We start from the raw sequence: 54,986 nt of genomic DNA, 5'->3' as shown, positions 1-54,986 counted from the left end.
ACGTGCCGGTGGTAAGCACAACGACTTGGAAAACGTAGGCTATACCGCACGTCACCACACCTTTTTTGAGATGCTGGGTAACTTCAGCTTCGGTGACTATTTCAAGCATGATGCTATCAGCTATGCTTGGGAACTGTTGACCGGTGAAAACTGGTTCAATCTGCCAAAAGAGAAGCTGTGGGTTACCGTATACGAGACTGATGACGAAGCTTTTGACATCTGGCAAAAGCAGATCGGTGTTCCGGCTGAGCGCATTATCCGTATCGGTGACAACAAAGGCGCGGCCTTTGCTTCTGATAACTTCTGGCAGATGGGGGATACCGGTCCTTGTGGTCCATGCACCGAGATTTTCTACGATCATGGCGATCATATCTGGGGGGGCCCGCCAGGCAGCCCAGAAGAAGATGGTGACCGCTATATCGAGATCTGGAACATCGTGTTCATGCAGTTCAACCGCCAGTCCGACGGCACTATGCAGCCATTGCCGAAACCTTCGGTGGATACCGGCATGGGCCTCGAGCGTATTGCCGCAGTCCTGCAGCATGTGAACTCCAACTATGATATCGATCTGTTCTGCACTCTGATTGCCGCTGTTGCTGAGGTGACCGGCGCCACCGATCTGAATAACAAATCGCTGCGCGTTATCGCCGATCATATTCGTTCGTGCGCATTCCTGATCTCTGATGGTGTCATCCCTTCGAATGAAAACCGGGGTTACGTTCTGCGCCGTATCATTCGCCGCGCGATCCGCCATGGCAATATGCTGGGTGCGAAAGATACTTTCTTCTACAAGCTGGTTGCGCCATTGATTGAAGTGATGGGCTCGGCAGCCGATGAGCTGAAGCGCCAGCAAGCGTTGGTCGAGCAGGTGCTGAAAACCGAAGAGGAGCAGTTTGCTCGCACGCTGGAGCGTGGTTTGGCCCTGCTGGACGATGAGTTAGCTCAGTTACAGGGCGATACCTTGGATGGTGAAACGGCATTCCGCTTGTACGACACCTACGGGTTCCCGGTTGACCTTACGGCTGATGTTTGTCGTGAACGTGGCTTGAAGGTTGATGAGGCTGGCTTTGAACAGGCGATGGAAGCGCAACGTCGCCGTGCGCGTGAGTCCAGCGGTTTTGGCGCTGACTACAACAGCATGATCCGCGTTGAAGGTGCCAGCCAGTTCAATGGTTACGATCGCGACGAGCAACAGGCGAAGGTGGTGGCCTTGTTCCGCGACGGCCAGCCAGTGGAGGCTATCCAGGCGGGTGAAGAGGCCGTTGTGGTCTTGGATGAAACGCCATTCTATGCTGAATCGGGCGGCCAGGTTGGTGATAAAGGTATATTGAAAACTGCCGATATTGAGTTTGTGGTCAGTGATACCCAGAAGTATGGTCAGGCGATCGGTCATCAGGGCAAACTGGCAACCGGCACGCTGAAGCTGAACGATCGCGTTGATGCGATGATTGATAGGGCCCGCCGCGATCGAATTCGCTTGAACCACTCGGCAACCCACCTGCTGCATGCGGCGCTGCGTCAGACGTTGGGCGATCATGTCGCACAGAAAGGTTCGTTGGTGAATGACAAGTATCTGCGTTTCGATTTCTCGCATTTTGAAGCGATGAAACCTGAGCAGATCCGTGCCGTTGAGGACTTGGTCAATCAGCAAGTTCGACGTAATCTGGCGGTGCAGACTGACGTTATGGCGCTCGACGATGCCAAAGAAAAGGGTGCGATGGCACTGTTTGGCGAAAAGTATGATGACAATGTGCGTGTGTTGAGCATGGGAGATTTTTCTACCGAACTGTGTGGTGGGACGCATGCCAGCCGTACCGGGGATATTGGTCTGTTCCGCATTCAGAGTGAGTCGGGTACGGCTGCCGGTATTCGCCGTATTGAGGCTGTGACCGGTGAAGGGGCGATTGCGACCCTGCATCAGCAAAATGACCTGTTGCAGGAGGTTGCGCACCTGGTGAAAGGTGATAGCAATAACCTGACCGATAAAGTCCGGGCGGTGCTCGATCGTACCCGCGCACTGGAAAAAGAGTTACAACAGTTGAAGGATCAGCAGGCTGCGCTGGAAAGTGCTTCTCTGTCGAGCAAAGCAAAACGGGTCAACGGCGTTAAACTGCTGGTCAGCCAGTTGGATAACGTGGAGCCGAAAATGTTGCGTACCATGGTTGATGATCTTAAAAATCAACTGGGTTCTGCAGTGATTGTTCTGGCCACGGCAGAAGAAGGAAAAGTCAGCCTGATTGTTGGCGTTACCAAAGATCTCACCGACAGGGTGAAGGCCGGGGAGTTGATTGGTAACATCGCGCAGCAGGTTGGCGGCAAGGGCGGTGGCCGCCCTGATATGGCGCAGGCTGGAGGGAGTGACGTCAGTGCTCTGCCAGCGGCGTTAGAGAGTGTCGAAGCCTGGGTGGCCTCGAGGCTGTAAATATAAATATATAGGCACGTGATAACGCCATAATATGCTGTAAATTATGGCGTTATTATTCGATGCCAACACAATGTAGTGATAATTACGGGAACAAAGTTTCTCAGGTCGGCTAAACTTATTCATAATCTGGAGTGACACTAAGTCTACTTACATTTATTGTGGGTTCTATGGCTTACGTTTTCACTGCATATGATGGATAATGTCGGGGAAACTGAGAAACCCGACTCTTTTAATCTTTCAAGGAGCAAAGAATGTTAATTCTGACTCGTCGAGTTGGTGAGACCCTCATGATTGGCGATGAGGTCACGGTCACAGTGCTGGGGGTTAAAGGCAACCAAGTTCGTATTGGTGTGAATGCTCCCAAAGAGGTGTCTGTACACCGCGAAGAAATCTATCAGCGCATCCAGGCCGAGAAGTCTCAGCAGACGACTTACTGATTTCTGAGTAGCGTCTCGTCTTATTGCGAGACGCTCTTACCACGCCCGTTATTTTCTCCCCCGAACCTCCCTGCGTTTCTGACAATGTTTTTTTCCTTGCACGCAGATTTCAGCGGTATCTATCGTTGCGTTTGCCTGTTGATAAAACACTCTTTTTGTCGTGAAATCACGCATGTTGCCTGTGATTTGTGCAAACGCGCATGAGTTGGGAAAAATTGTTTGACTTATAAGTCGGGGAAAGTAATATGTGCGCCACGCAGTGCCGATGAGCTTCTCTAAAGCAAGTTAGGCACAATTCGCAAGAAGCGTATGGTGAGGTGGCCGAGAGGCTGAAGGCGCTCCCCTGCTAAGGGAGTATGCGGTCAAAAGCTGCATCCGGGGTTCGAATCCCCGCCTCACCGCCATTTGCATCCATAGCTCAGCTGGATAGAGTACTCGGCTACGAACCGAGCGGTCGGAGGTTCGAATCCTCCTGGATGCACCATATTTAGCCATATGGTAAAGCGATTGAAGTTATACCATAAGGTATCAGAAAGAATTCCCGTGCATCCATAGCTCAGCTGGATAGAGTACTCGGCTACGAACCGAGCGGTCGGAGGTTCGAATCCTCCTGGATGCACCATTCTTAAGCGTACTTACCGCAAAGTATTCGCTTTCAAGTAAGTGCGAGCTAGAAGGTAATCCGAAGGAGGATAACGTTGCTTTAGCAACGGCCCGCAGGGCGAAGCGTTTACGCTGAGTCATCCTCCTGGATGCACCATTCTTCAAGTGAAGTTTCACGGAACGAAACAAATTCGCAGTAAAAAGTCAGATTGCATCCATAGCTCAGCTGGATAGAGTACTCGGCTACGAACCGAGCGGTCGGAGGTTCGAATCCTCCTGGATGCACCATCTAAGAAAAACCCGCTTTGGCGGGTTTTTCGCTTTCTGCTCCTCATCGTTTCCGTTCCGCACTTTCCGTCATGTTCAAGCAGCGACAACCATTCAGCTTTACGCTAAAGTGGTTTTCTTTCTTCAACGAGCATGGAGTCATGATGTACGATCGCTACCAGGGTCTGATCTTCGACATGGATGGCACGATTCTGGATACCGAATCGACGCATCGCAAGGCGTGGCATGCAGTGTTGGCGCGCTATGGCATGACGTTTGATGAGGCTGCGATGGTGGCATTGAATGGTTCACCTACTTGGCATATTGCCCAGGCGATCATTGTGGCGCATCAGGCCGATCTCGATCCCCATCACCTTGCAGCAGAGAAAACCCGAGCGGTAGAAGCCATGCTGCTGGAAAGCGTGCGGCCGTTGCCGTTGATCGAGGTAGTGAAATCCTATCATGGCCGCCGTCCGATGGCGGTGGGTACCGGCAGCGAACACCGTATGGCGGAGATGCTGTTGCGTCATTTAGGGCTGTTTAACTGTTTTGATGCCATTGTCGGTGCTGACGATGTGCAGCGTCACAAGCCGGAGCCAGATACGTTTCTGCGTTGCGCTGAGTTGATTGGCGTGCCGCCAGAGCAGTGTGTGGTGTTTGAAGATGCCGATTTTGGTATTCAGGCAGCAAAGCGTGCCAATATGGCCGTGGTAGACGTCCGTACATTGTGAGTAGTACGCTGGCTATCATGTCATTGTTTGGCAGCAGCTTTCTCAGTGCGACGCTGTTGCCTGGCAATTCGGAGATCCTGTTGGTGGCTTTGCTGACCAACAGCAGTGTTTCACCAAGTCTATTGGTGCTGGTGGCCACCTTGGGTAATACACTGGGTGGATTGACCAACGTTATTATTGGGCGCCTATTACCGGCGTTGAAATCGCAGCGGGGGTTGGAAACGGCGCTCGGTTGGTTAAAACGCTTTGGTCCGGCTGCGCTGTTGCTCAGTTGGATGCCGGTAGTGGGCGATTTGTTGTGCGTGTTGGCAGGCTGGCTGCGCATGCCATGGGGCTCTGTCACGCTATTTCTGTGTGTTGGAAAAGCGTTGCGTTACATCATATTAACTATGATCACGCTGCAGGGAATCGCCTGGTGGCATTAACCAAATGAATATAAATCAATATTCACTTGGTAGCGGATTCAGTAAGCTGACAAGTTATCGTTTTTAGCAGCGGGAGGTCAATTTGATCCCGGACGTATCACAGGCGCTTTCCTGGTTGGAAGCCCACCCTCATGCATTAAAAGGGATCCGGCGTGGTATCGAGCGTGAAACACTGCGGGTTACCGCTGATGGCACGCTCGCGACGACCGGTCATCCAGAACAACTGGGGGCGGCATTAACGCACCAATGGATTACCACAGACTTTGCCGAGGCGTTGTTAGAGTTTATTACGCCGGTAGATGACGATATCGATCACCTGCTGGCGTTCTTGCGTGACATCCACCGTCATGTGGCACGGAGCCTGGGCGATGAGCGCATGTGGCCACTGAGCATGCCGTGTTTCATCGAGGCTGAGCAGGATATCGAACTGGCGCAGTTTGGTTCGTCAAATATCGGGCGCATGAAAACGCTGTACCGTGAAGGCCTGAAGAACCGCTATGGTGCATTGATGCAGACGATTTCTGGCGTGCACTATAATTTCTCCTTGCCGTTAGAATTCTGGCAGGCATGGGCAGGCGTTGAGGACGCCGAAAGTGGTAAAGAGCAGATTTCGGCAGGATATTTCCGGCTGATCCGCAATTATTACCGTTTTGGCTGGGTGATCCCTTACCTGTTTGGTGCTTCGCCGGCAATTTGTTCCTCGTTCCTGAAAGGGCGAGAAACGGCGCTGCCGTTTGAGCGAAATGCACAGGGCATGTGCTATTTGCCGTACGCCACTTCGTTGCGTTTGAGCGATCTCGGCTACACTAACAAATCGCAGAGTAATCTGGGGATTACCTTTAACGATTTGCAAAGTTACGTGAAAGGGCTGAAGCGAGCGATCGCTACACCGTCTGAAGAATATGCCAAGCTGGGAGTGAAAGAGGGCGATCGCTATCTGCAGCTTAACAGCAACGTCTTGCAGATAGAGAACGAGCTTTACGCCCCGATTCGGCCCAAGCGCGTTACCAACAGTGGTGAAACGCCGTCAGATGCGCTGCTACGCGGTGGAATCGAATATATTGAAGTGCGTTCGCTGGACATTAACCCGTTCTCGCCGATTGGTGTCGATGCCGTACAGGCCCGTTTCCTGGATCTGTTCCTGGTGTGGTGCGTATTGGCCGATGCGCCGGAGATGAGCAGCGACGAACTGCTGTGTACGCGTAAAAACTGGAATCGCGTGATTCTGGAAGGGCGTAAACCGGAGCAGACTATTGGTATTGGTTGTGATGATACCCGTGAACCGCTGACGACGGTGGGTAAGGCGTTGTTTGACGATCTTAGACGTGTCGCTGAAGTGCTCGATAGCGAAGCGGGTAATCATCAGTATCAACAGGTTTGTGATCAACTGGTCGCCGCGTTCGACGATCCTGAACTGACATTCTCTGCCCGTATCCTGAAGGCGATGAAAGCCGAAGGCATCGGCCGTGTTGGTCTGGGGCTAGCGGAGCAATACCGTAACATGCTGATGAAAGAACCGCTGGAGCTGTTGACTGAAGAGCAGTTGGCTCAGGAACAAAAAGCATCGTGGCAGCGCCAGCATGAGCTGGAAGCTGGTGATACATTAAGCTTTGACGAGTTCCTGAAGGCAAACGGCGGGGGCTAAAAAAGAAATGGCCACATCAATGTGGCCAAATATGCATCTCTGATAACAGGGATGACGATGATAACAAATGCGCGTCTTTCATATACTCAGACTCGCTGAGTTAGAAAAGGTTTCCTCTAGTGGGAAAAAAGTTTCGAAATACATGCTATTTATGAGGAGGTGACGATATGCCACTGTTGGATAGTTTTACCGTAGACCATACTCGCATGGCAGCTCCGGCTGTCCGCGTAGCTAAAACCATGCAAACTCCTCACGGCGATACGATCACCGTATTCGATCTGCGCTTTTGTCGCCCAAATCTGGAAGTGATGCCGGAGCGCGGGATTCATACGCTGGAGCATCTGTTTGCCGGTTTTATGCGTGACCACCTGAATGGTAATGGCGTTGAGATTATTGATATCTCCCCAATGGGCTGCCGTACCGGTTTCTACATGAGCCTGATTGGCATGCCTGAAGAACAGCGCGTTGCCAATGCGTGGCAAGCAGCGATGGCTGATGTGCTGAAGGTTACCGATCAGCGTAAAATCCCTGAGCTGAACGAATTCCAATGTGGCACCTACCACATGCATTCACTAGAAGAAGCGCAGGAGATTGCTAAGCATATCCTCGATCACGGCGTGGTGGTGAACCACAACGACGAATTGGCGTTACCGAAAGAGAAGCTGCAGGAATTGCATATTTAGTTCCGCCAATATTCAGAGATTAAAAAAGACGCGATTCCGCGTCTTTTTCTTTTTATATCAATGGGTAATTAATGATTCTGCACGCTGGCCTGCAGTGATTTTATCGGTGTGACGCGCACCTGCTTAATCATATTTTCTTGCACGTCGAGGATATCAATATCGTAGTTGCCGATGCGCACACGTTTACCAATCTCGGGGATCTCTTCTAACTCTTCCAGCAGCATGCCATTGATGGTGCGGGCTTCCGTAGCGGGTAAGCTCCAGTTGAAGGCTTTATTCAGCTCACGCACGTTCGCCGTGCCATCAATCAGCACTGAACCATCGCTTTGCGGATTCACTTCCTCTGCCAGCGTCGGAGACATTGAGGTGGTGAAATCTCCGACGATCTCCTCAAGAATATCCTCTACCGTGACGAGGCCCTGAATGTCGCCATATTCATCGACCACAATGCCGACTTTCTCTTTGTTACGCTGGAACTTCACCAGTTGCACATTGAGCGGTGTGCCTTCTGGCACGTAGTAGATCTCGTCGGCGGCGCGCAGCAGGTTCTCTTTATTGAACTCTTTTTTCTCGGTCATCAAGCGATAGGCCTCACGTACTCGCAGCATACCGATGGAGTCGTCCAGCGAACTGCGGTATAGCACGATGCGGCCATGTGGGGAGTGGGTCAGTTGGCGCATGATCGACTTCCAATCATCATTAACATCAATGCCGACGATCTCGTTGCGTGGCACCATGATGTCGTCCACCGTCACTTTTTCCAAATCAAGTACGGAAATCAGCATGTCTTGATTGCGACGTGAAATCTGAGACTGGGATTCATTCACAATGGTTCTTAGTTCGTCTTGGCTTAAGGCACCGCTGATACGTACGTTGGTGCGAATGCCGAAAATACGCAATATCAGTGTGGTGATGCCATTCAGCAGCCATACCAGCGGAAACATGACTTTCTGCAACGGTGCCAGTATGAAGCTGCTGGGGAACGCGATACGTTCCGGGTAAAGCGCTGCGAAGGTTTTAGGCAGCACCTCTGCAAATAGCAGCACTAGAAGGGTCAGAACCCCGGTGGCAATGGCTACCCCGAGATCGCCATACAGACGCATACCGACGATAGTTGCTAAGGCTGAGGCCAGAATGTTGACCAGGTTATTGCCGATTAACACCAGGCCAATCAGACGATCGGGCTTTTGCAGCAGTTTCTCTACCCGGCGCGCAGCACGGTTGCCCTGTTTGGACAGATGACGCAGACGATAGCGATTGAGCGTCATCATGCCGGTTTCTGATGCTGAAAAATAAGCGGAGACCACAATCATAATCACCAGAATGATGATGAGGGTCCCTGTCGAAACATGCTCCAACGCGATATTCCTTATGCACAGAGAAATAAAGCCTCACCGGAATGAGGGGGCCTAGAGGATATTCTAGCGCACCATCACTTCCTGGATCAGGCGGCTGCCGAAGTAGGCCAGCGTGAGAAGAAAGGCACCGGCGAAGCTGAACCAGACCACGCGGCGGCCGCGCCAGCCTTCGTGATAGTGGCCCCACAACAGAACGATGTAAACAAACCAGGCCATGATGGACAGGACGGCCTTGTGCACGTTCTCTTTACTGAACAGGTTATCCATGTAAAGCAGGCCGGTGCACAGCGTCAGGGTCAGCAGCACCACACCGATCTGGGTGATGTGGAACATCTTGCGTTCAATGCTCATCAGCGGCGGCATATCGGCGCTGAAACTGAGTTTTTTGTTCTTCAACAGGTAATCTAACCAGGCCAGTTGCAAAGCATAAAGTGCCGCAATCATCAGCGTAGCGTAAGAGAACAGTGCCAGGCCAATATGCACCATCAGTTCTGGGCTGGATTCCAGGTGAGTAATAAATTCACCGGGCACAAAGCTGGCCAAGGCTAGATTGATGATCGCAAAGCTGTAGACAATCGGCAGCAGGAACCAACCGCGATCGCGCGAGGCAACAAAGGTCATTACCGAACAGATAATCAGGCTGACAACCGAACCAATATTCAGCAGACTGAGGTTTTGCCCGGTGTTGACGTCAAAAATACGTTGCTGGAGTGCGACGGCATGGCAGATCAATGCCACCACGGCTGAAACAATCGCCAGCCGACGGTAAGCGCTATTCTTCCGCAACAAGCTGGGAATGATCAGTCCAAGGCTGAGCAGGTAGGCCATCAAAGCCACAATGGAGAAAACAGGCATCGCGTTATTTAGCATCGGCATGGTTAATTGGACTGTCAGTATAGCGTTGAGCGCGCTTCACTCCAACCGATCTCCAACGCTGAGGCAGAGATCGTGTTTGCTTCGTGTTATAATCGCCGCAATTGTGTCGCCACTGCGGCCTGACTTTACGTTGAGCATGAGACGATGTTTGAAAATTTAACCGATCGATTGTCGCGCACCCTGCGCAATATCAGCGGCCGTGGGCGGCTGACCGAAGATAATATCAAAGACACCCTGCGTGAAGTGCGTATGGCACTGCTGGAAGCGGACGTTGCGCTGCCTGTGGTGCGTGAGTTTATCAACCGTGTAAAAGAGAGTGCGGTTGGTCATGAAGTGAACAAAAGCCTGACGCCGGGGCAAGAATTCGTCAAGATCGTCAAAAACGAACTGATTGCTGCGATGGGTGAGGTGAACACTGAGCTGAATCTGGCAGCACAGCCACCGGCCGTGGTGCTGATGGCCGGCCTGCAAGGTGCGGGTAAAACCACCAGCGTGGCGAAGCTTGGTAAATTCCTGAAAGAAAAGCAGAAGAAAAAAGTTCTGGTGGTTTCTGCCGACGTTTATCGCCCTGCGGCGATTAAACAATTGGCGACCTTGGCAGAGAGCGTGGGGATCGATTTCTTCCCGTCTGATGTGCAAGAAAAGCCGATCGATATCGTTAACCGTGCGCTGCAACACGCCAAGCTGAAGTTTTACGACGTTCTGATCGTCGATACCGCGGGCCGTTTGCACGTTGACGAAGCAATGATGGACGAAATCAAACAGGTGCACGCGGCGATCAAGCCGGTGGAAACCCTGTTTGTCGTCGACGCCATGACCGGCCAGGATGCGGCTAACACCGCTAAGGCGTTCAACGAAGCGCTGCCGCTGACTGGCGTGGTGTTGACCAAAGTCGATGGCGATGCGCGCGGCGGTGCGGCGTTGTCTATCCGCCACATTACCGGCAAGCCGATCAAGTTCCTCGGTGTGGGTGAGAAAACCGAAGCACTGGAACCCTTCCATCCGGATCGCGTGGCTTCACGCATCCTCGGCATGGGCGATGTGCTGTCGCTGATCGAAGATATTGAAAGCAAAGTTGACCGTGCGCAGGCGGAGAAACTGGCGAACAAGCTGAAGAAGGGCGACGGTTTCGATTTGACCGACTTCCTGGAGCAGTTGAAGCAGATGCGTAATATGGGCGGTATGGCCAGTATGCTGAGCAAACTGCCGGGGGCCGGGCAACTGCCAGACAACGTGAAATCACAGATGGACGACAAGGTTCTGGTACGCATGGAGGCGATTATCAACTCCATGACGCTGAAGGAGCGCGCCAAACCCGAAATTATCAAGGGGTCGCGCAAACGTCGCATCGCAGCGGGTTCCGGGATGCAGGTGCAGGACGTTAACCGCTTGCTGAAGCAGTTCGACGAAATGCAGCGCATGATGAAAAAGATGAAGAAAGGCGGCATGGCGAAGATGATGCGCGGCATGAAGGGTATGATGCCGCCGGGCTTCCCAGGCCGTTAAAGTGGTTTGCATTTAGAGATGTGAACGCGTTCAAAGATTTGCCGTTGGTGGCAAAGACCGCCTGAAAGTATGCCGGCTGCAAAAACGAATTCCCAGCAATCGACGCTTTAGATTGCTTTTTGCGCCAAAATGAGTAAAATTTTCGGGCTTTTTATATTGCAACCGGGCCCCGTTCCCTCAATGGGGCCCGGCTGTTTTATTAACTAAAGAGGATGTTATGGTAACAATTCGTTTGGCACGTGGCGGCGCTAAAAAGCGTCCGTTCTATCAAGTAGTAGTGACCGACAGCCGTAATGCTCGTGATGGTCGTTTCATCGAGCGTGTAGGCTTCTTCAACCCGATCGCATCGGGTCAGGCTGAAGCACTGCGTCTGGACCTGGATCGCATTGAGCACTGGCAGGGTCTGGGTGCAACGGTTTCTGATCGCGTTTCTGCGCTGATCAAAGAAGCCAAGAAAGCAGCTTAATCTGTCGCGGTGGTGGCAATGAGCAAGCAACTCAAACCGGTAGCACCGATCGCGCCGATAGTACTCGGTAAAATGGGGTCTACTTACGGCATTCGTGGTTGGCTCAGAGTATTTTCATCCACCGAGAACGCCGAAAGCATATTTGACTATCAGCCCTGGTTTATCCAGCGCTCGGGTCAGTGGCAGCTTGTCGAGTTGGAAGACTGGAAGCGCCACAGTCAGGATCTGATCATCAAGATTAAAGGTATTGACGATCGGGATGCGGCGAATTTACTGACCAATTGCGAAATTGTCGTGGATTCTGGGCAGTTGCCTCCTCTGGAAGGCGATGATTATTACTGGAAAGACCTGATGGGCTGCCAGGTAATCACCACTTCTGGATACGAACTGGGGAAAGTCATCGATATGATGGAAACCGGTTCTAACGACGTGATGGTCGTGCGGGCAAACCTGAAAGATGCATTCGGCATGAAGGAGCGGTTGGTCCCGTTTCTTCATGGGCAGGTTATCAAGAAAGTCGATCTCGCTGCCAAGATTATTGAGGCTGAGTGGGATCCTGGTTTTTGACCTCCGGATTCAGCGGTCGAAGCAAGTGGAATGACAAAATGGGGATTGGCTGGTGTTCATTGGTATTGTAAGCCTGTTTCCTGAGATGTTCCGCGCAATCACCGATTACGGGGTGACTGGCCGGGCAGTAAAAAATGGCCTGCTGAGCGTGCAGTGTTGGAGTCCGCGTGACTTCACCTACGACCGGCATCGTACCGTGGACGATCGCCCTTATGGCGGCGGACCGGGAATGTTGATGATGGTGCAACCTTTACGGGAAGCCATTCATGCAGCAAGAGCAGCGGCAGGCGAGGGAGCAAAGGTGATTTATCTGTCACCTCAGGGGCGTAAACTGGATCAAACCGGTGTGCGCGAACTGGCGGCTAATCAGAAGATGATTCTGGTGTGTGGCCGCTATGAAGGGGTTGATGAGCGCGTGATCCAAACCGAAATTGACGAAGAGTGGTCAATCGGCGATTACGTCCTCAGCGGTGGGGAACTGCCAGCAATGACCCTGATTGATTCAGTCGCCCGCTTTATACCGGGTGTGCTGGGCCATCAGGCTTCAGCAGAAGAAGACTCTTTTGTTGACGGATTGCTGGACTGCCCGCACTACACCCGTCCCGAGGTGTTGGAAGGGATGGAGGTTCCGCCGGTTTTACTGTCGGGCAACCATGCCGAGATACGTCGCTGGCGCTTAAAGCAGTCGCTGGGCCGTACCTGGCTTAGAAGACCTGAACTTCTAGAAAGCCTAGCTCTGACTGACGAGCAAGCGGTGTTGCTGGCTGAGTTCCAACGAGAACATCGGGCCAAGCAACAGGACTATGAAGGGAACGTCTGATACAGACGAGACCGATATATCAGTTTACCTAGGGTAAGAGACATATTATGAGCAACATTATTAAGCAAATTGAACAAGAGCAGATGAAGCAAGACGTACCTGCATTCCGTCCGGGTGATTCCGTGGAAGTTAAGGTATGGGTCGTTGAAGGTAGCAAGAAACGTCTGCAGGCATTCGAGGGCGTGGTTATCGCTATCCGTAACCGCGGTCTGCACTCTGCATTCACTGTTCGTAAGATTTCCAACGGCGAAGGTGTTGAGCGTGTATTCCAGACTCACTCCCCAGTAATCGACAGCATTACTGTTAAGCGTCGTGGTGCCGTTCGTCAAGCCAAACTGTACTACCTGCGTGAGCGTACTGGTAAGGCTGCTCGTATCAAAGAGCGTCTTAACTAAGATACAGCTAACGCTGCATCCAAAAGTTAATAGCTATCAGGGGCTTGCCGTTAAGGTAAGCCCCTTTTTTATTCGTCTGCCAGGCCATGTCTACCCATGCACGTGCACGTAAACATTGCATGGAAGCCCGCATTGCGCTGGATTATAGTGCGGCGGCGCGCTGTTTGCCTTTTTCTGGATGTGGTTGCGCCGGAATGATATCACCAGGTTTGACAATGACACGGGCTACCGATTCATGGGTGGCAAACGTGCAACTGCAATTAATGTTCTGGCACTGATGATAACGTTCTTTCGTCGATTCAGTCAGATAACGGCTGGAGCGAGTGTGCGCCACGCTACCGCACAATGGACAATGCATCATAGAAACCCCCTCTTTGATAAAAATGTTAAATGAGCTAAACCGTACTCAAAAACACTGATGCTTTTTAACGAATCTATTCCTGTTAGCCACAGTAACGGCTGCACTACCTTCGTTGGTATCTGAGCTTTTCATGGTTCTAACTTATGAATAACCACTGTTTATGCATACAGTATTAAGCTAATTGCTAAATTCGTCAAGAGTGGGAGATATCTTTTTAGCAGAATGTGTAACGCCGCGTTGCCTGCATAAAAAAGCCCATCAATGATGGGCTTAGAACAACAATGCTGAAAAACAGACGGGTTACAAACCGTATACCAGCGTGACTGAGGTGGTAGTATCGGTGTTTTTCGGTGCTGAAGCTGGCGGCTTACTGTTGTAAGTCACGGTATAGGCCAAGCGCAGAGAGAAATCGTTGTTGATTGATACGTTCAGCGCGGTTTCTGAGTTGACGGTGGTTTCATCGTTAGCCAACGCAGACAAACCTTCTGAGAGGCGTGTATTATCCGTCAACAGGTATGAATAGTTGGCTGCACCGTAAGCCAGAGCACGGGTAGAGCGGCCACCCCCGCGATATTCATCATGGCGGACGCCAGGACCGAATTCCACGCGCAGATCGTGAAGCGGGCCGTTGAAAATCTGACGACCGTAGCCCCCGGTGACAGTGGTGCGCGAATCATAGCCGTTGAAGCGATCGTTCAACCAACCGGCCTGACCAAACATATAGTTACGGTTGGTCAGATTGTGACGGGTACGGCCACTTGCCTGATATCTTTCTGAAGAGCGTACATTGGAAGAGGTGGTGTTGTTCGCCGCGCCCCACAGGCTATACGCCGTATCGCTGTTAAACCAGGTCATGGTGGTGTTGGCTAACAGGGTAGAATTCTGCGAGTTGCCCGATTGGGCGTTATAACCCGCCTGAATATTGCCATCAAACGGCTTCTTGGCGGTGGATGGGTCGTCCATCGCGGTGAAGAGGGTGTTGTCGGCAAGGGCTGAAATACTGGTGAAAGCGGTCAAGCAGCTGAAATACAGCGGAATGGCGCGACGAGCGCGTAAAGAGAGCATTTTGGATCCAGTTGTTAAGAGTGATAATTAGTGATAATGGTCACATTATATCGGTTCGCCACGGCGACAAAAATAGCCTCGGTTAGCTTAAGTTTTTAATTTTTACGCGCGACTTATTCATTTTTCTTCTACTGAACTTGCAGACTTTAGCAATATAAAATGCTTGTTGACCCCATGTTTTACCGGGTATTGGAGTGGGCCTGATTGCACGGCAACGGTAAAAAGCCGCTGCCGTGCAGAGGATTTACAGGAAGGTACTGACCAAAATATAGCCTGTGATGCATGAACACAGCACGCCTATCAAGCCAGGAATGATGAAGCTGTGGTTGATGATAAATTTACCGATGCGTGTTGTCCCTGAACGGTCAAAACCGATACAGGCCAGATCGCTCGGGTAGGTGGGTAAAACAAAGTAACCGTAAGCGGCAGGGAAGAACGCCAGCAGCATTTTGGGGTCAACGCCTAATTGCAACGCCATGGGGGCAATGGCGGTTAGTGCTGCGGCTTGGCTGTTAACCAGCTTGGAAACCAGAAACAGTACAATCGCGTAGGTCCAGGGTTGGTTTTTGACGACGTCTTCCAACAGCAGTTTTAAATCGCCCATATGCGCCTGGAAGAAGGTATCACTCATCCACGCCACGCCGAATACTGAGAAGATGGCCACCATCCCAGCTTTGAACACGGCACCGTTGGCAATATCTCCCGGTTTCACTTTGCAGCCCATCAGGATCACGGCACCCGCAATCAGCATCATCATCTGGATAACCAGGTTCATCGATAGCGGCTTCAGCACACCTTTGGCATCAGCAAATGACGGGCGTATATCGGCAAAAGCTCCCAGCAGCACGACGATAGCGATCGCGGCGAAGAAAATGGCGGTGGACCAATACGCCTGTTTCGGGAATTTTTGGTTGAGTAGCGTTTCGGTACTGCCATAGATATAAGCGCGTTGTTGTGGATCCTGAATTTTTGCCTGGAACTCCGGATCTTTATCCAGATCTTTGCCACGGCGCAGGCTCCACAAAGCAGCCATCAGCACCCCCACCAGTGACGCAGGGATCGAGACAGCTAGAATCTCGACCAGCGTATAGGCCTTACCGATACCGTGACCGGCAGCGATAATTGAAACCAGTGAAACAACGGCGACAGAAACCGGTGAGGCAGTGATGGCCATTTGTGACGCCACGGAGGCCACGGCCATCGGGCGCTCAGGGCGGATCCCTTTCTTAATAGCGATATCGGAGATGATCGGGAACATAGTATAAACCACATGCCCGGTACCGCACAGGAAGGTCAGAGTCCAGGTGGTAAACGGGGCTAGTAGCGTAATGTGCTGAGGGTGGCGGCGCAGCAGTCGTTCAGCATATTGCATCATAACGTTCAGGCCGCCAGCGGTTTGTAGCACCGAGGCACAACCAATAACCGCCAAAATGGTCAGCATGACATCGACGGGCGGTTTTCCAGGCTCCAGTCCGAATATAAAGCACAGCAAGAATAAACCAATGCCGCTAATTAAGCCCAGCCCCATCCCACCAAATCGGGTGCCAACTAATAAGCAGAGAATAATAATTGCAAATTCCAGAGTGATCATGAGTATCCCTTGTGAGAAATGAAAAAATGCTAACGATTATCACCCCTCAAGGCTTATGAGGCGGGGTCTGTCTGTGCAGAGTACCTCTTAAGAGGTGCAAACGATTTGCAGACATAATTATTTATTTAGCAGGGGATAACTGTGAGATTAAGCAATTTTTATTCAATACCTGCTTTAAACCCGCATGAATAAAGAGAAATGCAGAGTGATTGAAAATTAATTGCCAGTGAATTGTGTTGTAATTGTATTTGAGTTGTTTAATTTATTGGCTGTTATTTGCTATTACCCGATATTGATTATTTTCTCGCCAAGGGATTTATGCCCTGAACAGTGTTCTTTTCCATAGTAAATCTGCACCTCAATGAGTGTAAATAATAATTTACACTCATTGAGGTTTTTGGCTTTGCTCCGCAGGTTTTTTAACAGTCTTGTAATAGAGTGCTTAATTTTTTATTTTTATTTATTTATCAATTGCTTTGTTCGTTTTTAGGCATAATTTTTAGACCTTGTGAAGAGGTTTTATAATGATGGTAATTTTTTATTTACAGTAAATGGATTGAAATATTTACATCTCATGATAGTGTAGAGCGCTATAACCCTCATGCTTTATTAACGTTCACGCATAACGGCACAAGACAGGAATAGCATCATGCAAAAAGACGCGCTCAACAACGTACATATCAGTGCAGAACAGGTCCTGATAACCCCGGAAGAGCTGAAAAACCAACACCCACTCAGTGCTCGTGATGAGAATGAAATCTCTGTTGCACGCCAAACCATCGCCAACATTCTTAAAGGGCAGGATCACCGCCTGCTGGTGGTGTGTGGGCCCTGTTCGATCCACGATCCGGACGCGGCGCTGGATTATGCGCGCCGGCTGAAGGCGTTGTCGTCTGAATTGAGCGATCAGCTGTATATCGTTATGCGTGTCTATTTCGAAAAGCCAAGAACTACGGTGGGTTGGAAAGGTTTGATCAACGATCCACACATGGATGGAACCTTTGACGTTGAAGCGGGCTTGCATATCGCGCGCCGCCTGCTGTTAGATCTGGTGGGAATGGGCCTGCCGTTGGCTACCGAAGCGTTGGATCCTAACAGCCCGCAATACTTGGGCGATCTGTTCAGCTGGTCGGCGATTGGCGCGCGTACCACAGAATCTCAAACGCACCGCGAGATGGCCTCCGGCCTTTCGATGCCGGTCGGTTTCAAGAATGGCACCGACGGTAGCTTGGGCACGGCGATCAACGCAATGCGTGCAGCCTCTATGCAACACCGTTTCGTTGGGATCAATCAGGCTGGGCAAGTGTGTCTGCTGCAAACCCAGGGTAACCCGGACGGCCACGTGATCTTGCGTGGTGGCAAAACGCCAAACTACAGCGCAGAACACGTTGCCGCTTGTGAAAAACAGATGCAGGATGCAGGACTCCAGCCGTCCTTGATGATAGATTGCAGCCATGGCAACTCAAATAAAGATTATCGCCGTCAGCCGGTTGTTGCCGAATCCGTCGTTGAGCAGATCAAAGCAGGTAACCGTTCGATCACCGGCATTATGCTGGAGAGTAATCTGCACGAAGGTAATCAGTCGTCTGAACAGCCGCGTGCAGAGATGCGTTACGGCGTTTCAGTGACCGATGCCTGTATCAACTGGGAGAGCACAGAGACTCTGCTGCGCCAAATGCATCAGGAGCTCGGCGCGGTGCTGATGGCTCGCACTGGAGAATAGTGAGTTATGGTGGCTGAACTGACCGCATTACGCGATCAAATTGACGAAGTAGATAAAGCATTACTGGGCCTGTTGGCGAAGCGCCTTGAACTGGTCGCGGAAGTAGGGGAAGTGAAAAGCCACTACGGTTTACCGGTCTATGTACCTGAGCGCGAGGCGGCAATGCTGGCTTCGCGCCGTAAAGAAGCTGAAGGTCTCGGGGTGCCGCCCGATTTGATCGAAGATGTGCTGCGTCGGGTGATGCGCGAATCCTATACCAGCGAGAACGACAAAGGTTTTAAAACGCTGTGCCCGCAATTACGCCCGATTGTGATTATCGGCGGTAATGGCCAGATGGGGCGCTTATTTAACCGCTTGCTGACCTTATCCGGTTATCAGGTGAAGGTGCTGGATCAGGAAGATTGGCCGCAGGCCGATACCCTGTTGGCGGATGCTGGCATGGTGATTGTCAGTGTGCCAATCCACGTCACTGAACAGGTGATCGGCAAGCTGCCACCATTGCCGGAAGACTGTATTTTGGTTGACCTGGCGTCGGTCAAAAATCGGCCTCTGCAGGCCATGTTGGCGGCGCACGGCGGGCCGGTTCTTGGGCTTCATCCGATGTTTGGCCCGGATGTCGGCAGTGTTGCCAAGCAGGTGGTGGTGTATTGCGATGGACGCCAGCCCGGAGCTTACCAGTGGTTGCTGGAGCAACTGCAGGTCTGGGGCGCGCGCTTGCATCGCATCAGCGCGGTTGAACACGATCAGAACATGGCCTTTATCCAGGCGTTGCGCCATTTCGCGACCTTTGCCTATGGCCTGCATCTGGCAGAAGAAAATGTCCAACTGGAGCAATTGTTGGCGCTGTCTTCACCGATCTACCGGCTGGAACTGGCGATGGTGGGCCGGTTGTTCGCCCAGGATCCGCAGCTCTATGCTGATATCATCATGTCTTCCGAAGAAAATATTCATCTGATCAAACGCTACTATCAGCGCTTCGGTGAGGCGATTCAGCTGTTGGAACAGGGTGATAAACAGGCGTTTATCCAGAGCTTCCAGAAAGTGGAGCACTGGTTTGGTGATTATGCCCAACGTTTCCTGGTAGAGAGCCGTTCGCTGTTGCGCCAGGCGAATGATAGCCGCCAATAGCACTTATATGCATTTGATGAAAAAAGAGGTTCGGCAATCGCCGAACCTCTTTTTGTCTATAACTGACCCACGTTAATGACGAACACCCACCGCTAGGAGCAGATATGACGAAGGTAGTATTAATTACCGGTGCCAGCCGGGGTATTGGCCGTGCGACGGCATTATTACTGGCTCAGCAGGGTTATGCAGTTGGCGTGAACTATCTGCAAGACCAGGCAGCAGCGGAGCAGGTGGTGTCGCAGATCCTGGAACAGGGGGGTAAGGCGATGGCTCTGCAGGCGAATATCGCCGAGGAAGATGAGGTGGTGGCGATGTTTGCCGCCTTAGAACAGACGCTTGGCCCCATAGATGCGCTGGTGAATAACGCCGGTATTCTGTTCCAACAGACAGGGATTGAGCAGCTCAGCGCCGAGCGCATCAACAAAGTGCTGAGCACCAATGTCACCGGTTATTTTCTCTGCTGCCGCGAAGCGGTGAAGCGAATGGCGTGGCGCCATGGTGGCCAGGGCGGGGCGATCGTCAACGTCTCCTCTGCTGCGGCACGCTTAGGGGCTCCGTGGGAGTACATCGACTATGCGGCGTCGAAAGGGGCGGTGGATACGCTGACCACCGGCCTGGCGCTGGAGGTGGCGGCGCAGGGCATCCGCGTTAACGGCGTGCGTCCGGGGTGCATCTATACCGAGATGCATGCCAGCGGCGGTGAGCCGGGGCGGGTGGATCGGGTTAAAACGCTGCTGCCGATGCAGCGCGGCGGCCAACCGGAAGAGATCGCAGAAGTGATTGCCTGGCTGCTTTCCGATGCGGCATCTTACGTGACCGGCAGTTTTATCGAGGCTGCTGGTGGGCGCTGAATCAGTCAGGGCACCACGGTGCCCTGGTCTGTTACTTCAACCAGCCTTTGCGCTGTGCATCCAGTAGGTGCTGATGCAGATGTTGCCACAGCTCTGGATGGATATCGGCAATCATTGCATTGCGTGCTAGTACCTGTTCTAGGCTGATACCGTTCTCTACCCAGCTCTGGCCTTCATTGTGCAGATTCATCAGCATCGGCATGCTGCGATCTAGCACCAGAGCAAAGCGCGCATCGGCGCTTTCGCCGTCTTCATATTCCTGCCACAGCGCGGTGAACGACGAACGCTGAGGTTCGGGGAGTAAACCAAACAAACGTTTTGCTGCCGCGATTTCCTGATCGTGGATCGCGGCACGCGCAGCCAGATCGTAAACCATCACGTCACCGGCATCGATTTCGACGATATCATGCAGTAAGGCCATCTGGATCACACGTTGAATGTCGACGTCTGCACCGGCATAAGGTGCCAGGCTTAAGGCAGCAATAGCAAAATGCCAGCTGTGTTCGGCGGAATTCTCCTGACGTTGGCTGCCCAGAACTTTGGTACGGCGCTGAACGTTTTTCAGTTTGTCGATTTCCATCAGGAAGTGGATAACTTGAGTCATGGAGCCAAAATCTAAGGCGGGTACAGCAGACGACATGGAGTGAACCTCGAGGTTAGTGGCGGGGAAAGCTTGCCGATTGTAGCTCAGCGAACCGATAAATTCGACGCCAGTGCAATGTTACACGCGTTCACAGTTTTATTTTAGCGTACACGTGTACACTGAAATCATTCTCAGTTAAGCTCTTTTACAGTAATTTCAAACACTGTTGGCTGTTCTGAGGATGTGCGCACTATGGTGAGAAAGGATCAAATAAAGGCCGAAACCGATAAGCCCGCAGGCGCACCTTATCCATGGGCTGAAGAGATTGCAAATAGCATCAGCCATGGCATAGGGCTGGTATTTGGGATCGTCGGCTTGGTGTTGCTGCTGGTGCAGGCCGTGAATACCGGGGCTGATGTCACCGCTATCACCAGCTACAGCCTGTATGGCGGCAGCATGATTCTGCTGTTTCTAGCTTCCACGCTGTATCACGCCATTCCTCATCAAAAAGCCAAACACTGGCTGAAAAAATTCGACCATTGCGCCATTTACCTGCTGATTGCCGGGACCTACACGCCTTTCCTGCTGGTGGGCCTCGATTCACCGTTGGCTAAGGGGGTGATGGTGGTGATCTGGGGGCTGGCGTTGTTCGGGGTGATCTTCAAACTGGCATTTGCGCACCGTTTTGAGGTGTTGTCGCTGGTCACCTATCTGCTCATGGGGTGGTTGTCGCTGATTGTGATTTACCAACTGGCAACGCGCCTGGCGATCGGTGGCGTCACCTTGTTGGCGGTGGGCGGCGTGGTGTATACGTTGGGGGTGATTTTCTATGCATCGAAGCGTTTGCGCTTTGGTCATGCCATCTGGCACGGCTTTGTGCTCGGCGGCAGTCTGTGCCACTTTCTGGCGATTTATCTCTACGTCTAAAGCAAAGCGCCGCAGGTATTGTGCCTGCGGCTGATATATCCGTTACTTCTCTTCTGCCAGCGAGTAGGGCAGCGGTTTGATGGCTAACTGGCTACCTGCATCTTCCCGGACGCGCAATGCGCTGCTGGCATCCAGATCGTTGTTCAGCACCGCCTGCACCCATAGCGTGCCATTATCCAGCGCGATTGCGGCCAATACGGTGCCGGTACGTCGCCAATTCTCGCCCAACTGCAGTTCCAGATCTTCACCGGCTTGCGGTACGCGCTCAGCTTTACCTTCCAGCCAGTACAGAGCCCGCTTGTTGGCACCACGGAACTTGGCGCGTGCCACCATCTCCTGCCCGGTATAACAACCTTTGCTGAAACTGATGCCTGCCAGTGCCTGCAGGTTGGTGGCCTGCGGCACGAGTTGTGCGCTGTTGGCGGCATCAATCAGCGGGTAACCGGCTTCAATATCCAGCGCCAGCCATTGGCGGCTGTCGTTCAACATGGCCTGACCATCGAGCTTGGCGCTAAGTTGCTCGGCGATTGCTGCCGTGGTGATCAGCAGAAAGCGTTCTGCTGGCAGGGCCAAATGCAGCAGGGTGGTATCCCCGTCTTGCACCACCTGGTGCTCGGCATCCGGCAGGGCTGTAAACATGCCTGCCAGTGCGCCACGAGCCTGTGACCCCGCCACGCCCAGCAGCACGACTGTATTATCCTCAGCGATGGTCACTTTGGAGAACACGGCGTATTTTTTGATCTCCGCCAACTGGCTGTCCAGCACGCTGCGACGTTCCAGATAAGCGAAACCTTCACCACGATGAAACAGACGCAGGTTGCTCCACATCTTGCCTTTGGCATCGCAGTGGCCGCACAGCACGTGCTGGTCCGCTGCCAGTTTGTCGATATCGGCCGTGACCTGGCCTTGAAGGTATTTCATCGTGTCCGGCCCGTTCAACTGCACTAACGCCCAATCTTCCAGTGAGATCAGCGTGAGTGGCAGTTGGGCAGAGGCGGAGGGGAGACGGGATGGGAAAGGAATATTGAACGCCATAATGAGTTCCTGCTTCATATTCAGATTGCCTGAAAGGGTTAACTGCATGGTAAAAGAGGTGGCTCGGTTTGCAAACAGTTATTACGGCACCGTGCTTTTTTTGACATTTTGCGCTCCAGATCGGAGAACGGCCTTCCCGGCGAGTATGTCAAATTGTTACCCTGTATACTAACGGTCACGATCCTCCTTCAGTCAAATCGTGGGCTGATGGAATTATATTGCGCGCGTGTTGCCATACAGAGTGTCGATTGAACCCTGCGTTGGCAACACATGCCGAAAAGAGGTTAGCCATAACAACATGGATATTAATAACAAAGCGCGTATTCACTGGGCCTGTCGCCGTGGGATGCGCGAGCTGGACATTTCGATCATGCCGTTCTTTGAGTACGAATACGACACGCTGAACGACGAAGATAAAGCACTGTTTATCCGCCTGCTAGAGAATGACGATCCCGATTTATTCAATTGGCTTATGAATCATGGTGCTCCGCAGGACAAAGAACTGCAGAGAATGGTTTCCCTGATCCAAACGCGAAATAAAGACCGTGGCCCAGTGGCGATGTGATGTCCGCGTTTCCTGGCGTACCCAGCTATTCTCGTTATTGACTCATGGCGCACTGATACTGCTGATTCTGATCTCACCCTGGCCGGAGGGTTACGGCCCGATCTGGCTGGCGTTGCTGACGCTGGTGGTGTTTGAATGCATTCGTAGCCAGAAACGCATTGCCTCAAGGCAGGGCGAACTGCGGTGGTTGGCGGAGCGGCGGGTGGAGTGGCAGGGGCAGGAGTGGTTGATGCTGAAAAAGCCCTGGATGTCGGGCTTTGGTATTCTGCTGACGTTGCAGCAGGCTAACGGCAAGAAACGCCATCGCCTCTGGTTGGCTTCAGACTGCCTGAGTAAGGCGGAATGGCGCCATCTGCGTCAGTTGCTGCTGCATCCAGGCGATAGCGGGAGCGAATAATGAAACCGCTGCTCTGGCTGGTGGAGGACGAACCCAGCATTGCCGATACCTTGATTTATACCTTAGAGAGTGAAGGCTTTCAGGTGCGTTGGTTTGATCGTGGCGAACCCGCGCTCCTGGCTTTGCCGCAGGGCGCACCGGCGTTGGCGATCCTCGATGTCGGCCTGCCCGATATCAATGGCTTTGAACTTTGCCGTCGGCTGCTGGCGCAGGCGGCAGATTTACCCATTGTGTTTCTTACCGCGCGCAGCGATGAGGTCGATCGTCTGATTGGCTTAGAGATCGGTGCCGATGACTATGTCGCCAAACCCTTTTCCCCGCGCGAGGTCAGCGCTCGCGTCAGAACGATCCTGCGGCGGTTGCACAAACAACAACGCCTGCAGCAGCCTACCCTGTATCAGTTTGGCGCGTTTACCCTCGACGAAGAGGGGGCTGCTATCAGCTATCACCAGCAACCGTTGCCGCTGACCCGCTATGAATTCCTGCTGCTGAAAACCTTACTGCTGGCGCCTGGGCGCGTGTTCTCGCGCCAACAACTGATGGACAGCGTTTGGGCCCACGCGGAAGAGAGCCTGGATCGCACCGTCGATACCCACATCAAAACGCTGCGCGCCAAACTGCGGGCGATTGATGCCGGGGAGCCACCGATCCACACCCACCGGGGATTGGGTTACAGCGTGAGCCGCCAACCATGAAGATCGGCCTGCGTCTGCTGTTAGGGTATTTCCTGATTGTGGCGGTGGCCGGTTATTTCGTCTTAAGCATTTTTGTGCAGGAAGTGAAGCCTGGGGTACGGCGTGCCACCGAGGGCACGCTAGTGGATACCGCCAATCTGCTGGCGCAGATCGCCCGTTTGGATATGAAACACGGCGACGCCGCCTACGGCCAGTTGGCACAGGCTTTTGCCCAACTGAACCAGCGGCCAATCGGTGCCAATATTGCTGGCATCCGTAAAGATCGCAATGAGTACCGTGTGTATCTGACTGATAGCCGCGGCAAGGTGATTTTTGATTCCGGCGGTCAGGCTCTGGGGCAGGATTACTCGCGCTGGAATGATGTTTATCTGACGCTGCGTGGCCAGTACGGTGCTCGCAGCACGCGCATGATCCCTGACGATGAAAGCAGCTCTATTATGTACGTGGCTGCGCCGGTGATAGAACAGGGGCAGATTATCGGTGTGCTGAGCGTGGGCAAGCCGAACAGCAGTATGGTGCCGGTGATCCGGCGCAGCGAGCGGCGGATCCTGCTGGCGGGCGCGGTGCTGCTGGGGATCGCCTTGGCGATTGGCTTGGGGTTTGTCTGGTGGATCAACCGCTCGATTAGCCGCCTGGTGCGTTACGCCGACGGCGTGGCTCAAGGTGAAGCAATTCCGCTGCCGCAGATGGGCAGCGCTGAGTTGGCCCAACTGGCGCAGGCGTTAGAAAGCATGCGCCTGAAGCTGGAAGGCAAAGCCTATATCGAGCAATACGTGCACACCCTGACCCATGAGCTGAAAAGCCCGCTGGCAGCAATCCGTGGTGCCGCCGAGCTGTTGCAGGAGTCTCCACCACCGGCAACTGCCAAGCGTTTTTTGACCAACATCGAACAGCAGAGTGCCCGCATCCAGCAACTGGTCGACAAGCTGCTGGTCCAGGCACGGCTGGAAAGCAGGCCTGGGCTGGAATTGGCTCCGGTGGCTCTGCAGCCCTTGCTGCGGCAGGCGATTGCTGGCAAAGAGGCGCAGGCCGCACAGCGCGGCATCACCCTCCAAACCAGGGAACTGGCCGACGCGACCCTGACCGGCGATGCCTTTCTGCTCGGCCAGGCGTTGAGCAACCTGTTGGATAACGCGCTGGATTTCACCCCGGCGGGGGGAACCATCAGCATTCAAGGAGCACGGCTGGAACAGCACTATCAGATCACCGTCAGCGATACCGGCAGCGGCATTCCGGATTACGCGCTGGATAAGGTGTTCGAGCGTTTTTATTCGCTGGCGCGTGCAGATAAAGCCAAAAGCAGCGGCCTGGGGCTGAACTTTGTGCAGGAAGTGGCGCGTCTGCACCGTGGCACCATCCGTTTGCACAACCTGCAGCCGCACGGCGTGGCGGCAACGCTCACTTTATCGCTCTGACTTCACCTTCCCTTCACATAGCCACATTCTGTTTTCACCTGCCGGTTCTATTGTTGCGCCATTACCTACAAGGAGTACGCAGCGATGTTTAAATCAGTGTTGTTTTGGAAAATAACCACCCTGTTGGGATTAATGATCCTGATGATGATCCCCATAGCGCAACTGATGGATGTAGTGCAGGAGCGCAGTGGCTACCGGCAGAGCGTGGTTGGGCAGGTGAGCGAAAGTACCAGCCGGGCACAGCGGATCCTCGGGCCGCTGATCGTCATCCCCTATACCCTGCGGGAAGAGAAGAAAGATGATAAAGGGGAAACCTACCTGCAGGTGAGCCGCCATCAGCGCTTTGTGCTGCCGGAATCGTTGCTGGTGGATGGCAAGCCCAATGTTGAAGTCCGCAAGTTGGGGATCTACCAGACGCAGGTGTATCAGGGGCCACTGAAGTTCCAGGTCAAGTTTGCTCAACCCGATCTGGAGGATTTGCAAAGCAGCAATGTGACCATCGGCCAGCCCTTCTTGTTGGTGTCACTGAGCGACTCGCGCGGCATCAAGAGTATTTCAACACTGAACGGCGTGCAGCAGCAGGCGGCGTTTGAGCCGGGTACGCTGGTGGCGGGGCTTTCTCAGGGGATCCATGCGCCGCTGGCACTGGAATCTTTACAGCAGCACGGCTTAGACGCGGATTTCACCCTGACTCTGGCCGGGACCAGCAGCCTGTCTCTGGTGCCGCTGGGGCGCAGTTCTGAACTGGTATTGCAGAGCAACTGGCCGCATCCGAATTTTCTCGGCAATTTCCTGCCTGATGAACGCAAAGTGACGGAGAACGGCTTCACCGCGCGCTGGCGCAGCACCTGGTTTGCCAACAATATCAACAGTGCGTTTCTCTATGATAACGGTATGGTTGAGGAGGAGAAATTGCCGACGTTCACCACCAGCCTGATCGAACCGGTGGATCACTACCAACTGACCGAGCGCGCGGTAAAGTATGCGGTGTTGTTCCTTGGGCTGACGTTTATGGCGTTCTTCCTGTTTGAAACCCTCACCGGGCTGCGGGTGCACCCGATTCAGTACCTGCTGGTGGGGGCGGCATTGGTGTTGTTCTACCTGATTCTGCTGGCTTTCTCGGAGCATCTTGGCTTTGACGTGGCCTATCTGCTGGCCAGCCTGGCTTGCAGCGGACTGATTGCCTTCTACCTCAGCGCCGTATTGCGCGGCAAGCTGCGTGGTGCGTTGTTCGCTGCCAGCCTGTTGTTGCTGTATGGCGTGCTGTATCTGCTGTTGCAGTCAGAAGATAACGCGCTGGTGTTGGGATCGGTGCTGCTGTTTGGTGTCCTGGCTGGCATCATGCTGCTGACACGCAAGCTGGACTGGTATCAGGTGGCCGATGCGGCGCGGCTGAAGGGGAATGATACCAAGGCCGAGGGGGCCGTTGAAACCGGTGAAGCACCGGCCAGTAACGGTGATAATCGTTTTAGATTGTGGAAGTAATTCACGCAACGGGCGCACCTCCGCGCCCGTTGGCTTTACAGCAGCGGCTCCATCTCCAGCAGGATCTGTTCGCACCACTGTTGCAAGCGTTCTTCGCTCTGCTCGTACTGATTCACCTCATCCAGCGCCAGGCCGACAAAGTGTTTGCCATCGGCGCTGAGGGGCTTCGGGCTGGTGAACTCAAAGCCTTCGGTCGGCCAAAAGCCGATAAACTGCACGCCAAGCGGAGCCAGACGATCGTGCAGCATCCCCAGCGCATCCAGAAACCACTCGCCGTAACCTAACTGATCGCCCATTCCGTACATGGCAACAATTTTGCCTTGCAGATCAAGCTCACCCAGTTGCGGCCAGATGGCCTCCCAGTCCTCTTGCAGTTCGCCGAAATCCCAGGTAGGAATGCCGAGGATCAGGATGGCGTATTCCTCCATCCGCTTGGGGGAGACGTCTTTCAGGTTGTGCAGGTCGACCAGGTCTTCACCCAGAATCTCACGGATTTTTTCTGCCGCCATTTCGGTGTAGCAGGTGCTGGAGCCGTAAAACAGACCAATCTTCATGTATAAATCGCTATATAACCGTACCGAGAATGACCAGGAGTGTACCAGATTTGTGCTGGCTTCAGGCATAATGCCGGGGGCATAAACGTAACAAGAGAGAGGAGCCGATGCGACAGCAAGAAAGTGCGCTGATTGAGCAATTCCTGGATGCGCTATGGCTTGAACGCAATCTGGCGGAGAATACGTTGGCCTCTTACCGCTTGGATCTGCAGGCGTTGGCAGGCTGGCTGGAGCACCATAACAGCAGCCTGTTGCAGGCCGAAGCGCTGGATTTGCAGGCATTTCTCGCCGAACGGGTTGAGGGGGGATACAAAGCCACCAGCTCAGCCCGCCTGTTGAGCGCAATGCGCCGTTTATTCCAATATTTTTACCGTGAAAAGCTGCGGGAAGACGACCCAACCGCGCTGCTGGCCTCGCCCAAGCTGCCGCAGCGGCTGCCGAAAGATTTGAGCGAGGCGCAGGTTGAAGCCCTGTTGCAGGCCCCTTGTGTCGATCAGCCGCTGGAACTGCGCGATAAAGCGATGCTGGAAGTGTTGTATGCCACCGGGTTGCGCGTATCGGAACTGGTGGGGCTGACCATCAGCGATGTCAGCCTGCGGCAGGGAGTGGTACGGGTGATCGGTAAAGGGAATAAGGAACGGTTGGTGCCGCTGGGTGAAGAAGCGGTGTACTGGATTGAAAATTATCTGGAGCATGGCCGCCCGTGGATGCTGAATGGCCAAACGCTGGATGTGTTATTCCCCAGCAACCGCAGCCAGCAAATGACCCGACAGACGTTCTGGCATCGCATCAAACACTATGCGATCCTAGCCGGTATTGACAGCGAACGGCTGTCTCCGCATGTGCTGCGCCATGCTTTCGCCACCCATTTACTGAACCATGGTGCCGATCTCCGTGTCGTACAGATGTTATTGGGGCATAGTGACCTCTCGACCACGCAAATTTATACACATGTAGCGACCGAACGGTTGAAACAGCTACATCAACAGCATCACCCGCGCGCCTGACGTGCAGGGTCTGAAAGGATTGAAAGAATGAAAAAAGGTGTAATGCTGCTCTCTATGCTGGTGGCTTCATTTACCGGCGCGGTTCACGCTGACGATGCAGCGATTCAACAAGCGCTCGGCAGCCTGGGGATCAAACAGGCCGATGTGCAACCTTCACCGGCTGCTGGCCTGAAAACCGTCCTGACCGAGAACGGCGTGCTGTATATCACGGAAGACGGTAAACATGTGCTGCAAGGGCCGCTGTATGACGTCAGCGGCGCAGAGCCGGTTAACGTCACCAACCAACTGTTGGTCACCAAGCTGGAAGCGCTGAAAGATCAGATGATCGTCTATAAAGCTGCAAACGAAAAACACGTGATCACCGTGTTTACCGATATCACCTGCGGCTATTGCCACAAACTGCACGAGCAGATGAAAGAGTATAACGAGCTGGGGATCACCGTGCGTTATCTGGCGTTCCCGCGCCAGGGCCTGAATTCACAGGCTGAGAAAGACATGCAATCGATCTGGTGCTCTGCCGATAAAGCCAAAGCTTTCGACGCCGCTCTGAAAGGTGATGCGATCTCGCCTGCCACCTGCAAAACTGACATCAGCAAGCACTATGCGCTAGGCGTACAGTTTGGCGTTCAAGGCACCCCCGCTATCGTTCTGCAAAATGGCATGTTGATCCCAGGCTACCAAGGCCCGAAAGAAATGGCCGCGATGCTGGATGCACACGCTGCCTCAGCCGCAAAGAAATAAGAGCCAGTGAGTATTAAAACCCAATTACGCCGCCGTGAGGCGGCGGACGCCAGCCATCTGCCTGCCAGTTTACCACCGCTGTTGCGCCGTCTATACGCTTTGCGTGGGGTTAAGGGTGAACAGGAACTGGAACGTGGCGTTAAAGGTATGCTGCCCTGGCAGCAACTGGACGGTATCGACGCGGCGGTCACTCTCCTGCAGCAGGCCATGGTCGAGCGCCGGCGCATTATGGTCGTGGGTGATTTTGATGCCGATGGTGCTACCAGCACCGCACTGACGGTGCTGGCACTGCGCAGCATGGGCTGTAGCGCCGTCGATTATCTGGTGCCAAACCGTTTTGAAGATGGGTACGGCCTGAGCCCGGAAGTGGTAGAACAGGTGGCGGTGCGCGGTGCCGAACTGATCGTCACCGTGGATAACGGCATTTCTTCCCATGCAGGGGTTGATCTGGCGCACGCAAAAGGAATGCAGGTGCTGGTTACCGATCACCATCTGCCGGGCGAAACGCTGCCCGCGGCGGAAGCGATCGTTAACCCCAACCTGCGTGGCTGTGAGTTCCCCTCCAAATCCTTAGCCGGTGTCGGCGTAGCCTTTTACCTGATGCTGGCGCTGCGTGCTCGGCTGCGCGACTGCGGCTGGTTCGAACAGCGGACATTGGCCGTGCCTAATCTGGCAGAACTGCTGGATCTGGTGGCCTTGGGGACGGTGGCGGACGTGGTGCCGCTGGATGCCAATAACCGTATTCTGGTGCATCAGGGCCTGAGCCGCATTCGCGCCGGTAAATGTCGGCCAGGCATCCGTGCCTTGCTGGAGGTGGCGAACCGTGATGCGCGCCAGTTGGCGGCAAGCGATCTCGGTTTCTCCCTTGGCCCACGGCTCAACGCTGCCGGGCGGTTGGATGATATGTCGATCGGCGTGGCTTTACTGCTGAGTGACGACATCGCCCAGGCCCGTATGCTGGCCAACGATCTCGACGCGCTGAATCAGACCCGGCGTGAAATCGAGCAGGGCATGCAGGTAGAAGCGCTGCAACTGTGCGATCAGTTGGAGCGCTCTACCACCGAGCTGCCTTACGGATTGGCGATGTACCATCCAGAATGGCATCAGGGCGTAGTCGGCATTCTGGCTTCACGCATCAAAGAACGTTTCCACCGCCCGGTGATTGCCTTTGCTCCGGCGGGGGATGGTATTCTGAAAGGTTCTGGCCGCTCGGTGGCCGGGCTGCACATGCGTGATGCGCTGGAGCGGCTCGACACTCTGAACCCGGGGCTGATGCTGAAGTTTGGCGGCCATGCGATGGCCGCCGGTTTATCGCTCGAAGAAGCCAAGTTTGATGAGTTCCGCCAGTGCTTTGGCGACCTGGTGGGGGAATGGCTCGATCCGGCAATGTTGGAAGGGGTGATCTGGTCCGATGGCGAACTGGCAATACAGGAACTGACGTTAACCACAGCAGAACTGCTGCGTGAGGGCGGGCCATGGGGGCAGGCATTCCCGGAACCGACCTTCGACGGTAAATTCCGCATTCTGCAGCAGCGGCTGGTGGGAGAGAAACACCTGAAACTGATGGTGGAACCGCTCGGCGGCGGCCCGTTGCTGGATGGCATCGCCTTCAACATCGATACGACGCTGTGGCCCGACAGCAGCGTGAAAGAAGCCGAACTGGCCTACAAGCTGGAGGTCAACGAGTTCCGTGGCAACCGCAATGTGCAGTTGCTGATCCAACATCTCTGGCCGCGCTAGTCTTTTTCCTGGGGTGCCTTCGGGCTCCCCAGTCATTCTCGCCACAAAAACTGACCAACTCGCTATAAACTGGCCGCTGGATCCGCTAGAATTACCGGTTCCAATGGCATTTCGCCATCGACGACATCAACGTAAGAACGCTAAAAATCATGTTTGAAATTAATCCGGTAAAAAACCGCATTCAGGACCTGTCTGAGCGGACGGCCGTTCTTAGGGGGTATCTTTGACTATGATGCCAAGAAAGAACGCCTAGAAGAAGTCAACGCCGAGCTGGAACAGCCGGACGTCTGGAACGAACCTGAACGCGCACAGGCGCTGGGCAAAGAGCGCTCGGCGCTGGAAGCCATTGTTGAAACCATCGATCAGATGGAACAAGGTTGTGAAGACGTTTCCGGCCTGCTGGAACTGGCGGTCGAAGCGGAAGACGAAGAAACCTTTAATGAAGCGGTGGTTGAGCTTGACCAACTGACCGTCAAGCTGGAGCAACTGGAATTCCGCCGTATGTTCTCTGGCGAATACGACAGTGCAGACTGTTACCTGGATATCCAGGCCGGTTCCGGCGGCACCGAAGCGCAGGACTGGGCCAGCATGCTGTTGCGTATGTACCTGCGTTGGGCCGAAGCGAAAGGTTTCAAAACGGAAGTGATTGAAGAGTCCGACGGCGACGTCGCGGGCCTGAAGTCTGCCACTATCAAGATTATCGGCGACTATGCATTTGGCTGGCTACGTACTGAAACCGGCGTGCATCGCTTGGTGCGTAAGAGCCCATTCGACTCCGGTGGCCGTCGCCACACCTCCTTCAGCTCGGTGTTTATTTACCCGGAAGTGGACGAGGATATCGATATTGACATCAACCCGGCTGACCTGCGTATTGACGTTTACCGTGCTTCTGGCGCGGGTGGCCAGCACGTGAACAAAACCGAGTCCGCAGTGCGTATTACTCACTTGCCGACCAACATTGTGGTGCAGTGTCAGAACGATCGCTCTCAGCATAAGAACAAAGATCAGGCTTTCAAACAGCTGCGCGCCAAGCTGTATGAATATGAGATGCAAAAGAAAAATGCTGACAAGCAAATGCTGGAAGACAGCAAATCCGATATCGGCTGGGGCAGCCAGATCCGCTCTTATGTGCTGGATGACTCCCGTATCAAGGATTTGCGCACCAACGTAGAAACGCGTAACACGCAGGCCGTACTGGATGGCGACCTGGATAAATTCATTGAGGCAAGTTTGAAAGCCGGGTTATGAGGAACAAGAATGTCTGAGCAACAAGCACAAGGCGCCGAGCAGGCGTTGGATCTCAATAACGAGCTGCAGTCACGCCGTGAAAAACTGGCCGCGCTGCGCGAGAACGGCATTGCGTTCCCGAACGATTTCCGTCGTGATACCACGTCTGACAAGCTGCACGCAGCATACGACAGCAAAGATAACGAAGAGCTGGAAGCGCTGGGCATAGAAGTGACGGTGGCTGGCCGCATGATGACCCGCCGTATCATGGGTAAAGCCTCTTTTGTGACCTTGCAGGACGTGGGGGGCCGTATTCAGCTTTACGTGGCACGTGACGATCTGGCTGAAGGCATTTACAACGAGCAGTTCAAAAAGTGGGATCTGGGCGATATTCTCGGCGCCCGCGGCAAGCTGTTCAAAACCAAAACCGGCGAGCTTTCCATTCACTGTACCGAACTGCGCCTGTTGACCAAAGCGCTGCGTCCGCTGCCGGACAAGTTCCACGGCTTGGCGGATCAGGAAACCCGTTATCGCCAGCGTTATCTGGATCTGATCGCCAACGAAGAATCGCGTAATACGTTTAAAGTGCGTTCACAGGTGATGGCGGGGATCCGTAACTTCATGGTGGGCCGCGGCTTTATGGAAGTCGAAACCCCAATGATGCAGGTGATCCCTGGCGGTGCTTCTGCCCGTCCGTTTGTCACTCACCACAATGCGCTGGATATCGATATGTACCTGCGTATCGCGCCAGAACTGTATCTGAAGCGCCTGGTGGTCGGTGGGTTCGAGCGCGTGTTCGAAATCAACCGTAACTTCCGCAACGAAGGCGTTTCTCCGCGTCATAACCCAGAGTTCACCATGATGGAACTCTATATGGCGTATGCGGATTATAAAGATCTGATCGAACTGACCGAGTCGTTGTTCCGCACGCTGGCGCAGGATGTGTTGGGTAATACCCAAGTGCAGTATGGCGATGAAGTGTTCGACTTCGGCAAACCGTTTGAAAAGCTGACCATGAAAGAGGCGATCAAAAAGTATCGCCCTGAGACCGATCTGAACGATCTGAACGATATGGCGAAAGCGGTAGCGATTGCTGAATCCATTGGCATCAAGGTTGAGAAGAGCTGGGGCCTTGGCCGCGTCGTCACCGAGATTTTCGAAGAGACGGCGGAAAGCCACCTGATTCAGCCAACCTTTATTACCGAATACCCGGCGGAAGTTTCCCCGCTGGCGCGCCGTAACGATCAGAACCCGGAAATCACCGATCGCTTCGAGTTCTTTATCGGTGGCCGTGAAATCGGTAACGGTTTCTCTGAGCTGAACGACGCAGAAGATCAGGCGCAGCGTTTTGCTGACCAGGTTGCCGCTAAAGATGCGGGTGATGACGAAGCGATGTTCTACGACGAAGACTACGTGACGGCGTTGGAACATGGCCTGCCACCAACAGCAGGCTTGGGGATCGGTATCGACCGTATGGTGATGCTGTTGACCAACAGCCACACTATCCGTGACGTGATCCTGTTCCCGGCCATGCGCCCGAGCAAATAACGTTACGTGAATCAATCAACCGGTGCGGGCAACTGTGCCGGTTTTTTTTCGCTTGGAGTGAACAGAAAGGATAAATTGTTGCTAACCGCTTAAAACATCAGCAGTTAAATGCTTTCTCCGCTTGCCCGGCGCGCATAACCGGTTATAATGCCAAGCGCACACCAAAGCGGGTGTAGTTCAATGGTAGAACGGCAGCTTCCCAAGCTGCATACGAGGGTTCGATTCCCTTCACCCGCTCCAAACACACTTCTCCCAACGTCTACCAAAGCCTACTCAACCCAGTAAAATCAAGCCTTCCAGCGAAATCTCGTTATCCCAAGGTCTACCCACATATACCAAAATCTATACATCTATGTGTATAGTAATGTGTATAGGACGTCGAATCTTCTTCGGAGCTATACACAATGCCCCTCACAGACCTTGAACTACGGCGCTCTAAGCCGCAAGACAAGCCCTATACACTCAGTGACGGTGGTGGGCTTTCTATACTCATTGAGCCGAACGGTTCCAAAGGTTGGCGCTTTCGTTATCGCTTCGACGGCAAGCCAAAAATGCTATCCCTCGGCACCTACCCCACAGTGTCATTAACCGGCGCAAGACAGAAGCGGGATGAGGCCAAAAAGCTGGTGGCATCGGGCATCAATCCCAGTGAGGCGAGAAAGCAAGAGAAGCAAGCGCGGCAAGATGTGGCTGGCAATACCTTTGAGGGGATCGCGCGCGAGTGGTACGAGAAGCGCCGCGATCGCTGGTCAGAGTCGTATGCCGAAGAAATGATGAAAACGTTCGAGAGCGATGTTTTCCCTTATATCGGCCACCGCCCAATTGCCGAAATAAAGCCAATGGAACTTATGGGGGTGCTTTCCCGATTGGATGAGCGCAGCGCCACAGAGAAGTTGCGCAAAGTGCGCCAGCGGTGTGGTGAGGTATGGAAATACGCCATCGTCACCGGCAGGGCGGAATATAACCCCGCGCCAGATCTTGCCAGTGCCTTCTCTCCGCATAAAAAAGAGCATTACGCCTTTTTGTCGGTGGCTGAATTACCCGACTTTTTCCGCACCTTCAACACCTACACCGGCAGCCTGATCGTTAAGCTGGCCATGCGCCTGTTAATCATTACTGGCGTGCGGCCGGGTGAACTGCGCAAGGCTGAATGGTCGGAGTTTGATTTTGATAACCGGCTTTGGGAAGTGCCACCGGAACGCATGAAGAAGCGCCGCCCCCATTGTGTGCCGTTATCCAACCAGGCGATCAGCATCTTGCAGCAGCTTAAACCGCTGACCGGCCATTACGGCTATGTGTTCCCTGGCCGAATCCACCACAGCAAGCCAATGAGCGAAATGGCTATGAATGTGCTGGTTCGCCGCATTGGGTACGCTGGGCGTGTAACCGGCCACGGCTTCCGCCACACCATGAGCACCATTCTGCACGAACAAGGCTATAACACCGCCTGGATTGAAACCCAACTGGCCCACGTCGATAAGAACAGCATTCGGGGAACGTACAACCACGCCCAATACCTGGATGGTCGCCGGGAAATGCTTCAGTGGTATGCCGACTATATGGATAGCCTGGAGCTGGGCGGCAATGTGGTGCATGGCACGTTCGGGAAACTGGCTTAGCTGTATGTATCGACAGTAATAAACTACCGGAGTAGACTACAGTAGACGATTAAAGAATAGGCTATGCCTGAGGTAACTCCCGAAAACCCGCGCACCTCTACGGGCTGGCATAGTCTCTACATTATTAGAGGGTGTAGGATGGCACACTATGCCGATTGTTGAAGATTTCCCAGATCTTTCACATTGGAGAACTGTTCAGGAGTTTTCCATATCTCAGGCAGCTTTATTACTGGCTGGTATTGATCCTTATGATTACGATAATGGATTAGATGATGTTAAAAATAATCGCCACATTCGCTGGAAAATGGCGTGGGGTTTCTCCGAAGGAATTGTCAGTGCTATCCGACGCGGAGTGTTAACACCTGTTCAGTGTTTTGCTATTAGATGGGTAGAGAATGATAACTGGAACGGGTATTGGGAAAACTATGAAATTAAACCAACTGACCGCAAGCACGAGATATCAAAAGATAAAACAATAATCACTCGTGACTCACTATATCTATGGGTTGAAAGTGAGCGTGTTGATTTCGTGAGAAAGCCTGCTCCAGAAAAAATAACAAAGGTTCACCCTGGCTGGGATGTAAGTTCATCTTCAACTGTTGTTAATGTAATGCCAGAATCTGTCAATAATAACGCTCCATTACTTCTAAAATACGAGCATCAGAGTGAAGGCCTGGAGTTTGTTCAGGATGCTATCAAGGAACTTTGGTCAACCTATGATGAAGATGAACCGCAGACTGCCCCAACGAAAAAAGAAGTAATAGACTACCTCACCGAAAGGGGGGCTGGCAAAAACATGGCGGAAGCCGTGAACCTTGTCCTGCGTCCAGTTAGCCTGCAAAGCATTGGGAGAAGAACAAATAAATCAAAGGGATAATTGGTGGTCACCATTTATCAAAAAAGGGAGTACTACATTCCAGAATGTGTTGTTTATTTAAAATAATAATGCCTTAATCACTTCAGAATTAGTGCCTATCTATATTTATGATTGTTTTAATAATGGTGGGCGCGTTACAAAATCATGCCCACCTATTTTAAATTTCCCATAGGTGTAATTATCTCGTAAACCGCAATAGACGTTACGAGGTAAATATGTCGAAATCATTTGTCCGCCTCACCGAAGTCCAGCGCCGTACTGGTTATAGCAAAGCCTGGATCTATCGCCTCATGTCTCAGGGTAAATTCCCTGCATCCGTAAAGATTGGCACTCGCGCCATTGCCTTTGTTGAAAGCGAAATTGACGAGTGGGTCAATGAACGCATTGCAGAATCGCGCAAGGAGGTTGCCTGATAAAGAAAACGGGTGTTCATTCTTGCGTACTGTTCCGTTGAGTCGCATTCCGTTCCGGACTCATCAGCAGTGATCGAAAGCTTTAACGAGGGATAATCAATGAAAATTGAAAAAACGGCCAACATTGGCCGGGGCCAAGCTCACCTTAAAGAAAGTCACGGCGATATTAACAGTAATGAGTTTTCTATCTTAGTACCGGTTATTGCTGGCCGGATAGGTGGGCGTGAAAGCAATATTGTGAGCGCTAAGGCATTACATAAAACGTTGGGTGTGGGCCGTGATTTCACCAACTGGATTAAAGGCCGTATTAGCCAATATGGCTTTATTGCCACTACCGATTATGTGTTGGTTGAAAATTTGAGCGCGCCAAAACGGGCGAGCACAAAAGCGAGGCAACAGCTCGAACATGATTACCTAATTACCCTGGGCATGGCAAAAGAGTTGGCAATGGTGGAGCGCACACCGCAAGGCCAAGCAATAAGGCAATACTTCATTCGGTGTGAGGAAAAATTACAGCGTATCGCTCCGAAAGTTACCGCCGAATTACGCCAGCGGTTGAAAGCACGCATTACAGCGGCCAGTTATTTTAAGCCAATGTGTGCGGCACTGGAGCTGGCACGTGCCGAACAGGGCAAAAAGACGCTGGCGCACCACTTCACCACTGAGAGCAACATGATTTCCCGCTTGGTGTTGGGAGGTATGACAGCCAAGCAATGGGCGCAGGCAAGCAGTGTGGCCGGCGAACCACGCGACAGCATGAATGCCGATCAGTTGGCCCACTTCTCTTATCTGGAACAAACCAACATCACGCTGATCGAGCTGGGGCAAGGCTATCACCAGCGCAAAGCCAAACTCACCGAACTCTCACAGCGCTGGCTTGCTAAACGTCTGGGGGCTGACCATGTTTAACCATGCATCCGGCCAGAAATGGGCCTCTCCCCTGGATGGCATCGGTTGCCGTTCTGCTGGTGGCATAGCGGCAATAAAAAAAGGCGGCACTGTTAATGCAGCCCTTTGGAACAGCGCACTACTGGATCAGCTTTCAGGTGTTTCCTTGGCCTTCTTGCGCTGGCGGCGTTTGATCTCACCACGCATTGAAGTGACGATAAAGCCAGCATTGCTTTCGCCATCATCTTTTAACAATTCCATATCTGATACAACTTCATGCGGAACTCTGACAGTAAATAGTTGTGATTTTGCATTCTTGTTAGGCGTTGCCATTACTGATTCCTCTTTGTTTTGGTGTGTATCAGTATATGCAATAAAAAGTTATCCGCAATGCTTGAAGTGTGTTTCACTTAAGTGTAGTTTTAAAAGTGATAGTGAAACACACCTATCAAATGCGAAGCCCGGCAGTGCTGGAACACTAACCGGGCCTCTAACTCCCAGCGATATCGACAGTATCGAGGCAGCTATGAAAAATCATACCATACCCTTAACCGGGCGGGATTCACTCATCCCGAATAAGTTCACCTGGCGTTTTCTGGCGATATCACGCTCAGACCGTAACGCCAAACCTTGCCGCATGTCTGTAGAGGCGCACACCGAACGCGAAGCCCGCCAGGTACTGTCCCCTCACTTTATCCTGTCATTGGCTGCACGCTTGCCGGTTCTGGAGGTGCGCCATGACTAAAACGTTCCGTGTCACAGGTTACGCAGTAAATAAGCGCGGCAATACCGCAGGCATTCATTACGATGTGCAGGCCACCAGCACCGAGCAAGCAATGGTTAGCGCCCTGCGTCTTGCAACCGAAGAAGGCTATCGCTTTGTGCGCCTGACTAGCGCAATCGTTCAGGAGGCCGATCATGCGTAACAATTTCGATATTTCAGCAGAAGCCGCCATCATGACGTTAGTGAATGCGCTCGTTGAAATCGGCGCGATCGCCAAAGAAGCCGATAAACACGTAGCCTGCAAAACCGAATATTCAGGTGCAATCACCCCGCAGGCACTGGCATGTATTGAATTACACGCCATCGAGGCGATCAAACAGGTCGGCTCCATGATGGAAGCTGAAATACGGGCAAGCGATGAGACAGAAATGCGCGGCCTGGTGCCTATGCTGAATGAAAATCAGCCTGACTTTTTAAAGAGGCTGGGTATTTATCCCTCCACAACCGGCCGGGTCATGCTCTACGTAGAAAGCGGCCGCATTACGGCGAATACGCCAATACCGGACGATCACATCACGACGAATTTCGATGGTTTTGTTCATCTGGCGGCCCGCGCCGGCTACCGCGTCGAACCCTTGAAAGCAACCGCATAACCGGAGCTTAAAATCATGAATAAAAAATTAGCCGGCCACCCGCCGGAGGCCAAACTCACCCCAAAAACGGGATCGGTGGATAATACGCCTTACCCTGGCCAGCGCTGGAAAGATAATCGTGGGCAGGGTGTCACGGTGACCGGAGCCAGTGTTTACCGGGTGAAATTTGTCCGTGATGGGTATGAATTTCCCTGCGAAATGCCGACAGCGCGTTTCTGCAGTGAATTCACCCTTGTTGAAACCAGAACGTTCACCGAATGGCGGGATGCGGCAAATCCGTTGGAGAAAACCCGAAAATTGAGAGAAATGATTGCTGCACGCCGGGAGGGATCGAAATGAGATCCGCACCAAATGTGAAGGCACTCCCGAAGGATAAAAACACCGAGGCGATTATTTTCGTGGGGGCCGATGCTCGCGCCCACGCGCAGCACTGGATCGAGAGTGAAGGCCATCGGCATGGCGACAACGTGCCGCCGATTTACCTGGGTAAAAGGGAGCTGGCGGAGCTGCATAACCTGCGCATTATCGACAAAGGGCGGCGATATGCCCGCGTTTATCTGGCCGGTGATATCGAACCCATTCAGATAAATGCGATTGGTGAAAAGTTGGCGCTGGCGGGAGTACAGGAGGCAAGGCTTTACAAGGCTATTTCCGATCGGGAGCCGGAGGACTGGCGAGGATTTTTAGCCAGGGCACGCGAGCAGGCCGAACAGGGGCAAAGCCTGGTTGAAGAAATGCGCAAGGCGAGCGGAAAGCGTGCACCTGTTGATGAGTTGGCACCCCGTGTAGAAGCCCGTTCTGGCGGTCTGTATTGGGTCACGCCCAAAATCGATAAGCAATCCGGGGAGGTGATACACCCCGGTCAATGGCTATGCGGTGCGGTGGACGTGCTGGGGGCCGGTGAAGGTGATGGCATCGATTTTGTGATCTTGCGTTGGCAACCGGTCGGAAATCGCCCGAAACGCACAGAGGCTATTCCAGCGGGGGATATTGGTAATCGTGAAGGTTGGTCACGTCTGAGCAACCGGGGGCTGCGTATTACAGCAAAACCTCACTTGCGCGCCATTCTTGCCGATCACCTGACCGACAACGACAGCGGGGAGCTGTGGAGCGTGGCCACGTTGTCGGGCTGGCAGCACGGCGTTTACATCATGCCTGACGGGGAAATCATCGGTGATGCAAAAAAGCGCGTTGTGTTCCACGGCAAGAGCGCCACGGCGTCGGGCTATACCGTGGCAGGCACGGCACAGAGCTGGCGCGACAACGTGGCCGCGCTGGTGGAAGGTAACCCGTCAATGATGCTGGGCGTAGCGGCTGCACTGGTTGCGCCATTGGTCGGGCTGGTGGGCGCCGACGGCTTCGGTGTTCATTTCTTCCAGCAGTCCAGCGCAGGGAAAACCACCACGGCCAACATTGCCAGCAGTCTTTACGGTAACCCCGACATGCTGCGCCTGACGTGGTACGGCACCGCGCTGGGGATTGCCAACGAAGCACAGGCACACCATGACGGGCTACTTGCGCTGGATGAGGTCGGCCAGGGGGCCGATCCCAAATCGGTCGCCACCTCGGCTTACACGCTGTTTAACGGTTCGGGGAAACTACAGGGTGCCAAAGACGGCGGCAACCGGGAGTTGAAACGCTGGCGAACGGTGGCGATCAGCACCGGCGAAATGGACATTGAAACCTATCTGCTGAGTCACGGCATCAAACCCAAGGCCGGGCAACTGGTGCGTCTGCTGAACGTGCCGATGGAAAAGGCAACGGTATTTCATGGCCTGCCATCAGGCAAGGCCCATGCTGATGCCCTGCGTGATGCATGGACGGCGCACCACGGCGCGGCGGGGCGTGAGTGGGTGCGATGGCTTGCCGACCACCAGCAGGAAGCGCAGGAGGCCGCAGGCGCTGCGCGGGAACGCTGGCGCGGGCTTATTCCCGACAGTTACGGGGAGCAGATCCACCGTGTGGGGGAAAGATTTGCGCTGATGGAAGCGGCGCTGGTGCTGGCAACCCCGATTACCGGTTGGGATGCGCAGGCCTGCCGGGATGCCATCCAGCACAATTTTAATGCCTGGGTAAAAGAATTCGGTACCGGGAACAAGGAGCATCAGCAGATTATCGATCAGGCGGAAGAATTTCTTAATGCGTATGGCATGAGCCGGTTTGCGCCCATTGAATATGATCCGCGCGATTTTCCCATAACCGAACTGATGGGATACCGGGATAACGGGGAACGGTTTGATGATCCCATGCTGTTTTACGTGCTACCTGCGCCGTTTAAAAAACACGTTGCAGGTACTCACAACAAAGACGTCGCTGCCAGAACACTGCATGAGGCCGGCATGCTCAAAAGGCCCGCCAGCGGTAAAAACTGGCAGATAAGAACGCCGCGCCTGAAGCACCTGAACAATGCCCGCCCGTGGACTTATGTTTTGCTCTTTGCACCGGAATCAGAGGAAAGCGAAACCGAATAGCCTACATGTGCGCGTAAACATACTTATCCCACTTATCCCAGACGTAGATGATATTAGTTAACTTATTGTTATATATGTCTATGTGCATTCCATTCTGGGATAAAAGTGGGATAAGTCGAGGGCTTTTTGGGACAAGTCGAGGCCATTTTGGGATAAGTCACCCGCTGCCGATGCCTGGGACAACTCAAAAACGGGCCAACTTATCCCAAAATGAGGGTGACTTATCCCAGAAATTAAAAAAGACATCAATTAAATCAATTGATTATGAAGGTTGGGATAAGTGGGACAAGTGGGACAAGCGTTTTTGTATACCTATAGAGGAATTTTTTGAAAATGACGAAAAAGGAGGCCATTCAAAAACCTACTTCATCCGATACGGGAAAAAAATCCCAGTCCGGCGCGGGTGGCTGGAGGTCGGTCTACATACAGCGTGTGCAGGCCCATTATCCACGGGTATTCAGTCACCGTGAGGTCAAACCGTTAAAGGTCGGGATCCGTGACGACATGTTGGCCGATGCTGCAGCGCGCCGTTTGCCTGTGCCCCCAAAACATCTTGTGCTTGCCTTGAGCAAGTTGACCAAAACACCGCGCTATCTGCGTGCGCTTGTGGCGGGTGGCCCTCGTTATGACCTGAACGGCCAGCCCTGCGGTGAGGTAACTGCAGAAGAACAGGAAAACGCCCGGATGCTATTGGCAAACCTGAAATCACACGGCAAGAAAAAGCGATTTACCGACCAATCAGACGCGATCGCCACATCTGGTTATTTCATTTTGTGCAACGTAATGTTTTATCGTTGCGTATTATGAAATAAAATAAACCTGTATGAACATACAGAGAGGTGATGCATGGCCTATAACCCCAACTTCAAGCCGGTGCTGCTGACCAAAGAGCAGATGCAGGCGGTAAAGCGCATTCAGGACAGCGAGCGGGCAAAATCCCCGTATCAGGTGGCCCCTACCCTTAACGCGATCGTCCGTGGAATTATCGATAAGGCACTCAAACAGGAAGGATTGGTATGAAAATCAATATTCGGGTTGATAAGCGTCAATTATGGCAAGGGTACGGCGTCAACAAAAACGAGGCATTTCGCCGGGCGTTGGTGGAGGCCATCAGTCATCGATTTGGTGGTGAATTGCCGGATGCCATGGGAAAAAAACTTGAAGGATTAACGGTTGAAGTCGGTGACTGTGGTTTCACCCAGGTAGAAAGCAGTTCGGCAAATGTCGATCTGGTGAAACAGGTTGTCAGAGATGTTATCGCCTCCACCGTCAGTCAAGAATCGTGGCGGCGCTAATCCGCTGGCCATCGTCACAAGAAAACGCTTCCGGACGGGCTGTTTTCTGGAAGCGTGCACTCCACCAGGAAAAAATCATGCTGATGAGCAAAGCGGCCTATGCCAAATACTGCAGTGTCAGTCGCCAGACTGTCTACGACTGGATAGCCAAAGGCGACGTTGTGATGTCCGGTTCCAAAATTGACGTTGAGGCCACCGAACGGCAGCGGAAAGGTGGTGATGAGTCAGGGCCGGAAATCACCACTACCGACCCGCAGGAAAGCAGAACGCTCGAAATGACGTGGGAAGAATTCTGGAAGGCGGTGCAGGCTGGCGACAATAAGACACCACCAGCCACCAACGAAGAAATACAGCAATGTGTGAGGCTTGCCGCTGGGGAGCTTAATTGGTCGGTCGAGTTTCTGGAGGATGAGGGTATTTATCTGGATGATGGCGACGCGGAACACTACGTTGTTCGGTATGACTTAAAAACCAACGCAGGTGTTGCCATCGGCCTCATCAGGCAGGAATTACGTTATAGCGCCAGCTTATGCCCGGATGATATGGCTGAATGGAGCCAGGAGGGATTGAACGCGTTGGCTGAATGGGCATAGGGTGATCGTTAGCATGTACTGATTCGTACTTGAACTAAAACTTTTTTGAATCGTTCAACAGCAGCTTCGAACCCAGGCTGTGTGAAAACTCTGGCTAAAAACTTAAGTGCACAATACTATGCAAAATCTGAAATCGATCAGCTGGTTAGCAGAGTCAAATTTTAAGTAGGGACGTGGTTTTCAGCTCTGTTTATGGCAGCTTATGCGATCAAAAACGTTTTCACACAGCCTATGCCACAAGCGGACATATCAAAGCTCAGTAGAAATATCTATTTTTTGAGAATGGCCGCTGCGAGAATTTCTCCCACAGCGACCTCTTTCCCCTAAAGAAATTGTGCGAACTATTCACTGGTTTCTTTATTTTTCTCATCATCTCTAATGTATAGAATAATATCATCTGAGGATATCCTTCCAGAAGGGCCATCCCATGTTATTAAACCATTTTCACGGAGATCAAATAATGCCCCCATAAAATTTTCATCACTAAAAGAATAACCCTCAGGGAATATATCATTCATTGTTTTTATTAGGTTCACCACTCTTATTCTTCCGTGTCTTTTTATCAGGTTTAGTGCTCTACGACGCATTAAGGTTGTAGGGATTGCTTGTGAACGAATGGTCTTTTGTATCCCACTTTCAAGGGCTTTTTTAATCTTATCTTCTAATTCTTTGATTTTAGTTTCATTATCTCCATTTGATTTAAGTTTTTCATCAACGATGCAAATAATTTCCTTACTAATACTATCCTTAAGTTTGTCTATTTTTTCTTCATTGCTGATAATGTCATCAGGGCTTCCTGTGTGGGGCTTTTTCCATATATGCTGACGCATATCTGTTACCGTATCCCTCATCATAGAGAATGTATCTGAATATAGTTTGTCAAATATTTTTTCCAGTCGCTCTACACTTGCTTGGATATCTTTTGCTGCTTTAGTTGTCTCTTTTGATGCTTCATTTGACATTTTATAAAAAACGAAGGAAAGCCAAATAGCACCAATAGCTAGTATTAATGAGGCTATTGTGGCAATAAAACCTATTACTGTTATTGCTGTATCTAATGTACTTGCTGCATCTGCAACTACTGTTTCTGCTGCCATATATCCTCAATGTTTAATCATACGGGGTTGTTTGTTTTAACCGCAGAGGGGTTCTATGACACTCGCACTTTACCCCAACTCCTAGGTCTTTTGTATTTGTATATCATACCATTGAGACTATTTACTTTTACCGAAAATTTCGTCAGAACGTGACTACAATGTCTTCAGTGCGTCAAGCATGTCCTCGCCGTTCAATGAACGTTGAGATTTTTTCTCTGCTGGTTTTCTGCGCAACTGCGAAAATCTGCATTAGTTCCTCACATAACTCTGATTAAGCCAGTCAATTAAAAGTCCGTATAGCTCATAGCCGACAGTCATACTCGATTGCGCACAGGCCGAAAAACTGTCATGACCAGTCTGAGCTTAAATAAATAGGCTAACGCTTTTCACTGTTCCCAGAAAAAATATCAACCACGCCTTATCCCTTGTGAGGTAAGTGTTTGATGATTTTTTATCACTATTGGGTATACAGTTTTATACATATCAACTACCGAACCCCACGCCTCTTTGCGAAAAAGTGTCAAGTTAGCGGCCCTACTTGACACTTTTATGATCGGACTTGATACATCCTCTGCAAGCCGCGTCAGCACTGGCTTTAGCTGGTATTGAGGGGCTTAATTTTTCACGTTGGGTGTACAGAGATGATAAGGTTTTTCATGCTTGGTTTGCAAAAGTGTCAAGTGACCATGTATCGGAATGTATCGGATCCCCCTGTATCAGAATGGAATTGGCCGAACCGAGTTACTGACAGGGATAAGTGGTGGCAGAGACGTTCAGCAGAAATCCCAAGCGTATTGATAGGCGTTAGACCAACGTTTACGTGATCCTTCTCAGAGAATGGGGCCGGTGGAGGTCACTAAGGATGTGACAGCAGGCGGCAAGAGCTTGATGGGCCATACCCACGGCGGCGTCCAGAACGGCAACGGCAGCACAGGAGCACCACAATGAAAAACGACAGCAAAGCAGCACAGGACAACCCGGCACAGTTGGAGAAAATCACCCCACTGGATGGCGCTCAGGCTCCAACCATTGACGACCCGGCCATGCACGGCGAGTTATTGGGTACAGGAAAACTCGGTGAGAGAGCGATCTGCAAGGAGTCAATCCATACTGAAACGCTAAACACCGGCAACAAATAAAGCCCACAGGAAGCCCGCCACCAGCGCGGGTTTTTCTTTTGTCATGTCTTGCAGGTGGTGGGAGTAAATGCGAATTGCGAAGTTGGAGTGACCAAGATGTGAGTCTCACGTATTGATGAGCTAATTAAATGGCAGCGTGAAAATTTAAAAGGAACAGGTTAATGGCAAGGTTAAACGTTGAAGTCACCAACCCCCTAAACGCCGATGTGAACAACATTTTCGCTCAGATGGAACGTAAGTATGCAGGCCGTGCGCTTACCCCGGAAGCCATCGCAGAGATGGAGCATGAAGCCGCACGGTTAATCCGCCGCCTCATCACCACCAAAGTAACCTTCTTTAAAAACTAACCGCCGCGCACTGCAATCGAGAGCCTAATAGAGGTGAACCTGAGAAACGCCGTCAATAGGTGAGGTATAATGTCGAACCTCCTACCGAAGGGATCTTCGACATGCCTATAAGTACCCTAGTAAAAACGCTTGTTATTGAGCATGAAAAACAAGGGCCGTTCAAGTTTGAAATTTATGAAACTGATGGCCACTATTCAGCAGATATTCATTGCAGGAATGGAGATGGTCGCTGGATGGTTCACAAAAACGGATATGGTTTTAAAAAGGCTATAACAATAGAGGACGCCAAGGCGTCTTGTGAAAGATTCATTGAGATTCTCGGTAAGTAACTCATAACCGCCTTCGGGCGGTTTTTTATGGCATCACAGAGTAGCTTTTCGAGGCTGCTGTGTAATGTGCAAGCAAAACTATTAGTAACACCTACCGGCCACAGCGGCATGGATGATGCAGCCAGCGCCAAACTTACCGACTCCGCTCAACGGGATTATTTCACCCGCAGAGAGCGAATTGATATCGCCAGAAAGCAAATGGCCGGATTGTAGCGGTTCACTCGAGAGCTATGTTTAAAGTAATATAAGCCTTTTCGTTTTTATGAAATGGATGTTTATGGATTCGGATATAATTGCTTTCGAAACGCTTTTATCAGCAAGAGATGCTTTGCTAGCAACTCAAGAAACGGCAAAGTGGACTTTTTGGATTATGGTAGCTACTTGGGTTGCAGGCTGTGCAACTTTTGCTGCGGTGGTAGTGTCACTTTATATCGCGAACAGGAAACCAATATCTAGGATAACCTCAACCTGCGGTACCGCTATCGTTTCCCCATCACCTGGCATTAGTTTGATTGGGCTTAGTTTGAATGTGGCTAACATTGGAATGCACCCAGTAGTTATTAGCTCTATTACATGGGTGTGCAATGGGGATAAACAGCTTGTGTTCGTCTTCAATACACATGCATCTGATAAGCTGCCAAAAAAGTTAGAGCATGGCGAATCAGCGATGTTTTTTATTGAGTTCAATAATTTCGCGGATTGGAAGGCAGATCTTCTTAACTTTATCGAGAAGGCAAATGGCAAAGTTAAAAAGTTACAGTATGTTGTGACGCTTGGGACAGGTCAAAGCGTAACCTTCAAACCGGACAAAGAGCTAATGAATACACTTACGTCATGAAATACCGCCTTTGGGCGGTTTTGTTTTTATCTGAAGTCCACGATGACCTGCAACTTAGTTTCACTTCATAACGGATGACACACCTTAAGCTGGTGGGGTGAAGGCTATGACCCTACAGCGCCGATCCCCACACTCTACCGACCAGAGGTAATCCCATGCTAGACCGACAAACCATAGAACAGGCGCTAATCAGCGCAGCACGCCAGCAAGGTTTCACCCTGGACGATAAAGACCTGCTGGAACTCCGAACCAGCGTAGCGGCCTCGCTGGCCGCCAAGGAACGCCACAAGCAGCGCATGACCGCACCGGCCTATCAGTGGAAGAAGCCAGCACCGCGCCGGTAATGCCTCCATACTTTCCACCAGCGCCAGCAGGCTCGAGTCTCCACGAACGCCACGCGCATCAACGCAATCCGGATGTACAGAAATGCTAAGGTGAGCGCCGCAGTGCGTGCCTCATGGCGATCGGCACTGAACCAACACGAAAACCCCCTTCGTTGGTTCAAAATGGCCTTGTGTTGGTTCACTTTTTTAAAATAAATCCTTATAAAACAATCACCTTTACAAATTGAACCGACTGAACCAACACACTTTTGCTTATATATAGAGAAATATCAGGAAAAAAAGCGCTTTCAAACGGTGGAATGCGGCTTTGCGGGCAGGTAATTACCCGCTGTTCTGTGTTTTGTTGTTTTTAACTCTGTTGGTGGAAGATCAAACGGTGTCTTGTTCAGTAAGCGGGTTGAACGGTACGCACAGCGCAAGATTTAGGGGGCGAGAGGGAAGATACGCATACCCATTTTCATCAAGAGCATTAAAGATATCCATCACGCCTCGATCGGTTTCAATGATGAGGTGGATGTCCAATGGGGTTTCTTCTCCCCCTAATTCCAAATAATCCTGCCCAAGAGAAACAGATAAAATGACACCTCCGATCAAACGATTAAGGTCATCAAATGCGTTTTCAATCCAGCGAACCTTACTATCATAGATATCGAAAGGTAATGACTGGTCATTCGAAAGCCATAAATCATCGAATTTGGACCAAGCAACAGAAATTATCTGACCGTTATTAAATGCCAGCCTGATAGGTAAATCATTCCATGGTTCCCAGCGATCAACGAATATCTCTGCGGTAGAGTAGCCAATCAATGTGGCTCCTATAAATGTTCCAAATACCTTTTTTATTGCTTCAGCTTTACTCACCAAACGCCTCTGTATCTCAGGTTATGTCTTATGAATCATAGTTACCACATAGCCCTGACCAGTTACAGCTTGTTGTCGGATGCAGGTAATTGGTTTTGAACAGTTGACAATCCACCAGCACCACTCCCTATATGGCTAAAAATTACTCGCAATCGTGGCGAGCGAGAGCAAATGTGTATAGGAATGTGTGTAGTTTCATTTTTATAAACTCATGGAGTACCGTATTTACTGGCTTTAAGTGCTGGCGTTCTACTCCCTTCACCCGCTCCAAAATCTCCTTATAAATCAACATGATGATTTATAAGCGCTTCAAGCAAAGGTGATTTCTCACCTACAATGCTTTCAGCCCCATTGAACTACACCCGTAACTGTCACTGTTTGGTGTGTGGTTGATCTGTGAGCATATCAAACCGTTGGCGGTCGTTCCAGTGTCTTACCGCGATAGCAAAACAAGAAAACTAAGCCACACTGTAGGCTCTAAACACTCACAGAAAGCTCATGGTAAGGCGCATTTTAGCCCGATGTTACTAAACAGGTTCATGGTGGTTTTCGTCCCTGCACACGATATGCAGGCTCTGCCAGCGGTTCGGCCTCGCTACCTAACGGTTACATGGTCATCCTGATAAGTCCTTGCCCTGAGTTACATAATGCTGCCGCTAACGCTCCGCTTTGCGTGTTACCACCAACGGGGCTTTATGGATCCTATTGCCTGATTTTAGGCAACAAAAAAGGCCCCAACCATGACGGCGGGGCCTTTCTTATTTGGCTTTATTACTTCACTTGTTTAGCCTTAAGAGCCAGATCGCGAAAATGTTTTACACTGCGCTCGAACCCCACGCGTTTTTCCATGCGAAAAAACTTGTTCTGATCGAACCCCATCAATCTACAGAAAGCTGACCAAACAAGGGAAGGGCAATCCCATCTATCGTGATGCATGGTTGCTTGGTTTTGAGCTAATGCTAAGGGTGTCAGACCTGCGGGAATTGCGCTATGACGATGTATCAGGTGATCATGTGGTCATTGCCCAGCAGAAAACGCAGAAAGTGATCCGTGTACGTCTTACAGATACCGCCAAACGCATCATAGCGGCTCGTAAGGAGGCTAACCCTAATCATGTGTACATATTACAGCTTGATAGTAAGAGAAGCACAGGCAAGCCGGTAAGCCGTTCCAAGCTGCATGAGGAAATCAGTTATGCGGGGCAGAAGTTGGGACTAAATCTGTCAACTCACAGCATGAGGAAAAGCAAACCAACGATAGGTTATGAGGATGGGGCGGATATTGCGGTGATCAGTAAGGCATTGGGTCACAAGTCGTTAGCCTCTACATTACATCGGCGCGACACAGGCCAAGGTTGATAACTTTGCAGATAAGTATTCTTTAGGGGAGCTTGTATAAATTCTAGGGCCTTGCCTCTCATTGCTGGAATAAGAATATAAAAACAGATCTATTATGCGTTTTTTTTCTAACGTTTAATAAAGCGGCAAACGATCGTGTTTTTGACAGTAACCACAAAATTTCATCACGCTTATTGACAACCTTGTCGCTCCAGTTGTAATGCGCGCTAGGAAGGTATCGTAACATTTCCCCCCCAAGTTATCCACAGGAACGGCAGGTTTTGTTCACTTGCAAACCTACCAAGTTCTCATTATCTTGTTGTTAGTCCAGATGAATAGGCACTACATGTAGTGCGTTCCTGTTCTCTGGACAAAAAACAGCCGAGTCCACATTTGTGGATCCGGCTGATTTAGAAGCGAGGTTTCTGAGAGTTTGGCGACTCAAAGTTAACCGTTAGCTACCTACTTTCTTACCTTAGACAAGTTGGATTGTAGGCAACATAGACGGGCTTTGTAAAACCTTTTTGTGCCCTGAAGGGCTAAGGCAATACAACATGACTATTTGTTACAACCGTCACCGGTACTCACCGGTCTTTGTTCAACTACCTGAAGATCAAGGTGGTTTTGGTCGCCACAAATGCTGTGGTTGTGCTTACGAGCAAGGCTTTCAACATGGCTTAATTCGTAGCTCTCAAGTTTGGGTTAACCTTGAAGCCCTACCTGAAAGCCAAGCTGGTACTGTACGCCACAAAAGCCCCCAGGCAGCTTATGCCAAAGGTTATAGCGACGGCATGATGGCATCTTATAGTCAGTCTCACATGGCTGGCTAATGCAACCAACAGCAAGGATGTTTAACGCATCCTTGCCCCTTCCATTCAATATGAGGTTGTATCGATGTCCAAGCGCAAAGTAGGTCGTAGTGCTATCACTGGTCAATTTGTGACAGAGAAAGAAGTGAAGAAAAACCCTAAAACAACGGTTACGGAAACCATCAACTATCCGAAGCCTCAAAAGAAAAAGCCATAGTATCGTTAAATGATGGAGCGCCTAAAGGCGCTCCATTTCTAAATAGCCCGGTTTACTCAATGTAGTGGCACACTGAATTTGGCCACCTGACCAGAGGTGATATTCTCACCTCAATAACGTTACAGGTGACACGATGGGTAAACATTTCACAGCAGAATTTAAACTTGAAGCAGCCAAGCTGGTTGTTGACCAGCAATACACCTTTGCAGAGGCCGCAAAGGCGATGAACGTCAGCCTTTCTGCTTTGACTCGCTGGGTGAACAAACTCCGTCTTGAACGTCAAGGCAAAGCGCCTGCCGGGCTGCCGTTGACACCCGAGCAGATCGAACTACGTGAAATGAAAAAAAGAATACAACGGCTTGAAATGGAAAACGATATTCTAAAAAAGGCTACCGCGCTCTTGATGTCGGACTCGTTGAACAATTCACGATAGTTAACAAATTGAGGGCGCTTTATCCCGTTAAAGCGTTATGCCAACTCTTTGAGGTTCATCGTAGCAGTTACCGATATTGGCACAGCCGTAAAAAGGTGCCGGATGCAGAGCGTGCCATAAAACGCAGTTTGGTCAGTGAAGTCTGGCAGGCCAGCGGCGGCTCTGCAGGTGCCAGAAATATTGCCACGATGGTGACGAATAAAGGGGTAAAACTGGGGCGTTGGCTTGCCGGTAAGCTAATGAAAGAGCTTGATATAACGAGTTGTCAGCTTCTTGCGCACCACTACAAACGAGGTGGAAAAGAGCGCATTGATATCCCTAACCTGCTTGAGCGTCAGTTTGCTGTCACCCGACCAGATCAGGTTTGGTGTGGTGATGTGACGTACATCTGGACAGGTAAGGGCTGGGCGTATCTTGCTGTTGTGTTGGATCTGTTTGCCCGCAAGCCCGTTGGTTGGGCTATGTCCTATTCACCTGATACGGAACTGACCGTGAAGGCCTTACAGATGGCGTGGGAGTTGCGTGGCTGTCCTACAGGTGTCATGTTCCATAGTGATAGTAATAATGCTGGTGTCAGTTTTTATCATCACTCAGTTTGCCGTTAAACCAGATTGGTGTGATTACTGATGCAGTGAAGGCCTTCCCGCATCCTGACTCACACAGCGATCGACCTTTTGTGTCCTGCCCTGGACTCGTCGGTTGCCGGAAGCGCCTTCATGCGAGGCATCTCCTCACCGGTGCGCGTGACTCAAGAAGGGCCTGACGGCTTGTCTCATTACTGTCCTGTCCGGGTTATCTGTCTGGAGATTCAACTCTGTTTCCTCAGAGGAACTCTGTCATGGCTGATAAAGTTACCGAAGCCGCCGTTGTGGGTGGTGTGGATACACATAAAGATCTGCACGTTGCCGCTGTCGTAGATCAGAACAATAAAGTGCTGGGTACTCAGTATTTCGCCACAACACGACAAGGTTACCGGCAGATGCTGGCATGGATGACCTCATTTGGGGCGTTAAAGAGAATTGGCGTTGAGTGCACAGGTACCTATGGCTCAGGGCTGCTTCGCTATTTTCAGAATGCCGGGTTAGAAGTTCTTGAAGTGACTGCGCCAGATCGGATGGAGCGACGCAAACGGGGTAAAAGTGACACGATTGATGCTGAGTGTGCTGCTCATGCAGCATTCTCTGGTATAAGGACAGTTACTCCCAAAACGCGCGATGGCATGATTGAATCTCTGCGGGTGCTAAAAACTTGCCGCAAAACAGCGATATCAGCCCGAAGAGTCGCTCTCCAAATTATCCATTCCAATATTATCTCTGCACCAGATGAATTACGTGAACAGCTGAGAAATATGACGCGCATGCAGCTCATCCGGACTCTGGGATCCTGGAGGCCTGATGCCAGTGAATACCAAGGATGTCTACTATGAACTGTGATAAGTGTGTAATGGCAGGGGCTGCGGTAGCTTCGAAGCATCGTTCTACGCTGCTTGCGAGAAAGCGGACTGGGAAAAAGGGATTGCATTTCTCTATGGTGCGTGAAGATCAGATCAAAACCCGCTGGACGGAGAGCGAGGCTGTGGCCATCAAGAGCACTGCTGACGCTATGGCATCTAATCCCGCAGTAGAAACCAACGTAGCCGCGATCCGCGGATTCTTGGCAATGTTTGCCGAAGCCCCAGAAGTTCTGGTTCACGTTCACAACGAACTAAAAGCCGCAGGGCTTCCCGTTCCTGAGTGGCTTCCATTGCCGCAGTAGGCCTCCTGAACAGTGTTTCTGTTTACTGTTGTTTAGAGGATTACATACACCTGTGCATCACATGGTGTTTCACGAATAAAGAAAAAGGCGCTCGCCACTGGCAGCCAAGGAGCGCCACCGATAGCGCATGAGCGCACCAGCCTACCAGTGGAAGAAGCCAGTACCGCGCCGGTAATGCCCCGATTAGCTCCACCAGCGCCAGCAGGTTCGAGTCTCGACAAACGCCACTAACATCAACGCAATCCTGATGTATAGAAATACTAAGGTGAGCACTAGAATAATATGTGCCACAGGGTGACCAGCACTGGATTAATACGAAAACCCCATTTGTTGGTTCAAAATAGCCACGAGCGAGATAGTGTCAATTGAAAGGGTGAGATTTGTCGAACCGACCAAAGATGAACTAGGGCTACTGAAGCTTTCCGATGTTAAATCATGGCGTGTTACGTAAAAGAAAAAGCCCGCTAACGCGGGCCTGCTTCGGACCAATCTATTTAATCGTCAGGCTACTTTCTTTTGACGACGAGGGCCTTGAACCTCGCGAGTTGGTGCTTTTGCTCGCTCTAACAAGACCGGGGCAGCTTTAGCCAGAAGCTCGATAGATGCACCAATGCGAGCGAATGTTTCGACAGTGTCGAATTTCGCGTCTTTAGCATATGACATGTGACATCTCCTTAGTAGGTACATTTCCTTGTACAGTATAACAGACAGTATGTGGTCATGACCACATACTGTGGTAGTGAATACTAGTGGCTTACATCTAAAAAAGCCATAGCTTTAGTTATCATTTTGTTGTGCTGCGTACTAAACATGGGATTTATTTGAAACAAACTACGACCATCTTTCAGGATTCGTAATGTTATCTCTCAGTTTGTCAAGTGTGCACGTCATGCGATATGCACAATCTGCGTCGTTCTCAAACCCGAACTTTTCATAGTACCAGCGTAGTTCTGGATCCGGCTCAGAGATAACAACTTGCTCACCCTTAATGGCATCAGTAAATATGTAGGCACCCATGAAGGTAAACAAGGCCATGCGCTTGTAAAGCGGGTGCCCTTCATCATCCCTGACAAAGTTTTCTATCATGTAGATTTCGAAGGTTTGCGTATCAAGGCGGAATGCGCACAGCGCAATGCCCGCCGGGTAACCCTCTTGTTCAGAAAGAATTTTGAAGCACAGATCTATGCTGTTTGCTTTTCCGGTGTATTGGCTTATGCCCCATTCCCAGTTAAGTTCACCATACATCCCAGATGAAAGGAGCCGATAGTCTGTTTCTTTTAATGGGCCAACAGCAAGGTCTAGGCCCATGCGATCAATTAACAGTTGCAGCGCATTCCGTGTTTGCTCAGCGATCTCATGAAATGAAAGCATTAACTTTTCCCTGAGGTATATAGTTGTTCGATTATATCACTGTTAAATTTCTCTTGTAATTATCCGTGCTAAAAATAAGTGTAATAATTACCGTTTTGGTTACTTTGTCAATTGGCAACGAGGCGGATGGGTACGCATGCAGTACATCAAGGATGTTTTTATACTAGCCATTATTAGATGATTGCCACCACCACGGCACTGGTAGAGTCAGACAAGCACAGCATCGTTCCACGATGTCGGTAACGGGCTTTGACCTGCCAGCGCTAGAGTTGATGATCCACCAGCGGGGCGAACGGTTAACGGTGACCGGTTCGGTGTGTTATCACAACGGCTACCAGATAACGGCGTGTGAGATGATTTCTGAATTTGACAGCCTTATGAAGCGTCACCGTGGTACCGTTGAAGCGCTGAGTGATAGATGAACGGATGGCCACAGTGAAGTGGCGATATTCCGCGTCAGCGCTCTAAAGCTTCACTCTAGTTAGCGAATTATTGCCGCTGGTGATACCCCACCAGCACCGCTCCCTATATGGCTAAAAATTACTCGCAATCGCGGCAAGCGAGAACAAATGTGTATAGGGATGTGTGTAGTTTAATTTATGTAAACTTGATCTTACCCAGTAATAGTGGACACGGTATTAAGTGAGTAAACTCGTAACTCAGAGGTGACTCATGACTAAACCATCAGCAACGAAAAACAAGCCCCGCAAACAACACACGCCTGCCTTTCGGGA

Annotated in this window: 63 protein-coding genes, 5 tRNA genes and 2 pseudogenes (1 of these 70 running past the window's edge); 57 read left to right on the top strand and 13 right to left on the bottom strand. The window is 51.6% G+C overall.

From position 1 onward, the window contains the following. The 10 genes from alaS to luxS form a co-directional block, all read left to right on the top strand. On the top strand, nt 1-2,422 hold the 3' portion of the coding sequence (gene alaS, locus BMI79_RS12300; RefSeq protein WP_076942429.1) for an alanine--tRNA ligase. Its footprint begins 206 nt before the window's first position; 2,422 of the gene's 2,628 nt are visible here — the last part of the coding sequence; its start codon lies beyond the left edge, outside the window; it ends in the stop codon at nt 2,420-2,422. Between the two features lie 254 nt (nt 2,423-2,676). After that, complete coding sequence (csrA, locus tag BMI79_RS12295) at nt 2,677-2,862, top strand: carbon storage regulator CsrA (RefSeq protein ID WP_004091602.1); 186 nt, start codon at nt 2,677-2,679, stop codon at nt 2,860-2,862. Between the two features lie 311 nt (nt 2,863-3,173). Continuing rightward, nucleotides 3,174-3,266 (top strand) — tRNA-Ser (locus BMI79_RS12290). 3 nt (nt 3,267-3,269) lie between these two features. Then, nucleotides 3,270-3,346: transfer RNA gene (locus BMI79_RS12285), tRNA-Arg, on the top strand. 61 nt (nt 3,347-3,407) lie between these two features. After that, nucleotides 3,408-3,484: transfer RNA gene (locus BMI79_RS12280), tRNA-Arg, on the top strand. 192 nt (nt 3,485-3,676) lie between these two features. Beyond that, nucleotides 3,677-3,753, top strand: a tRNA-Arg gene (locus BMI79_RS12275). A 143-nt stretch (nt 3,754-3,896) separates the two neighbouring features. Beyond that, nucleotides 3,897-4,463, top strand: a complete 567-nt coding sequence (yqaB, locus tag BMI79_RS12270) for a fructose-1-phosphate/6-phosphogluconate phosphatase (protein WP_076942428.1) — start codon at nt 3,897-3,899, stop codon at nt 4,461-4,463. Next, nucleotides 4,460-4,888 carry a YqaA family protein gene (locus BMI79_RS12265; protein ID WP_076942427.1) on the top strand — a complete coding sequence of 143 codons (429 nt, stop codon included), beginning with the start codon at nt 4,460-4,462 and terminating at the stop codon, nt 4,886-4,888. Before yqaB ends, BMI79_RS12265 begins: the two co-directional genes overlap by 4 nt. An 82-nt stretch (nt 4,889-4,970) precedes the next feature. After that, a complete protein-coding gene (gshA, locus tag BMI79_RS12260; protein WP_076942426.1) occupies nt 4,971-6,533 on the top strand; it encodes a glutamate--cysteine ligase in 1,563 nt (520 codons plus the stop codon). A gap of 167 nt (nt 6,534-6,700) precedes the next feature. Further along, nucleotides 6,701-7,216, top strand: coding sequence for an S-ribosylhomocysteine lyase (gene luxS / locus BMI79_RS12255; RefSeq protein WP_076942425.1), 516 nt, complete (start codon nt 6,701-6,703; stop codon nt 7,214-7,216). A 68-nt stretch (nt 7,217-7,284) separates the two neighbouring features. Here luxS and BMI79_RS12250 read toward each other — a convergent pair whose 3' ends face one another. Both BMI79_RS12250 and BMI79_RS12245 read right to left on the bottom strand, forming a co-directional pair. Then, the gene (locus tag BMI79_RS12250) at nt 7,285-8,574 is read right to left on the bottom strand and encodes an HlyC/CorC family transporter (RefSeq protein ID WP_076942424.1); all 1,290 of its coding nucleotides are present in this window, start codon (nt 8,572-8,574) and stop codon (nt 7,285-7,287) included. Nucleotides 8,575-8,637: 63 nt separating this feature from the next. Continuing rightward, on the bottom strand, nt 8,638-9,429 hold the full coding sequence (locus BMI79_RS12245) for a cytochrome C assembly family protein (protein ID WP_076942675.1): 792 nt from the start codon (nt 9,427-9,429) through the stop codon (nt 8,638-8,640). A gap of 165 nt (nt 9,430-9,594) precedes the next feature. Between BMI79_RS12245 and ffh the strand changes: the two genes are divergently transcribed. The 5 genes from ffh (at nt 9,595) to rplS (ending at nt 13,204) form a co-directional block, all read left to right on the top strand. Continuing rightward, nucleotides 9,595-10,956 (top strand): signal recognition particle protein, encoded by a 1,362-nt coding sequence (gene ffh, locus BMI79_RS12240; RefSeq protein WP_076942423.1) that lies wholly within the window; start codon nt 9,595-9,597, stop codon nt 10,954-10,956. A gap of 217 nt (nt 10,957-11,173) precedes the next feature. Further along, nucleotides 11,174-11,422, top strand: coding sequence for a 30S ribosomal protein S16 (gene rpsP, locus BMI79_RS12235; protein ID WP_037404063.1), 249 nt, complete (start codon nt 11,174-11,176; stop codon nt 11,420-11,422). Between the two features lie 18 nt (nt 11,423-11,440). Continuing rightward, nucleotides 11,441-11,989: a ribosome maturation factor RimM gene (gene rimM, locus BMI79_RS12230; protein ID WP_076942422.1), complete on the top strand. Its 549-nt coding sequence runs from the start codon at nt 11,441-11,443 to the stop codon at nt 11,987-11,989. Nucleotides 11,990-12,041: 52 nt separating this feature from the next. Continuing rightward, nucleotides 12,042-12,809 carry a tRNA (guanosine(37)-N1)-methyltransferase TrmD gene (trmD, locus tag BMI79_RS12225; protein ID WP_076942421.1) on the top strand — a complete coding sequence of 256 codons (768 nt, stop codon included), beginning with the start codon at nt 12,042-12,044 and terminating at the stop codon, nt 12,807-12,809. 47 nt (nt 12,810-12,856) lie between these two features. Further along, nucleotides 12,857-13,204: a 50S ribosomal protein L19 gene (rplS, locus tag BMI79_RS12220; protein WP_076942420.1), complete on the top strand. Its 348-nt coding sequence runs from the start codon at nt 12,857-12,859 to the stop codon at nt 13,202-13,204. Nucleotides 13,205-13,346: 142 nt separating this feature from the next. Here rplS and BMI79_RS12215 read toward each other — a convergent pair whose 3' ends face one another. The 3 genes from BMI79_RS12215 to BMI79_RS12205 form a co-directional block, all read right to left on the bottom strand. Next, entirely contained in the window at nt 13,347-13,565 is a 219-nt protein-coding gene (locus BMI79_RS12215) for a DNA-binding transcriptional regulator (protein ID WP_076942419.1), read from the bottom strand. Nucleotides 13,566-13,865: 300 nt separating this feature from the next. After that, a complete protein-coding gene (locus tag BMI79_RS12210; protein ID WP_076942418.1) occupies nt 13,866-14,630 on the bottom strand; it encodes a DUF481 domain-containing protein in 765 nt (254 codons plus the stop codon). A 244-nt stretch (nt 14,631-14,874) separates the two neighbouring features. Next, nucleotides 14,875-16,221, bottom strand: a complete 1,347-nt coding sequence (locus BMI79_RS12205) for an anaerobic C4-dicarboxylate transporter (RefSeq protein ID WP_076942417.1) — start codon at nt 16,219-16,221, stop codon at nt 14,875-14,877. A gap of 649 nt (nt 16,222-16,870) precedes the next feature. Between BMI79_RS12205 and BMI79_RS12200 the strand changes: the two genes are divergently transcribed. From BMI79_RS12200 to BMI79_RS12190, 3 genes are all read left to right on the top strand, one after another. Beyond that, nucleotides 16,871-17,944: a 3-deoxy-7-phosphoheptulonate synthase gene (locus tag BMI79_RS12200; RefSeq protein ID WP_076942416.1), complete on the top strand. Its 1,074-nt coding sequence runs from the start codon at nt 16,871-16,873 to the stop codon at nt 17,942-17,944. 6 nt (nt 17,945-17,950) lie between these two features. Then, a complete protein-coding gene (tyrA, locus tag BMI79_RS12195; RefSeq protein ID WP_076942415.1) occupies nt 17,951-19,072 on the top strand; it encodes a bifunctional chorismate mutase/prephenate dehydrogenase in 1,122 nt (373 codons plus the stop codon). Nucleotides 19,073-19,176: 104 nt separating this feature from the next. Continuing rightward, nucleotides 19,177-19,923, top strand: coding sequence for an SDR family oxidoreductase (locus tag BMI79_RS12190; protein WP_076942414.1), 747 nt, complete (start codon nt 19,177-19,179; stop codon nt 19,921-19,923). Between the two features lie 31 nt (nt 19,924-19,954). Here the strand turns inward: BMI79_RS12190 and BMI79_RS12185 are convergent, their stop codons facing one another. Then, nucleotides 19,955-20,563: an HD domain-containing protein gene (locus BMI79_RS12185; RefSeq protein ID WP_076942413.1), complete on the bottom strand. Its 609-nt coding sequence runs from the start codon at nt 20,561-20,563 to the stop codon at nt 19,955-19,957. A 195-nt stretch (nt 20,564-20,758) separates the two neighbouring features. On the opposite strand from BMI79_RS12185, the gene trhA reads away from it, so the two are divergent. Beyond that, the gene (gene trhA, locus BMI79_RS12180) at nt 20,759-21,433 is read left to right on the top strand and encodes a PAQR family membrane homeostasis protein TrhA (RefSeq protein ID WP_076942412.1); all 675 of its coding nucleotides are present in this window, start codon (nt 20,759-20,761) and stop codon (nt 21,431-21,433) included. Nucleotides 21,434-21,475: 42 nt separating this feature from the next. Here trhA and ygfZ read toward each other — a convergent pair whose 3' ends face one another. Further along, complete coding sequence (gene ygfZ, locus BMI79_RS12175) at nt 21,476-22,468, bottom strand: tRNA-modifying protein YgfZ (protein ID WP_076942674.1); 993 nt, start codon at nt 22,466-22,468, stop codon at nt 21,476-21,478. 298 nt (nt 22,469-22,766) lie between these two features. Here ygfZ and sdhE point away from each other — a divergent pair, with 298 nt between their 5' ends. The 5 genes from sdhE (at nt 22,767) to creD (ending at nt 27,025) form a co-directional block, all read left to right on the top strand. After that, nucleotides 22,767-23,033, top strand: coding sequence for an FAD assembly factor SdhE (sdhE, locus tag BMI79_RS12170; protein WP_076942411.1), 267 nt, complete (start codon nt 22,767-22,769; stop codon nt 23,031-23,033). Further along, entirely contained in the window at nt 23,014-23,430 is a 417-nt protein-coding gene (locus BMI79_RS12165; protein ID WP_076942410.1) for a protein YgfX, read from the top strand. Before sdhE ends, BMI79_RS12165 begins: the two co-directional genes overlap by 20 nt. Next, entirely contained in the window at nt 23,430-24,125 is a 696-nt protein-coding gene (gene creB, locus BMI79_RS12160; RefSeq protein ID WP_076942409.1) for a two-component system response regulator CreB, read from the top strand. The genes BMI79_RS12165 and creB overlap by 1 nt, the downstream gene beginning before the upstream one ends. Next, a complete protein-coding gene (creC, locus tag BMI79_RS12155; protein ID WP_076942408.1) occupies nt 24,122-25,540 on the top strand; it encodes a two-component system sensor histidine kinase CreC in 1,419 nt (472 codons plus the stop codon). The genes creB and creC overlap by 4 nt, the downstream gene beginning before the upstream one ends. Before the next feature lie 84 nt (nt 25,541-25,624). After that, nucleotides 25,625-27,025: a cell envelope integrity protein CreD gene (creD, locus tag BMI79_RS12150; RefSeq protein WP_076942407.1), complete on the top strand. Its 1,401-nt coding sequence runs from the start codon at nt 25,625-25,627 to the stop codon at nt 27,023-27,025. A gap of 35 nt (nt 27,026-27,060) precedes the next feature. Here creD and fldB read toward each other — a convergent pair whose 3' ends face one another. Beyond that, the gene (gene fldB / locus BMI79_RS12145) at nt 27,061-27,579 is read right to left on the bottom strand and encodes a flavodoxin FldB (protein ID WP_076942406.1); all 519 of its coding nucleotides are present in this window, start codon (nt 27,577-27,579) and stop codon (nt 27,061-27,063) included. Nucleotides 27,580-27,686: 107 nt separating this feature from the next. On the opposite strand from fldB, the gene xerD reads away from it, so the two are divergent. From xerD to BMI79_RS12095, 10 genes are all read left to right on the top strand, one after another. Beyond that, entirely contained in the window at nt 27,687-28,586 is a 900-nt protein-coding gene (gene xerD, locus BMI79_RS12140) for a site-specific tyrosine recombinase XerD (RefSeq protein ID WP_076942405.1), read from the top strand. Between the two features lie 27 nt (nt 28,587-28,613). After that, the gene (gene dsbC / locus BMI79_RS12135; protein WP_076942404.1) at nt 28,614-29,327 is read left to right on the top strand and encodes a bifunctional protein-disulfide isomerase/oxidoreductase DsbC; all 714 of its coding nucleotides are present in this window, start codon (nt 28,614-28,616) and stop codon (nt 29,325-29,327) included. Between the two features lie 6 nt (nt 29,328-29,333). Further along, on the top strand, nt 29,334-31,067 hold the full coding sequence (gene recJ, locus BMI79_RS12130; protein WP_076942403.1) for a single-stranded-DNA-specific exonuclease RecJ: 1,734 nt from the start codon (nt 29,334-29,336) through the stop codon (nt 31,065-31,067). 149 nt (nt 31,068-31,216) lie between these two features. Continuing rightward, nucleotides 31,217-32,315 (top strand): peptide chain release factor 2 gene (prfB, locus tag BMI79_RS12125; protein ID WP_125828790.1). Its coding sequence is split into 2 segments (ribosomal slippage): nt 31,217-31,291 and nt 31,293-32,315, totalling 1,098 coding nucleotides; the frame shifts between segments, so codons are not numbered across the junction. 9 nt (nt 32,316-32,324) lie between these two features. After that, nucleotides 32,325-33,842: a lysine--tRNA ligase gene (gene lysS / locus BMI79_RS12120; protein WP_076942402.1), complete on the top strand. Its 1,518-nt coding sequence runs from the start codon at nt 32,325-32,327 to the stop codon at nt 33,840-33,842. Nucleotides 33,843-34,008: 166 nt separating this feature from the next. Further along, a tRNA-Gly gene (locus BMI79_RS12115) sits at nt 34,009-34,082 on the top strand. A gap of 164 nt (nt 34,083-34,246) precedes the next feature. Beyond that, on the top strand, nt 34,247-35,461 hold the full coding sequence (locus BMI79_RS12110) for a tyrosine-type recombinase/integrase (RefSeq protein WP_076942401.1): 1,215 nt from the start codon (nt 34,247-34,249) through the stop codon (nt 35,459-35,461). Between the two features lie 148 nt (nt 35,462-35,609). Further along, the gene (locus BMI79_RS12105; protein WP_076942400.1) at nt 35,610-36,338 is read left to right on the top strand and encodes a hypothetical protein; all 729 of its coding nucleotides are present in this window, start codon (nt 35,610-35,612) and stop codon (nt 36,336-36,338) included. A 215-nt stretch (nt 36,339-36,553) separates the two neighbouring features. Then, nucleotides 36,554-36,751: a helix-turn-helix transcriptional regulator gene (locus tag BMI79_RS12100; RefSeq protein WP_076942399.1), complete on the top strand. Its 198-nt coding sequence runs from the start codon at nt 36,554-36,556 to the stop codon at nt 36,749-36,751. Between the two features lie 99 nt (nt 36,752-36,850). Beyond that, entirely contained in the window at nt 36,851-37,660 is an 810-nt protein-coding gene (locus BMI79_RS12095) for an antA/AntB antirepressor family protein (RefSeq protein WP_076942398.1), read from the top strand. Nucleotides 37,661-37,786: 126 nt separating this feature from the next. On the opposite strand, the gene BMI79_RS23810 is transcribed toward BMI79_RS12095, so the two are convergent. Then, entirely contained in the window at nt 37,787-37,972 is a 186-nt protein-coding gene (locus tag BMI79_RS23810; protein WP_158069116.1) for a YlcI/YnfO family protein, read from the bottom strand. A 193-nt stretch (nt 37,973-38,165) separates the two neighbouring features. Here BMI79_RS23810 and BMI79_RS24250 point away from each other — a divergent pair, with 193 nt between their 5' ends. The 9 genes from BMI79_RS24250 (at nt 38,166) to BMI79_RS12055 (ending at nt 43,375) form a co-directional block, all read left to right on the top strand. Further along, nucleotides 38,166-38,384 carry a host cell division inhibitor Icd-like protein gene (locus tag BMI79_RS24250; protein WP_244157340.1) on the top strand — a complete coding sequence of 73 codons (219 nt, stop codon included), beginning with the start codon at nt 38,166-38,168 and terminating at the stop codon, nt 38,382-38,384. Further along, the gene (locus BMI79_RS12085; protein WP_076942397.1) at nt 38,377-38,565 is read left to right on the top strand and encodes a hypothetical protein; all 189 of its coding nucleotides are present in this window, start codon (nt 38,377-38,379) and stop codon (nt 38,563-38,565) included. Before BMI79_RS24250 ends, BMI79_RS12085 begins: the two co-directional genes overlap by 8 nt. Then, a complete protein-coding gene (locus tag BMI79_RS12080) occupies nt 38,558-39,016 on the top strand; it encodes a hypothetical protein (RefSeq protein WP_076942396.1) in 459 nt (152 codons plus the stop codon). The genes BMI79_RS12085 and BMI79_RS12080 overlap by 8 nt, the downstream gene beginning before the upstream one ends. A 15-nt stretch (nt 39,017-39,031) precedes the next feature. After that, nucleotides 39,032-39,355, top strand: coding sequence for a DUF4222 domain-containing protein (locus tag BMI79_RS12075; RefSeq protein WP_083704432.1), 324 nt, complete (start codon nt 39,032-39,034; stop codon nt 39,353-39,355). Beyond that, nucleotides 39,352-41,487 carry a DUF927 domain-containing protein gene (locus tag BMI79_RS12070; RefSeq protein ID WP_076942395.1) on the top strand — a complete coding sequence of 712 codons (2,136 nt, stop codon included), beginning with the start codon at nt 39,352-39,354 and terminating at the stop codon, nt 41,485-41,487. The genes BMI79_RS12075 and BMI79_RS12070 overlap by 4 nt, the downstream gene beginning before the upstream one ends. Before the next feature lie 333 nt (nt 41,488-41,820). Next, a complete protein-coding gene (locus BMI79_RS12065) occupies nt 41,821-42,294 on the top strand; it encodes a ProQ/FINO family protein (protein WP_076942394.1) in 474 nt (157 codons plus the stop codon). A gap of 39 nt (nt 42,295-42,333) precedes the next feature. After that, nucleotides 42,334-42,507 carry a hypothetical protein gene (locus tag BMI79_RS24035; RefSeq protein ID WP_167370523.1) on the top strand — a complete coding sequence of 58 codons (174 nt, stop codon included), beginning with the start codon at nt 42,334-42,336 and terminating at the stop codon, nt 42,505-42,507. After that, nucleotides 42,504-42,782, top strand: a complete 279-nt coding sequence (locus tag BMI79_RS12060; RefSeq protein WP_076942393.1) for a hypothetical protein — start codon at nt 42,504-42,506, stop codon at nt 42,780-42,782. The genes BMI79_RS24035 and BMI79_RS12060 overlap by 4 nt, the downstream gene beginning before the upstream one ends. Before the next feature lie 77 nt (nt 42,783-42,859). Further along, on the top strand, nt 42,860-43,375 hold the full coding sequence (locus tag BMI79_RS12055) for a hypothetical protein (protein ID WP_076942392.1): 516 nt from the start codon (nt 42,860-42,862) through the stop codon (nt 43,373-43,375). Nucleotides 43,376-43,716: 341 nt separating this feature from the next. Here the strand turns inward: BMI79_RS12055 and BMI79_RS12050 are convergent, their stop codons facing one another. Further along, entirely contained in the window at nt 43,717-44,472 is a 756-nt protein-coding gene (locus BMI79_RS12050) for a hypothetical protein (protein WP_076942391.1), read from the bottom strand. An 837-nt stretch (nt 44,473-45,309) separates the two neighbouring features. Here BMI79_RS12050 and BMI79_RS24245 point away from each other — a divergent pair. The 7 genes from BMI79_RS24245 (at nt 45,310) to BMI79_RS12020 (ending at nt 47,469) form a co-directional block, all read left to right on the top strand. Then, nucleotides 45,310-45,420, top strand: coding sequence for a hypothetical protein (locus tag BMI79_RS24245; RefSeq protein ID WP_425272354.1), 111 nt, complete (start codon nt 45,310-45,312; stop codon nt 45,418-45,420). Continuing rightward, nucleotides 45,417-45,611 (top strand): hypothetical protein, encoded by a 195-nt coding sequence (locus BMI79_RS12045; protein WP_076942390.1) that lies wholly within the window; start codon nt 45,417-45,419, stop codon nt 45,609-45,611. The genes BMI79_RS24245 and BMI79_RS12045 overlap by 4 nt, the downstream gene beginning before the upstream one ends. Nucleotides 45,612-45,772: 161 nt before the next feature. Then, nucleotides 45,773-45,958, top strand: a complete 186-nt coding sequence (locus BMI79_RS12040; protein ID WP_076942389.1) for a hypothetical protein — start codon at nt 45,773-45,775, stop codon at nt 45,956-45,958. A gap of 101 nt (nt 45,959-46,059) precedes the next feature. Beyond that, nucleotides 46,060-46,287 carry a hypothetical protein gene (locus BMI79_RS12035; protein ID WP_076942388.1) on the top strand — a complete coding sequence of 76 codons (228 nt, stop codon included), beginning with the start codon at nt 46,060-46,062 and terminating at the stop codon, nt 46,285-46,287. Nucleotides 46,288-46,314: 27 nt separating this feature from the next. Beyond that, on the top strand, nt 46,315-46,500 hold the full coding sequence (locus BMI79_RS24590; RefSeq protein ID WP_083704431.1) for a lysis system i-spanin subunit Rz: 186 nt from the start codon (nt 46,315-46,317) through the stop codon (nt 46,498-46,500). A gap of 64 nt (nt 46,501-46,564) precedes the next feature. Further along, nucleotides 46,565-47,125, top strand: coding sequence for a hypothetical protein (locus BMI79_RS12025; protein ID WP_076942387.1), 561 nt, complete (start codon nt 46,565-46,567; stop codon nt 47,123-47,125). A 155-nt stretch (nt 47,126-47,280) separates the two neighbouring features. Further along, complete coding sequence (locus BMI79_RS12020; protein WP_076942386.1) at nt 47,281-47,469, top strand: hypothetical protein; 189 nt, start codon at nt 47,281-47,283, stop codon at nt 47,467-47,469. Nucleotides 47,470-47,838: 369 nt separating this feature from the next. Here the strand turns inward: BMI79_RS12020 and BMI79_RS12015 are convergent, their stop codons facing one another. Then, the gene (locus BMI79_RS12015) at nt 47,839-48,330 is read right to left on the bottom strand and encodes a hypothetical protein (RefSeq protein WP_076942385.1); all 492 of its coding nucleotides are present in this window, start codon (nt 48,328-48,330) and stop codon (nt 47,839-47,841) included. 938 nt (nt 48,331-49,268) lie between these two features. Here BMI79_RS12015 and BMI79_RS12010 point away from each other — a divergent pair. The 6 genes and pseudogenes from BMI79_RS12010 to BMI79_RS11980 all read left to right on the top strand — a co-directional run bounded on the left by BMI79_RS12010 (nt 49,269) and on the right by BMI79_RS11980 (nt 52,881). Beyond that, a complete protein-coding gene (locus tag BMI79_RS12010; protein WP_244157339.1) occupies nt 49,269-49,688 on the top strand; it encodes a tyrosine-type recombinase/integrase in 420 nt (139 codons plus the stop codon). A gap of 533 nt (nt 49,689-50,221) precedes the next feature. Beyond that, on the top strand, nt 50,222-50,497 hold the full coding sequence (locus tag BMI79_RS12005; protein WP_076942384.1) for a hypothetical protein: 276 nt from the start codon (nt 50,222-50,224) through the stop codon (nt 50,495-50,497). Nucleotides 50,498-50,561: 64 nt separating this feature from the next. Beyond that, entirely contained in the window at nt 50,562-50,693 is a 132-nt protein-coding gene (locus BMI79_RS24395; RefSeq protein ID WP_257014171.1) for a hypothetical protein, read from the top strand. A gap of 133 nt (nt 50,694-50,826) precedes the next feature. Further along, a pseudogene (locus BMI79_RS11995) lies at nt 50,827-51,692 on the top strand (IS3 family transposase); the annotation flags it as partial. Nucleotides 51,693-51,964: 272 nt separating this feature from the next. After that, nucleotides 51,965-52,537, top strand: a pseudogene (locus BMI79_RS11985) (IS110 family transposase); the annotation flags it as partial. 2 nt (nt 52,538-52,539) lie between these two features. Beyond that, nucleotides 52,540-52,881 carry a hypothetical protein gene (locus BMI79_RS11980; protein ID WP_076942380.1) on the top strand — a complete coding sequence of 114 codons (342 nt, stop codon included), beginning with the start codon at nt 52,540-52,542 and terminating at the stop codon, nt 52,879-52,881. Nucleotides 52,882-53,382: 501 nt separating this feature from the next. Here BMI79_RS11980 and BMI79_RS23805 read toward each other — a convergent pair. Both BMI79_RS23805 and BMI79_RS11975 read right to left on the bottom strand, forming a co-directional pair. Beyond that, nucleotides 53,383-53,544 (bottom strand): hypothetical protein, encoded by a 162-nt coding sequence (locus BMI79_RS23805; RefSeq protein WP_158069115.1) that lies wholly within the window; start codon nt 53,542-53,544, stop codon nt 53,383-53,385. 168 nt (nt 53,545-53,712) lie between these two features. Further along, nucleotides 53,713-54,252, bottom strand: coding sequence for a hypothetical protein (locus tag BMI79_RS11975; protein ID WP_076942379.1), 540 nt, complete (start codon nt 54,250-54,252; stop codon nt 53,713-53,715). A 233-nt stretch (nt 54,253-54,485) separates the two neighbouring features. Here BMI79_RS11975 and BMI79_RS11970 point away from each other — a divergent pair, with 233 nt between their 5' ends. After that, on the top strand, nt 54,486-54,674 hold the full coding sequence (locus BMI79_RS11970; protein ID WP_076942378.1) for a hypothetical protein: 189 nt from the start codon (nt 54,486-54,488) through the stop codon (nt 54,672-54,674). The last annotated feature ends 312 nt before the right edge of the window (nt 54,675-54,986 follow it).

It is taken from the genome of Serratia oryzae (assembly GCF_001976145.1).
In the GTDB taxonomy this organism is placed as follows: Bacteria; Pseudomonadota; Gammaproteobacteria; order Enterobacterales; family Enterobacteriaceae; genus Chania; species Chania oryzae.
The sequence above is the reverse complement of the archived record's forward strand: the minus strand, read 5'-3'. Positions and strand labels throughout refer to the sequence as shown.

Bases quoted from the DNA above. Each gene is read 5' to 3' on its own strand.
- csrA (WP_004091602.1), top strand. From the start codon at position 2,677: ATGTTAATTCTGACTCGTCGAGTTGGTGAGACCCTCATGATTGGCGAT.
- yqaB (WP_076942428.1), top strand. From the start codon at position 3,897: ATGTACGATCGCTACCAGGGTCTGATCTTCGACATGGATGGCACGATT.
- luxS (WP_076942425.1), top strand. From the start codon at position 6,701: ATGCCACTGTTGGATAGTTTTACCGTAGACCATACTCGCATGGCAGCT.
- BMI79_RS12245 (WP_076942675.1), bottom strand. From the start codon at position 9,429: ATGCCTGTTTTCTCCATTGTGGCTTTGATGGCCTACCTGCTCAGCCTT.
- ffh (WP_076942423.1), top strand. From the start codon at position 9,595: ATGTTTGAAAATTTAACCGATCGATTGTCGCGCACCCTGCGCAATATC.
- rpsP (WP_037404063.1), top strand. From the start codon at position 11,174: ATGGTAACAATTCGTTTGGCACGTGGCGGCGCTAAAAAGCGTCCGTTC.
- rimM (WP_076942422.1), top strand. From the start codon at position 11,441: ATGAGCAAGCAACTCAAACCGGTAGCACCGATCGCGCCGATAGTACTC.
- rplS (WP_076942420.1), top strand. From the start codon at position 12,857: ATGAGCAACATTATTAAGCAAATTGAACAAGAGCAGATGAAGCAAGAC.
- BMI79_RS12215 (WP_076942419.1), bottom strand. From the start codon at position 13,565: ATGATGCATTGTCCATTGTGCGGTAGCGTGGCGCACACTCGCTCCAGC.
- BMI79_RS12210 (WP_076942418.1), bottom strand. From the start codon at position 14,630: ATGCTCTCTTTACGCGCTCGTCGCGCCATTCCGCTGTATTTCAGCTGC.
- BMI79_RS12205 (WP_076942417.1), bottom strand. From the start codon at position 16,221: ATGATCACTCTGGAATTTGCAATTATTATTCTCTGCTTATTAGTTGGC.
- BMI79_RS12200 (WP_076942416.1), top strand. From the start codon at position 16,871: ATGCAAAAAGACGCGCTCAACAACGTACATATCAGTGCAGAACAGGTC.
- tyrA (WP_076942415.1), top strand. From the start codon at position 17,951: ATGGTGGCTGAACTGACCGCATTACGCGATCAAATTGACGAAGTAGAT.
- BMI79_RS12190 (WP_076942414.1), top strand. From the start codon at position 19,177: ATGACGAAGGTAGTATTAATTACCGGTGCCAGCCGGGGTATTGGCCGT.
- BMI79_RS12185 (WP_076942413.1), bottom strand. From the start codon at position 20,563: ATGTCGTCTGCTGTACCCGCCTTAGATTTTGGCTCCATGACTCAAGTT.
- trhA (WP_076942412.1), top strand. From the start codon at position 20,759: ATGGTGAGAAAGGATCAAATAAAGGCCGAAACCGATAAGCCCGCAGGC.
- ygfZ (WP_076942674.1), bottom strand. From the start codon at position 22,468: ATGGCGTTCAATATTCCTTTCCCATCCCGTCTCCCCTCCGCCTCTGCC.
- sdhE (WP_076942411.1), top strand. From the start codon at position 22,767: ATGGATATTAATAACAAAGCGCGTATTCACTGGGCCTGTCGCCGTGGG.
- creB (WP_076942409.1), top strand. From the start codon at position 23,430: ATGAAACCGCTGCTCTGGCTGGTGGAGGACGAACCCAGCATTGCCGAT.
- creC (WP_076942408.1), top strand. From the start codon at position 24,122: ATGAAGATCGGCCTGCGTCTGCTGTTAGGGTATTTCCTGATTGTGGCG.
- creD (WP_076942407.1), top strand. From the start codon at position 25,625: ATGTTTAAATCAGTGTTGTTTTGGAAAATAACCACCCTGTTGGGATTA.
- fldB (WP_076942406.1), bottom strand. From the start codon at position 27,579: ATGAAGATTGGTCTGTTTTACGGCTCCAGCACCTGCTACACCGAAATG.
- xerD (WP_076942405.1), top strand. From the start codon at position 27,687: ATGCGACAGCAAGAAAGTGCGCTGATTGAGCAATTCCTGGATGCGCTA.
- dsbC (WP_076942404.1), top strand. From the start codon at position 28,614: ATGAAAAAAGGTGTAATGCTGCTCTCTATGCTGGTGGCTTCATTTACC.
- lysS (WP_076942402.1), top strand. From the start codon at position 32,325: ATGTCTGAGCAACAAGCACAAGGCGCCGAGCAGGCGTTGGATCTCAAT.
- BMI79_RS12110 (WP_076942401.1), top strand. From the start codon at position 34,247: ATGCCCCTCACAGACCTTGAACTACGGCGCTCTAAGCCGCAAGACAAG.
- BMI79_RS12105 (WP_076942400.1), top strand. From the start codon at position 35,610: ATGCCGATTGTTGAAGATTTCCCAGATCTTTCACATTGGAGAACTGTT.
- BMI79_RS12100 (WP_076942399.1), top strand. From the start codon at position 36,554: ATGTCGAAATCATTTGTCCGCCTCACCGAAGTCCAGCGCCGTACTGGT.
- BMI79_RS12095 (WP_076942398.1), top strand. From the start codon at position 36,851: ATGAAAATTGAAAAAACGGCCAACATTGGCCGGGGCCAAGCTCACCTT.
- BMI79_RS23810 (WP_158069116.1), bottom strand. From the start codon at position 37,972: ATGGCAACGCCTAACAAGAATGCAAAATCACAACTATTTACTGTCAGA.
- BMI79_RS24250 (WP_244157340.1), top strand. From the start codon at position 38,166: ATGAAAAATCATACCATACCCTTAACCGGGCGGGATTCACTCATCCCG.
- BMI79_RS12085 (WP_076942397.1), top strand. From the start codon at position 38,377: ATGACTAAAACGTTCCGTGTCACAGGTTACGCAGTAAATAAGCGCGGC.
- BMI79_RS12080 (WP_076942396.1), top strand. From the start codon at position 38,558: ATGCGTAACAATTTCGATATTTCAGCAGAAGCCGCCATCATGACGTTA.
- BMI79_RS12075 (WP_083704432.1), top strand. From the start codon at position 39,032: ATGAATAAAAAATTAGCCGGCCACCCGCCGGAGGCCAAACTCACCCCA.
- BMI79_RS12070 (WP_076942395.1), top strand. From the start codon at position 39,352: ATGAGATCCGCACCAAATGTGAAGGCACTCCCGAAGGATAAAAACACC.
- BMI79_RS12065 (WP_076942394.1), top strand. From the start codon at position 41,821: ATGACGAAAAAGGAGGCCATTCAAAAACCTACTTCATCCGATACGGGA.
- BMI79_RS24035 (WP_167370523.1), top strand. From the start codon at position 42,334: ATGGCCTATAACCCCAACTTCAAGCCGGTGCTGCTGACCAAAGAGCAG.
- BMI79_RS12060 (WP_076942393.1), top strand. From the start codon at position 42,504: ATGAAAATCAATATTCGGGTTGATAAGCGTCAATTATGGCAAGGGTAC.
- BMI79_RS12055 (WP_076942392.1), top strand. From the start codon at position 42,860: ATGCTGATGAGCAAAGCGGCCTATGCCAAATACTGCAGTGTCAGTCGC.
- BMI79_RS12050 (WP_076942391.1), bottom strand. From the start codon at position 44,472: ATGGCAGCAGAAACAGTAGTTGCAGATGCAGCAAGTACATTAGATACA.
- BMI79_RS24245 (WP_425272354.1), top strand. From the start codon at position 45,310: ATGGGGCCGGTGGAGGTCACTAAGGATGTGACAGCAGGCGGCAAGAGC.
- BMI79_RS12045 (WP_076942390.1), top strand. From the start codon at position 45,417: ATGAAAAACGACAGCAAAGCAGCACAGGACAACCCGGCACAGTTGGAG.
- BMI79_RS12040 (WP_076942389.1), top strand. From the start codon at position 45,773: ATGGCAAGGTTAAACGTTGAAGTCACCAACCCCCTAAACGCCGATGTG.
- BMI79_RS12035 (WP_076942388.1), top strand. From the start codon at position 46,060: ATGCCTATAAGTACCCTAGTAAAAACGCTTGTTATTGAGCATGAAAAA.
- BMI79_RS24590 (WP_083704431.1), top strand. From the start codon at position 46,315: ATGGCATCACAGAGTAGCTTTTCGAGGCTGCTGTGTAATGTGCAAGCA.
- BMI79_RS12025 (WP_076942387.1), top strand. From the start codon at position 46,565: ATGGATTCGGATATAATTGCTTTCGAAACGCTTTTATCAGCAAGAGAT.
- BMI79_RS12020 (WP_076942386.1), top strand. From the start codon at position 47,281: ATGCTAGACCGACAAACCATAGAACAGGCGCTAATCAGCGCAGCACGC.
- BMI79_RS12005 (WP_076942384.1), top strand. From the start codon at position 50,222: ATGACTATTTGTTACAACCGTCACCGGTACTCACCGGTCTTTGTTCAA.
- BMI79_RS24395 (WP_257014171.1), top strand. From the start codon at position 50,562: ATGTCCAAGCGCAAAGTAGGTCGTAGTGCTATCACTGGTCAATTTGTG.
- BMI79_RS11980 (WP_076942380.1), top strand. From the start codon at position 52,540: ATGTCTACTATGAACTGTGATAAGTGTGTAATGGCAGGGGCTGCGGTA.
- BMI79_RS23805 (WP_158069115.1), bottom strand. From the start codon at position 53,544: ATGTCATATGCTAAAGACGCGAAATTCGACACTGTCGAAACATTCGCT.
- BMI79_RS11975 (WP_076942379.1), bottom strand. From the start codon at position 54,252: ATGCTTTCATTTCATGAGATCGCTGAGCAAACACGGAATGCGCTGCAA.
- BMI79_RS11970 (WP_076942378.1), top strand. From the start codon at position 54,486: ATGTCGGTAACGGGCTTTGACCTGCCAGCGCTAGAGTTGATGATCCAC.